Annotated in this window: 55 protein-coding genes (1 of these 55 running past the window's edge); 33 read left to right on the forward strand and 22 right to left on the reverse strand. The window is 59.4% G+C overall.

The window, feature by feature from the left end; all coding sequences use genetic code 11:
* Both GZH79_RS06520 and GZH79_RS06525 read left to right on the forward strand, forming a co-directional pair.
* The coding region (locus GZH79_RS06520) for a hypothetical protein (RefSeq protein WP_211642981.1) at positions 1-222 on the forward strand (222 nt) is incomplete at its 5' end.
* Between the two features lie 148 nt (positions 223-370).
* Entirely contained in the window at positions 371-1,393 is a 1,023-nt protein-coding gene (locus GZH79_RS06525; protein WP_211642982.1) for a hydroxyacid dehydrogenase, read from the forward strand.
* 208 nt (positions 1,394-1,601) lie between these two features.
* On the opposite strand, the gene GZH79_RS06530 is transcribed toward GZH79_RS06525, so the two are convergent.
* Positions 1,602-2,222 (reverse strand): TetR/AcrR family transcriptional regulator, encoded by a 621-nt coding sequence (locus GZH79_RS06530; RefSeq protein WP_211642983.1) that lies wholly within the window; start codon positions 2,220-2,222, stop codon positions 1,602-1,604.
* Positions 2,223-2,306: 84 nt separating this feature from the next.
* Here GZH79_RS06530 and GZH79_RS06535 point away from each other — a divergent pair, with 84 nt between their 5' ends.
* The 11 genes from GZH79_RS06535 to cysG all read left to right on the forward strand — a co-directional run bounded on the left by GZH79_RS06535 (position 2,307) and on the right by cysG (position 17,611).
* The gene (locus GZH79_RS06535) at positions 2,307-3,401 is read left to right on the forward strand and encodes an aldo/keto reductase (RefSeq protein ID WP_211642984.1); all 1,095 of its coding nucleotides are present in this window, start codon (positions 2,307-2,309) and stop codon (positions 3,399-3,401) included.
* Between the two features lie 291 nt (positions 3,402-3,692).
* A complete protein-coding gene (locus GZH79_RS06540; protein WP_211642985.1) occupies positions 3,693-4,277 on the forward strand; it encodes an ANTAR domain-containing protein in 585 nt (194 codons plus the stop codon).
* The gene (locus GZH79_RS06545; protein WP_211642986.1) at positions 4,274-5,374 is read left to right on the forward strand and encodes an ABC transporter substrate-binding protein; all 1,101 of its coding nucleotides are present in this window, start codon (positions 4,274-4,276) and stop codon (positions 5,372-5,374) included. Before GZH79_RS06540 ends, GZH79_RS06545 begins: the two co-directional genes overlap by 4 nt.
* Positions 5,375-5,631: 257 nt before the next feature.
* Positions 5,632-6,984 carry a CmpA/NrtA family ABC transporter substrate-binding protein gene (locus GZH79_RS06550; RefSeq protein WP_211642987.1) on the forward strand — a complete coding sequence of 451 codons (1,353 nt, stop codon included), beginning with the start codon at positions 5,632-5,634 and terminating at the stop codon, positions 6,982-6,984.
* Positions 6,985-7,050: 66 nt separating this feature from the next.
* A complete protein-coding gene (locus GZH79_RS06555) occupies positions 7,051-8,133 on the forward strand; it encodes an ABC transporter permease (protein ID WP_211642988.1) in 1,083 nt (360 codons plus the stop codon).
* Between the two features lie 5 nt (positions 8,134-8,138).
* Entirely contained in the window at positions 8,139-9,812 is a 1,674-nt protein-coding gene (locus GZH79_RS06560; RefSeq protein ID WP_211642989.1) for an ABC transporter ATP-binding protein, read from the forward strand.
* A 4-nt stretch (positions 9,813-9,816) separates the two neighbouring features.
* Complete coding sequence (nirB, locus tag GZH79_RS06565; RefSeq protein ID WP_211642990.1) at positions 9,817-12,261, forward strand: nitrite reductase large subunit NirB; 2,445 nt, start codon at positions 9,817-9,819, stop codon at positions 12,259-12,261.
* Positions 12,258-12,593, forward strand: coding sequence for a nitrite reductase small subunit NirD (gene nirD / locus GZH79_RS06570; RefSeq protein WP_211642991.1), 336 nt, complete (start codon positions 12,258-12,260; stop codon positions 12,591-12,593). The genes nirB and nirD overlap by 4 nt, the downstream gene beginning before the upstream one ends.
* Entirely contained in the window at positions 12,593-15,229 is a 2,637-nt protein-coding gene (locus tag GZH79_RS06575) for a nitrate reductase (protein WP_211642992.1), read from the forward strand. The genes nirD and GZH79_RS06575 overlap by 1 nt, the downstream gene beginning before the upstream one ends.
* Positions 15,226-16,185 (forward strand): glycosyl transferase family protein, encoded by a 960-nt coding sequence (locus GZH79_RS06580; RefSeq protein ID WP_211642993.1) that lies wholly within the window; start codon positions 15,226-15,228, stop codon positions 16,183-16,185. The genes GZH79_RS06575 and GZH79_RS06580 overlap by 4 nt, the downstream gene beginning before the upstream one ends.
* Before the next feature lie 28 nt (positions 16,186-16,213).
* Positions 16,214-17,611 (forward strand): siroheme synthase CysG, encoded by a 1,398-nt coding sequence (gene cysG, locus GZH79_RS06585; RefSeq protein WP_211642994.1) that lies wholly within the window; start codon positions 16,214-16,216, stop codon positions 17,609-17,611.
* Between the two features lie 235 nt (positions 17,612-17,846).
* On the opposite strand, the gene GZH79_RS06590 is transcribed toward cysG, so the two are convergent.
* Positions 17,847-18,203 (reverse strand): PepSY domain-containing protein, encoded by a 357-nt coding sequence (locus tag GZH79_RS06590; protein WP_211642995.1) that lies wholly within the window; start codon positions 18,201-18,203, stop codon positions 17,847-17,849.
* A 383-nt stretch (positions 18,204-18,586) separates the two neighbouring features.
* Between GZH79_RS06590 and GZH79_RS06595 the strand changes: the two genes are divergently transcribed.
* The 16 genes from GZH79_RS06595 (at position 18,587) to GZH79_RS06670 (ending at position 35,210) form a co-directional block, all read left to right on the forward strand.
* Positions 18,587-19,177, forward strand: coding sequence for a hypothetical protein (locus tag GZH79_RS06595; protein WP_211642996.1), 591 nt, complete (start codon positions 18,587-18,589; stop codon positions 19,175-19,177).
* 298 nt (positions 19,178-19,475) lie between these two features.
* Positions 19,476-20,969: an alkaline phosphatase gene (locus GZH79_RS06600; protein WP_211642997.1), complete on the forward strand. Its 1,494-nt coding sequence runs from the start codon at positions 19,476-19,478 to the stop codon at positions 20,967-20,969.
* A gap of 143 nt (positions 20,970-21,112) precedes the next feature.
* The gene (locus GZH79_RS06605) at positions 21,113-21,550 is read left to right on the forward strand and encodes a hypothetical protein (RefSeq protein WP_211642998.1); all 438 of its coding nucleotides are present in this window, start codon (positions 21,113-21,115) and stop codon (positions 21,548-21,550) included.
* Complete coding sequence (locus GZH79_RS06610) at positions 21,537-22,244, forward strand: ABC transporter ATP-binding protein (RefSeq protein ID WP_211642999.1); 708 nt, start codon at positions 21,537-21,539, stop codon at positions 22,242-22,244. The genes GZH79_RS06605 and GZH79_RS06610 overlap by 14 nt, the downstream gene beginning before the upstream one ends.
* Positions 22,237-23,556 carry an FtsX-like permease family protein gene (locus tag GZH79_RS06615; protein WP_211643000.1) on the forward strand — a complete coding sequence of 440 codons (1,320 nt, stop codon included), beginning with the start codon at positions 22,237-22,239 and terminating at the stop codon, positions 23,554-23,556. Before GZH79_RS06610 ends, GZH79_RS06615 begins: the two co-directional genes overlap by 8 nt.
* Before the next feature lie 16 nt (positions 23,557-23,572).
* Positions 23,573-24,049: a copper chaperone PCu(A)C gene (locus GZH79_RS06620; RefSeq protein ID WP_211643001.1), complete on the forward strand. Its 477-nt coding sequence runs from the start codon at positions 23,573-23,575 to the stop codon at positions 24,047-24,049.
* A gap of 335 nt (positions 24,050-24,384) precedes the next feature.
* Entirely contained in the window at positions 24,385-25,497 is a 1,113-nt protein-coding gene (locus GZH79_RS06625) for a transporter substrate-binding protein (RefSeq protein ID WP_211643002.1), read from the forward strand.
* 11 nt (positions 25,498-25,508) lie between these two features.
* Positions 25,509-26,084 (forward strand): hypothetical protein, encoded by a 576-nt coding sequence (locus GZH79_RS06630; RefSeq protein WP_211643003.1) that lies wholly within the window; start codon positions 25,509-25,511, stop codon positions 26,082-26,084.
* Positions 26,081-26,992 (forward strand): ABC transporter permease, encoded by a 912-nt coding sequence (locus tag GZH79_RS06635; protein ID WP_211643004.1) that lies wholly within the window; start codon positions 26,081-26,083, stop codon positions 26,990-26,992. The genes GZH79_RS06630 and GZH79_RS06635 overlap by 4 nt, the downstream gene beginning before the upstream one ends.
* Positions 26,992-27,912 carry an ABC transporter permease gene (locus GZH79_RS06640; RefSeq protein WP_211643005.1) on the forward strand — a complete coding sequence of 307 codons (921 nt, stop codon included), beginning with the start codon at positions 26,992-26,994 and terminating at the stop codon, positions 27,910-27,912. The genes GZH79_RS06635 and GZH79_RS06640 overlap by 1 nt, the downstream gene beginning before the upstream one ends.
* A gap of 19 nt (positions 27,913-27,931) precedes the next feature.
* Positions 27,932-29,545, forward strand: coding sequence for an ABC transporter substrate-binding protein (locus GZH79_RS06645; protein WP_211643006.1), 1,614 nt, complete (start codon positions 27,932-27,934; stop codon positions 29,543-29,545).
* A gap of 6 nt (positions 29,546-29,551) precedes the next feature.
* Positions 29,552-30,493 carry an acetamidase/formamidase family protein gene (locus GZH79_RS06650; RefSeq protein ID WP_211643007.1) on the forward strand — a complete coding sequence of 314 codons (942 nt, stop codon included), beginning with the start codon at positions 29,552-29,554 and terminating at the stop codon, positions 30,491-30,493.
* Positions 30,490-32,274, forward strand: coding sequence for an ABC transporter ATP-binding protein (locus GZH79_RS06655; protein WP_211643008.1), 1,785 nt, complete (start codon positions 30,490-30,492; stop codon positions 32,272-32,274). Before GZH79_RS06650 ends, GZH79_RS06655 begins: the two co-directional genes overlap by 4 nt.
* A 156-nt stretch (positions 32,275-32,430) precedes the next feature.
* A complete protein-coding gene (locus GZH79_RS06660) occupies positions 32,431-32,976 on the forward strand; it encodes a YaeQ family protein (protein ID WP_211643055.1) in 546 nt (181 codons plus the stop codon).
* A gap of 375 nt (positions 32,977-33,351) precedes the next feature.
* The gene (locus GZH79_RS06665; protein ID WP_211643009.1) at positions 33,352-34,269 is read left to right on the forward strand and encodes an MBL fold metallo-hydrolase; all 918 of its coding nucleotides are present in this window, start codon (positions 33,352-33,354) and stop codon (positions 34,267-34,269) included.
* Positions 34,266-35,210 carry an MBL fold metallo-hydrolase gene (locus tag GZH79_RS06670; RefSeq protein ID WP_211643010.1) on the forward strand — a complete coding sequence of 315 codons (945 nt, stop codon included), beginning with the start codon at positions 34,266-34,268 and terminating at the stop codon, positions 35,208-35,210. Before GZH79_RS06665 ends, GZH79_RS06670 begins: the two co-directional genes overlap by 4 nt.
* Positions 35,211-35,235: 25 nt before the next feature.
* On the opposite strand, the gene hemA is transcribed toward GZH79_RS06670, so the two are convergent.
* The 13 genes from hemA to GZH79_RS06735 form a co-directional block, all read right to left on the reverse strand.
* Positions 35,236-36,453 carry a 5-aminolevulinate synthase gene (gene hemA / locus GZH79_RS06675; RefSeq protein ID WP_211643011.1) on the reverse strand — a complete coding sequence of 406 codons (1,218 nt, stop codon included), beginning with the start codon at positions 36,451-36,453 and terminating at the stop codon, positions 35,236-35,238.
* Positions 36,453-36,824: a DUF302 domain-containing protein gene (locus tag GZH79_RS06680; RefSeq protein WP_249219022.1), complete on the reverse strand. Its 372-nt coding sequence runs from the start codon at positions 36,822-36,824 to the stop codon at positions 36,453-36,455. The genes hemA and GZH79_RS06680 overlap by 1 nt, the downstream gene beginning before the upstream one ends.
* A gap of 122 nt (positions 36,825-36,946) precedes the next feature.
* Positions 36,947-38,215 carry an FCSD flavin-binding domain-containing protein gene (locus GZH79_RS06685; protein ID WP_211643013.1) on the reverse strand — a complete coding sequence of 423 codons (1,269 nt, stop codon included), beginning with the start codon at positions 38,213-38,215 and terminating at the stop codon, positions 36,947-36,949.
* Positions 38,216-38,240: 25 nt separating this feature from the next.
* Positions 38,241-38,903, reverse strand: coding sequence for a c-type cytochrome (locus GZH79_RS06690; protein ID WP_211643014.1), 663 nt, complete (start codon positions 38,901-38,903; stop codon positions 38,241-38,243).
* Positions 38,893-40,170 (reverse strand): c-type cytochrome, encoded by a 1,278-nt coding sequence (locus GZH79_RS06695; RefSeq protein ID WP_211643015.1) that lies wholly within the window; start codon positions 40,168-40,170, stop codon positions 38,893-38,895. Before GZH79_RS06695 ends, GZH79_RS06690 begins: the two co-directional genes overlap by 11 nt.
* Positions 40,154-41,425, reverse strand: a complete 1,272-nt coding sequence (gene soxC, locus GZH79_RS06700) for a sulfite dehydrogenase (RefSeq protein ID WP_211643016.1) — start codon at positions 41,423-41,425, stop codon at positions 40,154-40,156. The genes GZH79_RS06695 and soxC overlap by 17 nt, the downstream gene beginning before the upstream one ends.
* A 9-nt stretch (positions 41,426-41,434) precedes the next feature.
* On the reverse strand, positions 41,435-43,129 hold the full coding sequence (gene soxB, locus GZH79_RS06705; protein WP_211643017.1) for a thiosulfohydrolase SoxB: 1,695 nt from the start codon (positions 43,127-43,129) through the stop codon (positions 41,435-41,437).
* Positions 43,130-43,211: 82 nt separating this feature from the next.
* Complete coding sequence (gene soxA / locus GZH79_RS06710) at positions 43,212-44,048, reverse strand: sulfur oxidation c-type cytochrome SoxA (protein ID WP_211643018.1); 837 nt, start codon at positions 44,046-44,048, stop codon at positions 43,212-43,214.
* A gap of 42 nt (positions 44,049-44,090) precedes the next feature.
* Positions 44,091-44,420, reverse strand: coding sequence for a thiosulfate oxidation carrier complex protein SoxZ (gene soxZ / locus GZH79_RS06715; protein ID WP_211643019.1), 330 nt, complete (start codon positions 44,418-44,420; stop codon positions 44,091-44,093).
* 23 nt (positions 44,421-44,443) lie between these two features.
* The gene (gene soxY, locus GZH79_RS06720; RefSeq protein WP_211643020.1) at positions 44,444-44,860 is read right to left on the reverse strand and encodes a thiosulfate oxidation carrier protein SoxY; all 417 of its coding nucleotides are present in this window, start codon (positions 44,858-44,860) and stop codon (positions 44,444-44,446) included.
* A 35-nt stretch (positions 44,861-44,895) separates the two neighbouring features.
* A complete protein-coding gene (gene soxX / locus GZH79_RS06725) occupies positions 44,896-45,381 on the reverse strand; it encodes a sulfur oxidation c-type cytochrome SoxX (protein ID WP_211643021.1) in 486 nt (161 codons plus the stop codon).
* Between the two features lie 104 nt (positions 45,382-45,485).
* The gene (locus GZH79_RS06730) at positions 45,486-46,037 is read right to left on the reverse strand and encodes a thioredoxin family protein (protein ID WP_211643022.1); all 552 of its coding nucleotides are present in this window, start codon (positions 46,035-46,037) and stop codon (positions 45,486-45,488) included.
* 15 nt (positions 46,038-46,052) lie between these two features.
* Positions 46,053-46,793: a cytochrome c biogenesis protein CcdA gene (locus GZH79_RS06735; protein WP_211643023.1), complete on the reverse strand. Its 741-nt coding sequence runs from the start codon at positions 46,791-46,793 to the stop codon at positions 46,053-46,055.
* Between the two features lie 77 nt (positions 46,794-46,870).
* Between GZH79_RS06735 and GZH79_RS06740 the strand changes: the two genes are divergently transcribed.
* Genes GZH79_RS06740 through GZH79_RS06750 form a run of 3 tightly spaced genes read left to right on the forward strand, consistent with a single transcriptional unit; the run spans position 46,871 to position 48,668 of the window.
* On the forward strand, positions 46,871-47,239 hold the full coding sequence (locus GZH79_RS06740; RefSeq protein WP_211643024.1) for a hypothetical protein: 369 nt from the start codon (positions 46,871-46,873) through the stop codon (positions 47,237-47,239).
* Positions 47,240-47,289: 50 nt separating this feature from the next.
* Positions 47,290-47,583, forward strand: coding sequence for a metalloregulator ArsR/SmtB family transcription factor (locus tag GZH79_RS06745; protein ID WP_211643056.1), 294 nt, complete (start codon positions 47,290-47,292; stop codon positions 47,581-47,583).
* A gap of 32 nt (positions 47,584-47,615) precedes the next feature.
* Positions 47,616-48,668, forward strand: coding sequence for a YeeE/YedE family protein (locus GZH79_RS06750; protein ID WP_211643025.1), 1,053 nt, complete (start codon positions 47,616-47,618; stop codon positions 48,666-48,668).
* 726 nt (positions 48,669-49,394) lie between these two features.
* On the opposite strand, the gene GZH79_RS06755 is transcribed toward GZH79_RS06750, so the two are convergent.
* From GZH79_RS06755 to GZH79_RS06785, 7 genes are all read right to left on the reverse strand, one after another.
* On the reverse strand, positions 49,395-50,111 hold the full coding sequence (locus tag GZH79_RS06755; RefSeq protein ID WP_211643026.1) for a ThuA domain-containing protein: 717 nt from the start codon (positions 50,109-50,111) through the stop codon (positions 49,395-49,397).
* Complete coding sequence (locus GZH79_RS06760) at positions 50,108-50,977, reverse strand: NAD(P)-dependent oxidoreductase (protein WP_211643027.1); 870 nt, start codon at positions 50,975-50,977, stop codon at positions 50,108-50,110. The genes GZH79_RS06755 and GZH79_RS06760 overlap by 4 nt, the downstream gene beginning before the upstream one ends.
* Positions 50,977-52,488: a sugar ABC transporter ATP-binding protein gene (locus GZH79_RS06765; protein ID WP_211643028.1), complete on the reverse strand. Its 1,512-nt coding sequence runs from the start codon at positions 52,486-52,488 to the stop codon at positions 50,977-50,979. Before GZH79_RS06765 ends, GZH79_RS06760 begins: the two co-directional genes overlap by 1 nt.
* On the reverse strand, positions 52,485-53,486 hold the full coding sequence (locus tag GZH79_RS06770; RefSeq protein ID WP_211643029.1) for an ABC transporter permease: 1,002 nt from the start codon (positions 53,484-53,486) through the stop codon (positions 52,485-52,487). The genes GZH79_RS06765 and GZH79_RS06770 overlap by 4 nt, the downstream gene beginning before the upstream one ends.
* A gap of 11 nt (positions 53,487-53,497) precedes the next feature.
* Positions 53,498-54,472 carry an ABC transporter permease gene (locus GZH79_RS06775; protein WP_211643030.1) on the reverse strand — a complete coding sequence of 325 codons (975 nt, stop codon included), beginning with the start codon at positions 54,470-54,472 and terminating at the stop codon, positions 53,498-53,500.
* Positions 54,473-54,515: 43 nt separating this feature from the next.
* A complete protein-coding gene (locus GZH79_RS06780) occupies positions 54,516-55,328 on the reverse strand; it encodes an SDR family oxidoreductase (RefSeq protein ID WP_211643031.1) in 813 nt (270 codons plus the stop codon).
* A gap of 86 nt (positions 55,329-55,414) precedes the next feature.
* Positions 55,415-56,374: a sugar ABC transporter substrate-binding protein gene (locus tag GZH79_RS06785; protein ID WP_211643032.1), complete on the reverse strand. Its 960-nt coding sequence runs from the start codon at positions 56,372-56,374 to the stop codon at positions 55,415-55,417.
* A gap of 329 nt (positions 56,375-56,703) precedes the next feature.
* On the opposite strand from GZH79_RS06785, the gene GZH79_RS06790 reads away from it, so the two are divergent.
* On the forward strand, positions 56,704-57,671 hold the 5' portion of the coding sequence (locus tag GZH79_RS06790) for an extracellular solute-binding protein (protein WP_249219025.1). Its footprint extends 715 nt past the window's final position; only the first 968 of its 1,683 coding nucleotides appear in the window; the start codon lies at positions 56,704-56,706; its stop codon lies beyond the right edge, outside the window.

Here is a 57,671-nt window from a genome sequence, read left to right on the forward strand (position 1 = left end):
TATCATGTTCGAAGATCGCTTCAATGCGTAACTGTATCTGAAACCCGCATGCGCCAGACCAGATACACAGAGTTCATGACACTCCCCGACAACGACTTCGTCGGGCGACTGTGGCGAACCATCAAATACGAACAGTGCTACCCGCACACCTATGCAAGCGTTCCGAACCCCACGCCGGTAGCGTGGCTTTTGGAACAACAGCCGACCTTACTCATCGCTTGACGGCAAAACGCCGGATCAGGATTACTTAATCAACCGGGGCCAGACGCGGCATCGGCGCAAACAAGGCGAAAACACTCAAGAAACGCCAGAACCCTGTTCGGACAAATCGAACCACATTTCTCCGTATTCCCATCCCAAGGACAACGTCATGACAAAGCCGCTCATACTGTCGGTACCGGAACCCCGTTCGCTCGATCTGATTTTCAGCACCGCTGCACGCAGGGATCTTCATGCTCGCTACGATGTGCTTGAGATCGAGACTGATGAAATCGAGGACTTGGCCGACGACACGCTAGGCCGGATACACTACATTATTGGCCAGCCAGCGCTGTCACAGGAAACGTTGACGCGGATGAAAGCATTGCGCTGCATTTTCAATGTCGAAAGCAACCTGATCAACAACATGCCTTACGATCATCTGTTTGAACGGGGCATTCACGTCGTAACCACTGGTGCGGTTTTTGCAGAACCTGTTGCCGAGTTGGGTGTCGCCATGGCGTTGTGCCTCGCGCGCGATGTGGTGGCGGCAGATCAGGCCTTTAAGGATGGTACCGAAACCTGGGGCGGTGAGAGCAACAATAACGCACAACTGCTTTCACGATCGGACATCGGGATCATCGGATTTGGCGACCTGGGTCGCGCACTGACGCGCCTACTCATCGGCTTTCGTGCCAACATTTCCGTCTACGACCCCTGGCTGCCACCGTCGCTTTTGGTAGAAGCTGGCGTCAGCCCCGCGTCGCTAGACAACGTATTGCGCGAAAACGACACCATTTTTGTCGTGGCCTCTGTCACCGAGGAGAACCGCGGTTTTCTGAACGCCAGCGCCTTTGCAAAAATGCGCAAGGGATCTCGGTTCATTTTGCTAAGCCGTTCGGACGTCGTGAACTTTGAAGACCTGACCGATGCTGTGCAGTCGGGCCATATCCTTGCAGCAAGCGACGTTTTTCCCGAAGAGCCGATGCCCACGGATCACCCGGTTCGCAACATGAAAGGATTTCTTCGCTCTGCACACCGCGCCGGGGCTCTGGATACCGCATTTAAGAATATGGGCCAAATGGTCATGGAAGATCTCGATCTTCTTGATCGTGGTCTTCCCCCAATCCGGAGCAAAAGAGCCGAACGTGAGACCGTCGCTAGAATGCGGTCAAAGCCAGTGAATAAGAACTAATAAAATTAGTTCCTGTTGAGAAGTGCGACTATAAATTCTGCTGACCGCGGCGATGACAAATAATCTTTGGCATCGCTTTCGCGGCTCCTCAATCCGACTTGTCCACCCGCAACCCCGCCACACGTGTTCGGGCTTGCGTGATCGCACTTGACCGACGATGCGGCCTTGTTCTGGACGGGGCGAAGCGTGCGAATACTCGCTGAAAGTCTCAGGCTTTGAACAAGTTCCAGCCTGTGGTTGCGGCATCTGCGATCGCCAGCAGACGGGCCCGGTCGGCACCGTCCCGCGCCAGAACAGACATTCCTTGGGTGACGGCAAGTGTCAGGTCCGCCAGCGTTGCGGGACATGTGTGGGACGCCATCAGTCCTTTCGCAATATCCAGTTCAATCCGGCGGATGACGATGTTGCGTACCTTGCGTCGTTCAGCCGCCACTGCGTCACGGACGTACGCCGCATCCGGCGATCCGGTTGCGGCAGAACTGGCCAGCAGACAGCCGGGCGGGGTCGTTTCTCCGGTATAGAGAATTGCCGCCCCGCGCAGCATCTGGGCCACAGCGTCTCGCGCGGTCGGCGCGACCGCCATGGTCTGTTCCAGTACAGTGTGATCACCCGCATAAAGGCGCACCGCTTCCAGAAAAAGCTGCTGCTTGTTGCCAAACGCCGCATAAAGACTTGGGGCTGTCACCCCCATGGCGGCGGTCAGATCCGTTATCGATGTCGTTTCATACCCACCGCCCCAAAACGCGAGCATAGCCTTTTCCAGCACGTCTTTGCGGTCGAACGACAACGGGCGGCCTGTCTTGCGTGATGGCGATTCAGTTTCTTTCATAGTGACTGCTATTAAATTCATTGACACGGGCGTACAAGGGGCGGATAGCTTTTGTATCGATCATTATGAAATACTGGAAATACTATGTCCCTGACCCGCTACCGCACCCTTGGCCGATCCGGCTTGGTCGTCAGCCCCCTGTGCCTTGGCACTATGACCTTTGGTCCTGGCGACTGGGGCGTCGACGAGGCGGGGTCCCGCGCAATTTTTGACGCCTACCGCGACGCGGGTGGCAATTTTGTGGACACCGCAGACATCTATGCCGGCGGCATCAGCGAAGAATTCGTCGGCAAGTTCATCAAAGACACCGGCGCGCGCGACGAAATCGTGTTGGCCACAAAGTTTGGCTTCAACGGGTCGCGGAGTCCTTTGGCTGCAACTCAGTCCGGTGGTGGCAACCCCCACGCCGGTGGTGCGGGGTCCAAGAACATCCACCGCGCGCTCGATGCTTCGCTCAGGCGGTTGGGCACTGACTATATTGACCTGTACTGGATGCATATCTGGGACGGCGTCACACCGGTCGAGGAAATCGTGCAGACGCTTGGCGATCTGGTGCGGTCCGGCAAGATCCGCCACTATGCGTTTTCTGACATGCCTGCGTGGCTGGCGATGAAGGCTGCAACCATCGCCAGCGAACGACGCGTGCCGGGACCGATCGCGATGCAGGTCGAATACTCACTTGTCGCCCGCGACGTCGAGGCCGAACATTTTCCCGCAGCGCGTGACGGCGGAATGGGCATGATGCCGTGGAGCCCGCTGGCCGGAGGTTTCTTGACGGGGAAATACAATCGCGAAGACACATCTGGCACGGGTCGATTAAGCGGCGCCAACCCCTTTGGCGACAGCAAGTTCAGCGATCGCAACTGGAAGATACTGAACGTTTTGAAAGCCGTGGCCGCGGAACAGGACCGCGAACCTGCGCAAATCGCACTGGCATGGGTCATGGCGCAACGGGGGGTGGTATCAACGCTTGTCGGGGCACGCAGCGTGTCACAGCTCAACGCCAACATTGCAGCGACCGACGTTGACCTCACAGGCGATCAGATGAACCGCCTTGATCAAATCAGTGCCGTTGCAGGTGGGTTTTCGGCCAGTCTGACCACCCCTGCCATTCGACGGATGATCTATGGTGGCCATGATGTGATGGGTTGGGATGACGAAAGCCCGTCACAAAACTGATCGATCTTTTACCTGACCAAATAGCTGACCTTCATCACCCTGAGGTGAAGATCAGCTTTGTCCGCGTGGCAGACCAGATTAACCTGTTTGGTCTGTCAGCAACCTTGGGGAACGATCGCGACCCGCGACAGCATGAAATTCCGACATCGGAGGGCTTGCACACCAAAGTCGAGCAATTCTTGCACGACGACATGTCATTGTGCGTAATCTTGCAGCACAAGCGATGTTACCGCTGCGGGTTTACAGACGTTTGACGTTGCCAATGATCGCAGGCCCTGTTCACGCTACGCCATGCAGCGCCGTCTGAAAATCACCATTGTCGAAAGCGATCCGGCGCGGGCCGCCTTGATCGAGGAAAGCCTGTTGCGCGCGGGTCCATACGATCTGAACATCGTCTCTGACATGACACGGCTGACCGCGGCCATTAAATCCATCAATCCCGATATCGTTTTAATCGACCTGGACAATCCATCGCGCGATGCATTGGAAGAACTGACACTGGCGACGGCGCCACTGGATCGGCCCGTTGCACTGTTCGTAGATCAGAGCGATGCGAACCTGACCCGGATCGCAATCGAGGCCGGCGTGTCCGCTTATGTGGTCGACGGGCTGCGCGCCGACCGGCTGAAGCCGATCATCGATGCTGCGGTCGCACGGTTCGATATGTTTCGACAGATGCGCACGGAATTGGCCGCGACCAAGCGTGCGCTTGAGGAACGTAAGGTCATTGACCGCGCCAAGGGCATCCTGATGAAGGCAAAGGGCATTGACGAAGAAGCGGCCTATGCCCTGTTGCGCAGGGCCGCGATGGATCAGGGCCGCAAAGTCATTGACGTGGCCGAAGCGCTGGTCAGCACGGCCGGGCTTTTGTCATGACGACAGTCATCCCCGTTGGCTTCGTGCCGTTGATCGATGCCGCCCCACTGATCGTTGCGGTCGAAATGGGGTTTGACCGCGCCGAAGGTTTGACCCTTGATCTGCGCCGGGCAAACGCATGGTCAGCGTTGCGCGACATGGTGTCGTTTGGGCAGGTCACTGCTGCGCAGATGCTATCGCCGATGCCGGTTGCCACAGCGCTGGGCTTGGGCGGTGCAGGTGCACCCCTCGCCGCTGTTGCCGTCCTTTCCACGAATGGAGAGGTCGTCTGCGTTAGCATGGCGATGCAGCAGCGTCTTCATGCGCAAGGTTACGACTTTGACTTTGACGACGCCCATGCGGCGGGACGCGCGCTGATCGCCGCTGCCGATGGGCCACTGCGTATCGCGGTGCCGTTCCCATTCTCGATGCACGCAGAATTGCTTTATCACTGGATGACAGCGCTGGGGCTGCCCGCACCCGCGAACCTGGATATCCGGACGGTGCCGCCATCACTTATGGCTGCGGCGCTTGCGTCGGGTGAAATCGACGCCTGCTGCGTGGGCGAACCCTGGGGGTCGATGGCAGTCGAACAGGGGGTCGGGGCGCTGCTGCTGCCGGGTTCCGCCATCTGGGCAGGCGCCCCCGAAAAGGTGCTGGGCGTGCGGGCCGATCTTGCAGAACGCGATCTGGAACCGGTGCAGGCCCTGATCCGTGCCTTGTGGCGTGCCGGCCAATGGCTTGGGGATCCGCAAAGCCGGACCACAGCCTGTGCGATGTTGTCTGGCCGTGGCTATCTGGATGTGCCGTCAGAGGTGATTGACCGTGCATTGTCCGGGCATTTGACGATCACATCGCGCGGGGACACGCGCGTCGTGCCACAGTTTGTCGATTTCGGGCGCTATACGCCACAAGCGGAACATGCCGCGTGGATCGCAGGACGGCTTGCCGCGCGTCTTGGATTGAATCGCGATACGGCGCAGCGCGCCGCCATTGCCACCTATCGCACCGATCTGCATCGCCGCGCGGTTCAGACGATTCCCGGATATGTGCCACAACCAATCCCGCACGATCGTTCGTTCGATGGTCAGGAATTCAGCACCGCACCGCTCGACTGACCGAAAATGATGCGCCGGCATGCTGCGACGCAGAAAAATCAGTCAGCTTTGTCCGTAAACTTGTCCTTACCGTTGATTAACTAGCCCGCCTCATGTGTGCTGATGAAAGGCAGACAATGGCGTCCGCCTGATCCCATTCCCAAAGTCCGGGTAACCCGAGCACAGCCGCTCGACCCTTCGTGCAAAAGCATGAGGTTGGTCAGCGGCTATTTTTCGTTTGTCCGGGTCTTTGTCCCGGACCCAAGAGGGACGACACCATGAACCATTTCACCGCCTGCCTTTTGTCGACAACGCTTCTGGCCAGTCCGGCCTTTGCCCAGATGCTGGAGCTTGAAAAAGACGAGTTGACGTTTGGCTTTATCAAGCTGACTGACATGGCCCCGCTCGCCGTGGCCTATGAAAACGGATATTTTCTGGACGAAGGCCTGTTCGTGACATTGGAGGCGCAAGCGAACTGGAAAGTTCTGCTGGACGGCGTCATCGACGGTCAACTGGACGGCGCGCATATGCTGGCAGGTCAACCGCTGGCCGCGACCATCGGTTACGGCACACAGGCACATATCATTACGCCCTTTTCCATGGACCTGAACGGCAACGGCATCACCGTGTCGAACAGCGTCTGGGAACAGATGAAACCGAACATCCCCACAGACGCCGATGGCAAGCCCCAGCATCCGATCAGCGCCAGCGCATTGGCCCCGGTGGTCGCCTCTTACAAGGAGCAGGGCAAGTCGTTCAACATGGGCATGGTGTTTCCGGTATCCACCCACAATTACGAATTGCGCTATTGGCTGGCTGCGGGCGGGCTGAACCCGGGAACCTACACCCCCAACGACACATCGGGCACCATCGGGGCGGACGTCATGCTGTCGGTCACGCCGCCACCGCAGATGCCCGCCACACTGGAGGCTGGCACCATCGACGGCTACTGCGTTGGAGAGCCATGGAACCAACAGGCCGTCGCCAAGGGGATCGGCGTGCCGGTCATCACCGACTACGAGCTGTGGAAAAACAACCCTGAAAAGGTGTTTGGCATCACCGAAGAATTTGCCGCAGAAAACCCCAACACCACGCTGGCACTGACAAAGGCATTGATCCGCGCCGCGATATGGCTGGACGAGAATGACAATGCCAACCGCGAAGCGGCGGTCGAGATCCTAAGCCGTCCCGAATACGTCGGCGCGGATGCGGATGTGATCGCCGCCTCGATGACGGGCACGTTCGAATACGAACCCGGTGACGTGCGCGATGTGCCAGATTTCAACGTGTTCTTTCGCTACAACGCGACCTATCCGTTTTATTCCGACGCCGTCTGGTATCTGACGCAGATGCGGCGCTGGGGACAGATCGCGGAACCAAAGGATGACGCGTGGTTCGATGAAACGGCGAAATCCGTCTATCGGCCCGACATCTACCTCGACGCTGCCCGGCTGCTGGTGGACGAAGGTCTGGCCGCAGAGGCTGATTTCCCCTGGGACAGCGACGGATACAAGGCGCCGACGCCCGCCGCCGATATCATCGACGGCATCCCCTACGACGGCACACAGCCCAACGCCTACATCGACAGCCTGCCGATTGGCCTGAAATCCGCCGACGTGGCTGGCGGCTGACCTGACGGTGCCGCCCCGCCTGCGGGCGGCACCCCCCCCTTCCGATCTGAATGCAAGGACAACGCCATGACCGTCGTCGATCCCGACCATATCGAAGCCCAACACCGCGAAGCGCGCCGCGCCGTCTGGTTTACCCGCATCAACAAGGCAGACGCTTGGTTCACCGTCCTTGGTCTGGCGTGGGTCACACCACTGCTGAAGGCCGCCGCCGGCGACAACCCGCGTGCGCAGTTCAAAGACGTCTGGCGTCTTTTGGGCGTGCCGGTTCTGTCCATCGCAGTATTTCTGATGCTTTGGGCAACACTGGCCCCGCGGGTCGTCACCTCGCTGGGCGCGATCCCCGGCCCCGCAGCCGTCTGGCAAGAGGCGCGCGGCCTGCATGAAGACGCGGCCGTCAAATGGGAAAAGCAGGCAGTGTTCGAAGACCGTCTGGATCAACGCAATCAAAGACTGATCGAAGCGGGACGTGCGGACGAGGTCAAGGACATCGCATTTACCGGTGCGCCGACTTACTATGGGCAGATATGGACCTCGATCAAGACGGTGTTCTTCGGCTTTCTGATCGCATCCGTCATCGCCATTCCGCTGGGAATCATGGCGGGCCTGTCACCCACCGCCAACGCCGCGCTGAACCCGCTGATCCAGATCTTCAAACCCGTGTCGCCGCTGGCATGGCTGCCCATCGTCACGATGGTCGTCAGTGCGGTTTATGCGACGAATGACGGTTTCCTTTCCAAATCCTTCCTCGTGTCCGCGATCACCGTGACGCTCTGCTCGCTTTGGCCGACGTTGATCAATACAGCACTTGGCGTCGCATCCATCGACCGCGATCTGATCTCTGTCAGTCGCGTGCTGAAAATGGGCCCATACGCCAAGATCACCAAGCTGGTGTTGCCCTCGGCGCTGCCGCTGATCTTTACCGGGTTGCGCCTGTCGCTTGGTGTGGGCTGGATGGTGCTGATTGCGGCGGAAATGCTGGCGCAGAACCCCGGTCTGGGAAAATTCGTCTGGGATGAATTCCAAAACGGATCGTCGCAGTCGCTGGCCCGGATCATCGTCGCTGTCCTTACCATCGGGATCATCGGGTTCCTGCTGGACCGTGTCATGTTCGCCTTGCAGTCGTTTTTCACCTTTTCGGCGCAGCGGTGAACGGCATGAGCATCCTGTCATTCAAAAACGTCGGCAAAGGCTTTGGTGAAGGCACGCACCGGGCGGAGATCCTGCGCAACATCGACCTTGAGGTGCAGGAGGGTGAATTCCTTGCCATCCTTGGATTTTCCGGGACGGGCAAATCCACCCTGATGAACCTGATCGCCGGTTTGCAGATGCCGGACAGCGGCAGTCTGACATTTCGCGGCCAGCCGATTGATGGGCCGGGACCGGACCGGGGGCTGGTGTTTCAAAGCTACAGCCTGATGCCGTGGCTGACCGTGCGCGGCAACATCATGTTGGCGATCGAGGCGGTCCACGGCAAATTGCCCAAGGGCGAAAAAACCGCAAAGGCCGACCACTACATCGGCATGGTCGGCCTGTCCCACGCCGCCGGACGATACCCGTCCGAACTGTCGGGGGGCATGCGTCAGCGGGTCGCCGTGGCGCGTGCGCTGGCGATGGAACCGGACCTGCTGTTGCTGGACGAGCCGCTGTCGGCGCTGGATGCGCTGACCCGCGCCAACCTTGCCGATGAGATTCTGGACATCTGGGAAGCCGACAAAACCACCTGCATTCTGATCACCAACGATGTCGACGAGGCGATCCTGCTGGCCGACCGGATTATCGTGCTGAACCCCGACGGCACACTGGCAGACCCTGTCGCCGTCGATATCCCGCGCCCGCGCAACCGCGACGCGATGAACCAGGACGCGACGTTCAAAGCGCTGCGGGCGCAGGTGACGCAATACCTGATGGATGTCGGTATCGCGGCCAAGGTCGCGGAAACGCGGCATTTGCCCAACGTGACGCCTGTTCACAAGATGGTCCCGGCTGCCGTCCGTGACAGCCGGGCTGGCATGATCGAAGACCGCTTTGTGGATTTCTCGCAACTGCACAAAGTCTATCCGACCCCGAAGGGTCCGCTGACCGTGGTGGAGGATTTCGATCTGAAGGTGAACCAAGGCGAATTCATCAGTCTGATCGGCCATTCCGGCTGCGGTAAATCGACGGTTCTGACGATGGCCGCAGGATTGAACGCCATCTCGAAGGGCGCGATCAAACTGGACGGACGCCACGTCGAGGGGGCCGATCCGGAACGCGCCGTCGTGTTCCAGTCGCCCAACCTTTTCCCGTGGCTGACCGCCAAGGAGAACGTCGCGATCGGGGTGGACAAGGTTTATCCCAAGGCCACGCAGGCCGAACGGCAGGATGTCGTGGAATATTACCTTGAACGTGTCGGGCTGGCCGATGCGATGGACCGTGGCGCCGCATCCATGTCGAACGGCATGAAACAGCGCGTCGGCATCGCCCGCGCCTTTGCCCTGTCGCCAAAGCTGCTGCTGTTGGATGAACCATTCGGGATGCTGGACAGCCTGACCCGGTGGGAACTGCAAGAGGTCCTGATGGAGGTCTGGTCGCGCACGAAGGTTACGGCGATCTGCGTCACCCACGACGTGGACGAGGCGATCCTGCTGGCCGACCGCGTCGTGATGATGACGAACGGGCCGCAGGCAACCATCGGCAAGATCACCGATGTAAAACTGCCGCGCCCACGCACCCGCAAGGCGCTGCTGGCGCATCCCGATTACTACGAATACCGGCAGGAGGTCCTCGATTTTCTGACCGAATATGAACACGGGGCCAAGCCAGCCCCCAAATCCATCGCGGCGGAGTAGTGACATGACCAAGAAACTTGTCGTCATCGGGGCCGGTATGGCGTCTGGCCGCATGCTGGAGCATCTGTTCGAAACCCAGCCCGGCGCATGGGACGTGACCCTGTTCAACGCGGAACCGCGCGGCAACTACAACCGGCTGATGCTGTCGCCCGTGTTGTCGGGCGAAAAGACCTATGCCGAGATCGTGACGCACGATGCGGCCTGGTATGAAGAACACGGCGTGACCTGCCGCTTTGGTGAAAAAGTGCTGCGTATCGACCGCGCCGCACGTATCGTCGAAGGTGCCAACGGCCCGGTTCCCTACGACCGTCTTGTCATCGCCACCGGGTCCAATCCGTTCATGATCCCATTGCCGGGCCACGATCTGAAAGGCGTCATTCCCTACCGCGATCTGGAAGATACCGAACGCATGATGGGACTGGGGGCGCGTCCGGGGTCCAAGGCCGTTGTGATCGGCGGCGGCCTGCTGGGGCTGGAGGCCGCCGCGGGCATGGCAGCACAGGGCGTCGATGTGACCGTTGTCCATGTCATGGGCCACCTGATGGAGCGGCAGTTGGACGAGGCGGCGGGGTATCTGTTGAAAAAGGCGCTGGAGGCAAAAGGTATCACCGTCCTGACTGCTGCCAATTCCAAGGAAATCATCGGCACAGACGGTCATGTCAGCGGGCTGACGTTGGATGACGGCACCATGTTGCCTTGCGATCTATTGGTCATGGCGGTCGGCATTCGCCCCAATGTGGCGCTGGCACAAGACGCGGGTCTTGCGGTCGGGCGCGGCATCCACGTCGATGATGCGATGGTCACGTCGGATGCGCATATCCTCGGTCTTGGCGAATGCGTCGAACATGCGGGCGCGATCTTTGGCCTTGTTGCACCGCTGTATGACCAGGCAAAGGTGGCCGCCGACACGTTGGGTGAAAAACCGGCCAGTTTTGTGCCTAAAGAGGTCGCAACAAAGCTGAAGGTGACGGGCTGTGACCTGTTCAGCGCTGGTGACTTTGCCGCGGGCGAAGGCCGCGACGACATCGTGTTCCGCGACCCGTCGCGCGGTGTCTACAAACGCCTCGTGCTGGAAGGCGAGAGGTTGATCGGAGCGGTCATGTATGGCGATACATCGCATTCGGCGTGGTTCCACGGTCTGATCAAGGACCGCACCGACGTGAACGACATGCGCGATACGCTTATATTCGGGCCTGCCTTTCAGGGGGGTGCCCAAGCGGACCCTTTGGCGGCCGTTGCAGCCTTACCGGCTGACGCAGAGATCTGCGGCTGCAACGGCGTGTGTAAATCGCGGATCGTGGACGCCATTCAAGGCGGTGCGGTGACCCTGACCGACGTGCGCGCCCAGACCAAGGCAAGCGCGTCCTGCGGCACCTGCACGGGACTTGTCGAACAGGTCATGGCGCTGACCCTTGGCGACGATTTCGAGGTGCAGACGGTCAAGCCGATGTGCCCCTGCACACCGCTGACCCACATGGACGTGCGCCGTCTGATCAAGTCGCGCGAACTGAAATCCATGCCCGCTGTCATGCAGGAATGCGGCTGGACGACATCCTGCGGCTGCGCCTCCTGCCGTCCGGCGCTGAACTACTACCTGCTGTGCGACTGGCCCGGCGAATATCAGGACGACGACCAAAGCCGTTTCGTTAACGAACGGATGCATTCCAACATCCAGAAGGACGGCACCTATTCGGTTGTGCCGCGGATGTGGGGCGGCATCACGACGCCCGGTGAACTTCGCGCGATTGCTGACGCTGCCGACAAATATCAGGTGCAGACGGTCAAGGTCACCGGCGGTCAGCGCATCGACCTGCTGGGCGTGAAAAAGCAGGATTTGCCTGACATCTGGGCCGACCTCAACGCTGCTGGCATGGTCAGCGGTCAGGCCTACGCAAAGGGGCTTCGCACAGTAAAGACATGTGTCGGCACCGATCATTGTCGATTTGGCACACAGGACAGCACGGGTCTGGGCATCCGCATGGAAAAGGCGCTGTGGGGGTCATGGACCCCGGCCAAGGTCAAGATGGCCGTGTCCGGGTGCCCCAGAAACTGTGCCGAAAGCACCTGCAAGGACGTCGGCGTGATCTGTGTGGACAGCGGATATGTGCTGCATATCGGGGGTGCGGCGGGTCTGCACATTCAAGGCACGGTCGTCATGTGCACCGTCAAGACCGAAGACGAGGTGATGGAATACACGGCCGCAGTCGTGCAGCTATACCGCGAGGAAGCCGCATATCTCGAACGGATGTATAAATGGTTGGACAACGTCGGCCTTGATCACATCGTGCAGCGTGTGGTGACGGATGGGGACAGCCGCCGCGCGCTGGCGGACCGCTTTTTCTACGCCCAGCAGTTCATGCAACAGGACCCTTGGGCCGAACGGACAAAGCCCGCCTACCGCGCACTTTATGCCCCGCTGGCCGATTTCACCGTGGAGGCTGCAGAATGACCGACTGGACCGATATCGGCGCATTGACCGACATTCCCGCACGCGGCGCCCGCATCGTAAAGACCCACACGGGTTGCATCGCCGTGTTCCGCACGGCAGAGGACGAGGTCTTTGCCATCGACGACTCTTGCCCGCACAGGGGCGGACCCCTGTCAGAGGGGATCGTGCATGGTCGGTCCGTGACCTGCCCCTTGCACAACATGGTGCTACGGCTGGACACAGGGATAGCGCAGGGCGCGGACGAGGGATCGGTGAACACCTACGCGATCCGTGTCGAATCCGGCCGTCTGATGTTGGATACCGCGCGACTGCAGCGCAAGAGCGTGGCGTAATGGACGGCGCGGCGCTGCCACCGGAAATCCGCACGACCTGCGCTTATTGCGGGGTCGGTTGCGGCGTGCTGGCCCGACCCGATCATCGCGGCGGTATGACCGTAAGAGGAGATCCGGATCATCCAGCAAACTTTGGGCGGCTTTGTTCCAAGGGGATTGCACTGGGGGAAACGCTCTCGCTTGATGACCGCCTGTTGTCGCCACGCATCGACGGGGCGGACGTGGATTGGGATACGGCGATGGGGCTGGTCGCCGACCGGTTCGCACAGACAATTTCCCAGCACGGTCCAGACTCGGTCGCATTCTACGTGTCCGGACAACTGCTGACAGAAGATTACTATGTCGCCAACAAACTGATGAAAGGTTTCATCGGGTCAGCGAACATCGATACCAATTCAAGGTTGTGTATGGCCTCGACCGTGGCGGGGCAAAAGCGCGCTTTCGGCACGGATACGGTGCCGGGCACTTATGACGACTTGGAACTTGCGGATCTGATTGTGCTGGTGGGCAGCAACCTCGCTTGGTGCCATCCGGTGCTGTATCAACGGATGGCCGCAGCCAAGGCGGCCCGGCCCGGTATGAAAGTCGTCGTGATCGACCCGCGCCGTACGGCGACCTGTGATCTTGCCGATCTTCATCTGCCGCTGGCGCCGGGTAGCGATGTCGCCCTGTTCAACCGTCTGCTGGCTGCCATCCACGAAAGCGGTGCTGTAGACGACGCCTATCTGCGCCACGTCAATGGCTTTGACGAGACCCTGCGCGCCGCAATGACGCATGATAGCGGCGTCACCGGACTCGACCCGGCGCAGATTTTGGACTTCTGCCAAATGTGGCTGCGGCATGAAAAGGTTGTCACCGTCTTTAGCCAAGGCGTAAACCAATCGTCTTCCGGCACAGACAAGGTCAATGCGATTATCAATTGCCACCTTGCAACGGGCCGCATCGGCAAACCCGGCATGGGGCCGTTTTCCGTGACCGGCCAGCCCAACGCCATGGGCGGCCGCGAGGTTGGCGGCCTATCCAACGCGCTGGCATGCCATCTGGATATCGAGAATGCCGTTCATCGCGATCTGGTCCGCACGTTCTGGGATGCCCCCGCAATGCCCGAAGGACAGGGACCAAAGGCAGTGGACCTGTTCGAGCGGGTCGCAGATGGGCGGATCAAGGCCCTGTGGATCATGTGCACCAATCCCGCCGTGTCACTGCCCGACGCGGACCGCGTGGCCGCTGCCATCGCAGGTTGCGACTTCGTTGTGGTCAGTGACGTTACCGCAAATACCGACACAGCAAGGCTGGCTGATGTCCTGCTGCCCGCCACCGGCTGGGGTGAAAAGGACGGAACTGTCACAAATTCCGACCGCACCATCAGCCGCCAGCGCAGCGTGCTGCCCGCGCCGGGGATGGCACGGGCCGACTGGGCGATCATGGTAGATTTCGCACATCGGATGGGCTGGCAGGACGCGTTCGATTACACGTCGTCTGCCGAAATTTTTGACGAGTATGCAGCTTTGTCCGGTCGCGCGGCGGCAATGGGCCGTGATTTTGATATCTCGGGCCTGACCGGGCTTGGTCAGGCAGGTTACGACGCCCTGCCCCCAACGCGGTGGCCTGTCACGGGACAGGGCCAAACAACCCGCTTTTTTGCGGATGGTCAGTTCTTTACGCCCGACGGTCACGCCCGCATGGTGCCGGTGACGCACCGCGCCCCAGCGGCCCGCACCGGTCCGCGCTATCCCTTCCGTCTGAACACCGGGCGCATTCGCGATCAGTGGCATACGATGACGCGCACCGCCAAATCGCCGCGCCTGAACCAACATCTGGGAGAGCCGTTTCTGGAAATCCACCCGGATGATGCCGCATCCCTTGGCATCGCCCCCGCCACGCTGGTGACAGTCAAAAGCCCGACCGGCACCTGCATCCTGCGGGCGCTGATCACCGACCGGGTACAAACGGGTCAGGTCTTTGCCCCCATGCACTGGACGGGTGAAACTGCACCGACCGGGCGCATCGACGCATTGGTGCCGGGGGTGGTCGACCCGCTGTCGGGTCAGCCCGAAAGCAAGGCTGCTGTTGTGGCCGTGACGCCCTTTGATGCTGCATGGTTCGGATTTGCCGTCAGCACCGAAGCACTGGTCCTGACGTCTGATTATTGGGCGCGCAGCAAGGTGGCCGGCGGCTGGCGCGCGGAACTTGCCGGACGCGCCGCCCCCCCATCGTGGGAGGACGCGGCGCGCCGTCTTTTTGCATTGCCGGATGTGCCGTGCCAAAGCATCACCGACCCCGCGACCGGAACAGTCCGACTGGCGTTCCAACGGGGTGACCGCCTGATCGCTGCGCTGTTCGTATCGCGCGCGCCGGTCGCCGTGTCACGCGACCATCTGGTATCACTGCTGGATCAATCCGCAGTATCGCCGTTGTCGGGTCGCCCAAGCGTCGACATGCCCGACCCCGGCCCCATCGTCTGCGCCTGTCTGAATGTGGGCGTCAATACGATCAATGCCGCCATCACCGGCGGGCAGGCGACAAGTGTCGCGCAGATCGGGGATTGCACCGGGGCCGGGACGAACTGCGGATCTTGCCGGCCCGAAATCGCCGTTCTGCTGGCTGGGTCACACCGGCTGGAGGCTGCGGAATGACCCTTGCACCCTACGTCGCCATCCTCGGTCGCGGACAAGGGCGCGCGCGGTCCCTGACGCAAGCCGAAGCGCACGCGGCGATGACCTGTATCCTGTCAGGCAAAGCGGCACCGGAGGCATTGGGCGCACTGCTGATGCTGATGCGGATGAAGGGCGAAGTGGCCGAGGAGATCGCTGGTTTCACCGCTGCTGCCCGCGCGTCGCTGCCTGCTTGGCATGGCCCACGGCCCACCGTGGACTGGCCATCCTATGCCGCGGGCCGGACGCGGGGACAGCCGTGGTTTCTGGCCGCCGCTCGACTGGTCGCACGGGCGGGCCATCCGGTGCTGCTGCACGGTTCGAATTCGCATCAAGCGACCGGTGCGTCGGTCCGCGATGCTTTGCACTGCGTCGGTATTGCGCAGGTCACGTGGGCGGATGCCCCCGTCACGCTGGCCCGTGACGGCATCGCCTATGTCCCATTGGAAAACCTCTCACCCGCCCTGATGGATGTGCTGCGCCTGCGTGACGTCTTTGGACTGCGGTCCTGCATCAATACCGTGCTGCGGATGCTGAATCCCGTCAGCGCATCTGTCGCGCTGCAAGGTGTCTTTCATCCCGCCTACCGCACATTACAGCGCGACGCCGCCATGCTGCTGCAACAGCCCACGTTGCGGGTTCTCAAGGGTGGCGGCGGCGAATTTGAACATCACCCCGCCAAAGACATCACCCTGCACGGCCTTACGGACGGTGCTGTCTGGGAAGGTCCGACAGGTGCGCCGGTGACGGCCCACCAGCGACTGTCCGAAACCGGCAGCACATTGGCGCAGGTCTGGCACGGCGACGCCACCGATGCCTTTGCCACAGCCATCATCACCAGCACTGCAGCCCTGGCCCTGTCCGCATGTGGCGTCAGCGACGCCAACCGTGTGTCGCAGGATCTGTGGCAGCACCGGCATCGCGCACAAGCCGCCTGAACGGCGAGACCACTTTGAAAGGATCATCATGAAAAGCTTTCCCATGTTCATCCGCACAACCGGTCGCCGCGTCGTCGTGGCGGGCGGTGGCGAACAGGCAGCGCAAAAGGCGCGGCTGATGCTCAAGACAGATGCCACACTGGTCCTGCTGGCCCCCGCGCTGGACGCCGAACTGGCCGATCTGGTGGACAAGGGACGTGCCACGCAGGATGCAGGGCCGATCACGCCTGACAGCTTTGCCGATGCGGCACTTGTCTTTATCGCGACCGGCTGCCCCGGTCTTGACGCTGCCCTGCATGCAATCGCAAAGGCAGGCGGTGCGCAGGTCAACGTCGTGGACCAGCCCGCGCTGTGCGACATGACAACGCCGTCGCTGGTGGACCGCGACCCGGTCGTTGTCGCCATCGGCACCGAAGGCACCGCACCGGTGCTTGCACGTCAGATCAAGACGCAGATCGAACAGATACTGGACCCGACGCTTGGCAGCTTTGCCGCGCTCGCCGGTCGCCTGCGCGGGGCCGTGGCGGCCCATGTTCCCAAACCCGACCGCCGCGCATTCTGGCGCTGGGCCTTTGCCGACGGTCCATGGCAGTTGCATCGCAGCGGACAGGAACGCGCCGCCGCTGATCTGCTGAAACAGACGATCCAGACCCGCGCCCTACCGCCCACGCAGGGTCACATCGCACTGGTTGGTGCTGGCCCCGGTGCCCGCGATCTGCTGACACTGCGCGCCGTCCAGCGTTTGCAGGAGGCCGACGTGATCTTTTACGACCGGCTGGTCGATCCCGACGTGCTGGAACTGGCCCGCCGTGACGCGGAACGGGTATACGTCGGCAAGGTCGTCGGCGCCCACGCTTGGCCACAGGACCGTATCTGCGCATTGATCGTGTCCGAGGCCGTAAAGGGGCGCCGCGTCGTGCGTCTGAAATCCGGTGATCCCAGCATTTTCGGTCGCGCAACCGAGGAACTTGACGCAGCCCATAACGCTGGCATCCAGGTCGAAATTGTGCCCGGCATTACCGCAGCCAGCGCTGCCGCTTCCATCATCGGGCAGTCGTTGACGGAACGCGGGTCATCCAGCACGCTGGTTTTGACCACAGGAAAACACTGTGACGCCAATGCCAAGGAAACATGGGCGGATCACGCAGTGCCCGGAACAACGCTGGTTTTTTATATGGGCGTCAGCACCGTCAACAAGATTCAAAAATCATTGCTGGACAAGGGTATTGCAGGTGAAACGATAGTTTTCGTGGCCGCTGATGTCACCAGACCTGAACAATGTGTTCTGCAAACAACCGTCGACGCCCTTGCACGTGACGTTCTTTGCAGTGGGATCAACGGAAATGCGTTGCTTATGCTGCGGATTTCGTCTGCTGCGGCTTTGGACCAAAGCGCAGACGTAGAGGCAGCGCTGGCGTTGGCCTGAGTGCGTCACAAAATGCAAATGGCATTTGGCACCATTCGCCCGGGCCTAAAGCAATTCTTTACTGATGTGATGCTCAGCAATCCGGATATTGTCCGATCTTCTTCGGATACGGCTTTGCCGCAACACTGAATGGCAAAAAGAGGTGCCACCGATCCGGTCGCACCACTTTGGTAAATGGTCATCGATGGGATGGGTCTGCGACGGCCCTCAGACGATCAGAGCCGCGTCGCTCCGATCAGAACCAGTTGTCGGAAACATCCAGAATGGCCCCCGACACCGGGTCGAACTCGATCTCGACCTCATTGCCGTCTGGCGCGTAGGCCTCTACCTCGTAGCGGCCCCACTCCACGTCAAGATCGTGGATGTTGGTGTAGCCCATCGCCATCATGCGATCGACCGCTTCGGTGGTGGTCATGTAGGTGGGTGCCGCGTCGCCATAAATTTCGACGAACATCGTGTCGGCCGCTTCGTCAGCAGCTGTCATTTCTTCTTGCGTCACTTGGTCTTCCATCGTGGCATCGTCGGTCTGTGCCACGGCAGCGGTTGCCAGAAAAAAGCCGCAGGCGGTCGTGCTCAGGAATGCCTTGGTCATTGGTATGATCCTTTCTTCGGTTTGTGTGTGACAAAAACACACACCCTTTCTCTTGGTTCCCCAAAAATCATTCTTGCGGACGCGACCGACCGGGACCGCACCAAGCCAAGACCACCGGCACCGATTTCGTGAAGGAACTTCGGACGGCGCGCGATTGTTCAGCCCCTGAAACCCGGAAAAGAAAGGGAAATCCTTTTGCGACCGATGTCCACGCTGCGGCCCTTTTGGCGATGATTTGAACGTCGTCGCTGCGGTCTGACCAGCCAGACAGAAACTGGTTTCCCAATCCAATCGCCGGTCTGTTTCGTTCAGACAACACCATCCAAAGGAGAACAAACATGACATCCAGAACGCTTTTACGCCGCACCACTGTCGGTATCGCTATGATCGCCGCGCTCGCCACCACGCCGCTGACGGCGCAGGAAAGCGAGACGACCGCGCCGAGTGAAAGCCAGAGCCAGCCCAGCGCTTCTCAAATGATAAGCCCGGACCAGCTGGTTGCGTCGGTGGGTGAGACCGAAATCATCGGATCTGACGTCAGCGAATTCATCGAAAGCCTACCGCCGGGGATGCGCGAACAGCCGCCGGAAATGTTGATATCCATGGCGGTGCAGCAGATCGTGTTGCGCGAACTGCTACTGCAAGAGGCCGAAGCGCAAAACCTCGGTGAAGATCCCGAAGTCGAATCGATCGTCGCGCAGTCCGACGATATGACCCGCGATGACGCTATGGTCCAAGTTTACCTGACGCGCGAGATCGAGGACAGCGTGACCGATGAAGCGGTGCAACAGACCTATGATCAGATTGCAGAGCAGACAGAGGAAGACTTGCCGCCGCTCGAAGACGTTCGTCTTCAGATCGAACAGCAGCTTCAGCAGCAAACCGTCGAGGGTTTACGACAGGATCTCGCCGCTAACGTCGAAATCGTGTTCTACGGCCCCGATGGCGAACCGATGGTCGCCGGTTCCGACTGACTGAAGTCGGACAGGCGGTCAGATCGTGATTGCAGTCGCATTTTGCGCCGTCGCGGGCTTGTCCCCCGCTGCGGCTTAATTTTTTGAATCGTCTGCAAGCCTTTTGGCAAACCTTCTTCATTAATCATCAAAGCGGCGGATCTGGGTGACAGGACTGCGCAATTTTCAGCCGACCGATGACGCAAAATACGTTTCACCGGAATTAATTGGGATTTCACACCAGCGCCTTGGTTGTCACGGGGGTGTTACCAAGCACCGATAGCCCATCGGGTGTTTCACACCTGAAGGAGAAACTGTCGTGAAAACCTCATTCCTTGCAATCGGTGCCGCAATCGCCGCGTCCGGTGCAGCAGCCCAAGACTTGCCCCAAGCCAGCAGCGACTGGTTCACTGCCGGTCAGGCCACCATCGAAGCGCGTCTTGCGCTCGAACCCAACACCAATCGGGCCCGCAACGTCATTTTGCTGAACGCGGACGGCAACGGCGTTGGCACGAACTATGCCCTACGCCTGTTCGCGGGCCAGCAGGCCGGTGGCTTGGGCGACGATCATGTGCTGCCGCACGAGACGTTCGCGCACATGGCACTGGTCAAGACCTACACGACCAACGGGCAGACGCCCGATTCAGCCCCCACTGCTTCGGCAATGCTGACCGGCGTGAAAAGCAGGAACACGATGATCAACGTTTCCGAAAACGTCGCCGTCGGTGATTGCGCCAATTTGCCGGGTAACGAACTGACCACCCTGTCCCAGATTGCGGACGACATGGGCAAGTCGGTCGGCATCGTTTCGACCGCCCGCATCACACACGCGACGCCTGCCGCTGCCTATGCAGTTACCGCGAACCGCAACTGGGAAGACGATTCAGCCCTGCCCGAAGACTGCACCACGCAGGCCGACATCGCAGCACAGCTTGTCGATGGTATGGAAAGCGGCCTGATTGATCTGGCCATGGGCGGCGGACGACGTCACTTTGTTCCGGCCGGGACGGTCAGCGAAGAAGGCAACGAAGGCACGCGGACCGACGGCCGCAACCTGATCGAAGAGATGGAAGCGCTTGGCGCGCAATACGTCTGGAATGACGAAACCTTTGGCGCGCTGACCGAACTTGGCAATGCTCCGATCATCGGCCTGTTCCAGGATTCGCACATGATGTACGAACATGACCGGACAGACGAGCCATCGCTGGCCGAAATGACTGCCGCGGCTATCACCGCGCTTTCGACCAACGAGGAAGGCTACTTTCTGTCGATCGAAGGTGGACGCGTCGACCACGCCAACCACGCCGGCAACCTGCACCGCGTGCTGACCGACGGCGTGGCCTTTGCAGAAGCCGTACAGATGGCCATCGACATGACCGACGACAGCGATACGCTGATCATCGTGACCGCCGACCACGAGCACGCCATTGCCTTTAACGGGTACTGCGGCCGTGGTTCCGACATTACCGGCCTGTGCATGGGCATCGACAACGAAGGCGTGGAAAACACCGGCGAACCCAACCTTGGGTCCGACGGCAAGCCCTACACCGTTGCCGGTTACCTTAACGGTGCAGGTTCGGTGTTGATCGAACAAGAAGACGGCACCTATTCGGGCGAGCGTCCGGACGTAACCAACGAAGAGGCGATGGACCCCGACTACTTGCAGCAGGCGCTGGTGCCGATGTCGTCGGAAACCCATTCGGGTACCGATGTCGCGGCCTATGCGCATGGTCCTTATGCGCACCTTCTTGGCGGCACCATCGAGCAGAACGTGATCTTTCACGTGATGCATCACGCGATGACCGCAGAGTAAGCAACTTTTGCAGATGCAGCGGGCCCTGATTTCAGGGCCCGTTTGCGCTTGTCACCCCTGCCTGAGGCGCCGATCTTTGGTTGTGGTGCGATGTTATCAAGCTGTCACGTTGCTGCGCTATCCAGTTGCCAAAGGAAGAATCGATGCAAAACCTGACCCGGCGTTCCCTTTTGTCCCTGATCTGTGCGGCACCACTGGCGCTGCCCGGTCGCTTGTTCGCACAGGATGCCCCGATCAAACTGCGTGATCTTTACAATCGAGATATGAGCTTTTCCGACATTGCACTTGCGCATGAAGGCTTGCGCATCACGATCGCAGGGTTCATGGCGCCCCCCCTCAAGGCCGAATCCGATTTCTTTGTCCTGACAAAGATGCCGATGGCGGTCTGCCCCTTTTGCGAACCGGGAACCCCTTGGCCGGATGACATCCTTGCCGTCTACACCAAGCGTATCGTCAACGTGGTTCCCTTTAACGTCCCGCTAGAAACGACGGGCGTGCTGGATCTGGGCGAATACGTCGATCCCGAACTTGGTTTTTATTCCGAAGTGCGCCTGACCGACGCGGTCTATGGCCGTGCTTGATGCGGGCCAACATCCCGGTTTGCCGCTGGTGGTCACCGATCTTGATCTGCGCGGGATCGACGGGCGGCCTCTGGTGTCACTTCCGCGACTGAACGTCACCGCAGGTTCGTCCCTGGCGATACGCGGACCGTCCGGCGCAGGCAAATCGACGCTTCTTCATGCCTTTTCGGGTCTGGTGACACCTGCTGGCGGACGCGTCGTCTGGGGCGGGACCGACATTGCCGGATTGAGCGATAGTGCCCGCACAAGATTTCGTCGTCAGAACGTCGGACTGATTTTTCAGGATTTCCTGCTGTTTGAAGAATTGGGAGCGTTGGACAATGCGTCCCTGTCAGCCGCATTCGCACCGCGCGCCGAACGCGCAGCCCTGCGGGACCGGGCTGCCAGCTGGCTCAACCGGTTCGGCTTGGGCCAGGCCGGAACACGGCGCGCCGACAGCTTTTCAGGGGGCGAACGTCAGCGGGTCGCCGTGGCCCGTGCGCTGAGCAACGATCCCGCCGTGATCCTGGCCGATGAGCCGACTGCCAGCCTTGATCGTGCCACGGCTGACCGGCTGATTGATGATCTGGTCGCCCTGTCGCAAGATTCAGGGCGGACCCTGATCGTCGTGACGCATGACGCAACACTCGCAACCCGACTTGACCGTGTTGTGACCATGGCCGATGGCCGCATTGTAGAAGATTCCGATGAATAGCTTTGGCGATTTTTGGGCCGGTTTGCCTGCGGCGGCGCAGGATATCTTGGTCGTCGCGCTGCTGTTGTTGCCCGGCCTTGCGACCGGCTTGATCGTGCTGCGCGGCTATGCACCCGGGCGGCTTGTGCGGGCGATGTTGCGACGCTTCAGCGTCTCGAACGGCATATTTGTGTGCCTTATCGCGGTTTCGGTCGCGATCGGTGTCGGCCTGACCGCGCAGGAACGTGGTTTGCGTCAGGGCAGCGCGAGAGCCGCCGCCGCCTTTGACTTGATCGTTGCGGCCCCCGGCAGCGAAATCACCGTCATGCTGGCCGCTGTCTATCTACAACCATCGGACGTGCCGCTGCTGACAGGGGATCAATATACCCAGATCGCAACAGATCCTGACGTGACGCTGGCCGCCCCGATCGCGTTCGGCGATAGTTACGACGGTGCCCCAGTGGTGGGAACGACCGCCGATTTTGTAACGCACCTGGCCGGTGATTTGGCCGATGGTCGAATTTTTGCCACGTCTGCCGAAGCGGTCGCCGGGGCTTTTGCCCCGGTCGCGTTGGGCGAAAGTTTCACGCCCGCCCACGGCCACGGCGCCACAGCCGAAGACGCTGCGCATGCGGGATCGTCCTACACAATCATTGGTCGCATGGCCGCAACTGGTAGCCCGTGGGACCGCGCCATCCTTGTTCCAATCGAAGGCGTCTGGGAAGTTCACGGTCTGGCAAACGGACATGCGCCCGCTGCGGGGGACCAGATCGGGCCACCATTCGATGCGGCCTATTTCCCCGGAACCCCAGCGGTGCTGGTCCGCGCGGATGCGCTATGGGGCAGTTACGCCCTGCAATCGCGATTTACCCGCCCGGACATGATGGCGTTCTTTCCGGGCACGGTGTTGGCACAGATGCACAGCCTGATGCGCGACGTGCGAGAGGCGATGTCGCTGCTGGCGGTGGTGACGCAGGTTCTGGTGACGGTGTCGATCTTGGCCGGACTGGTCATTCTGACACGCATCTTTGCCCGTGGTCTGGCATTGCTGCGTGCCATCGGTGCAGGTCGGCGATTTGTCTTTGCCGTCGTCTGGAGCTACAGCGCGACGCTGATTGCAGCGGGATCTTTGCTTGGTCTCGGGCTTGGCTGGCTGGCCGCGATGGGCTTTTCGCATGTCATCACTGCACGCACCGATATCCTTGTGACCGCAAGTGTGACCTGGACAGAGGTCCAGCTTGTCGCAGGGTTTGTCAGCCTCACGCTTATTCTGGCCCTTTTACCGGCACTGGCTGCGACGCGCCGCCAGCTTCTGACCGATCTTCGCAACTGACTACAGGACCTCCATCATGCGCACTTTTAGCCTTGTCACCGTCTTCGCGCTTGCCACCACGCCATTGGCTGCACAGGACGATAATGACCACCTGTCCGAAATCGATGGCCTGCGCGTCGTCCATGCCTGGACCGCAGCCACCAGTGGCACCGAAGCCTTGATCTACATGGAAATCGAAAACAACATGGAAACCTTGCAGACCCTGACCGGCGCCGAGATCGAAAATGGTCTGACCGCTGAACTGGTGGGGTTTACCTATGTCGACGGCGTCGAAGCCTGGAAGGTGTTACCGGGCATTCCGATTGCAGCAGGCCAGCATCTTGACCTTGCGCCGCGCGCGATTGCGTTCCGGTTGTCCGGTCTGGATTCGGCACTGAACGTCGGTGATGAGGTCGAGATGGAGGTGATGTTCGGCGATCTTCATCTCGACGTCCATGTCGCAGTTGAAGCCGAAAGTGCGACCGATCACAGCCATGCCGGTCATAATCATTGATAACCCGTGTGAAAAAATCGGCCACGCGCACTTGTTATATCATGGCTCGCTGGCAGCATCTTAGCGACGCAACACGACTGCTTCGGGCCAGCAAGCAGCCCCATAAATGGCAAGCTTAATAAGAATCTGCTAAAATCGCTCGCTCGTCATCGATGATTTGCACAAAAATCTTGCATAGGGGTTCACTGCACCAGGAATTGCTTTGAACTCTTTACAGGTCGGTGCGCGTGGCGCAGTGTACTTGAAACGGCCGCCATGTCGGCCAAGGCAATCGAGCCTCGTATTTCTCTGTTAACGCAGGGATGCGGGGCTTTTTTCATTTAAAAGGGGTCAAAGTGGCTCTCAAACTGGGACTGATCTTTTCGACCAGCGGCAGCTACGCCGCCCTTGGGCAGAGTGCGCTGGCAGGCGCATTGGGTGCGATCGATGCCCTGAAAGAGTCTGGAATCGCAGACATTACACCCGTCATACGTGACCCTGGCGGTGACGTGTCCCGTTACGAAAAAGCGGCGGCCGAACTGTTGGATGACGGCGTCCAGCATCTGCTTGGTGCGATTACGTCGTGGAGCCGAAAGGACATGATCCCAGTGCTCGAACGTAAGGGCGGGTTGCTCTGGTATCCCTGCCCGTACGAAGGGTTCGAATGCAACGATCACGTGGTTTATCTGGGCACGTCACCGAACCACCATGTTTTGCCAGCCGTTGACTGGGTCGCGTCCAAAGGCATGCGACGCGCCTATCTCGTCGGGTCGAATTACGTGTGGGGCTGGGAAACGCTACGCCTTGCGCGCGAACGACTGCAAGCCGCAGGACTAGAGGTCGTGGGCGAGCGTTACGTACCATTGGGGTCAACAGATCATGCACATGTTGTCGATGAAATCTGCGCATCCCCGGTGGATTGCGTCATCAACAGTCTGATCGGACCATCCAATACGACCTTTATGCGTGATCTGATGGCCAGCGAACCTGAACGCAAAGCCCGGCCCGGCCACATCGTCAGCTTTAACCAGACAGAAGCGGATCTGGCTGAGCTTGGACCAGCCGCAGATGGTCTACTATCGGTCGGGAACTTCTTTGAGGAAGAGGCGAACGCCGCGCTGCGACGCGCGGCCCTTGCCTATGCGCCCAACGGTCGTGTTTCGGCCTTTCTTGCCAATGCATACGCGTCGGTTGAAATGTTTGCAGCAGGCGCAAACCTTGCGCGCAGTACCGACCCGCGCGCTGTGTTTTCCGCAGTTGCCGCCGCTCCTGTTCAGACGGCAATCGGCCCGATACAGGTCGATCCCGTGATGCGCCACGCCGCCTTTGCCCCCCGGATCGCGCTGGCTGACGCAGGACAGTTCCAGATCATCGAGCGGGCACCGAACGCCATTGCCGCAGATCCCTACCTTGCGAGGCAAAGCACCAGTTCCACCGCGCGTCGCGTCGACCTGAGGATTGTGAATTGAGATCATTCCCCTTGCATAACTTTGCCGGCCTCACAGCGATCGTGCTGCATCGCTCGGAAGAGCCTATGCGGAAGGTTGTGGAGGTTTGCGACCGTCTGGGGGTCCGGGCCGTGCCAAAGACCGGTGAACTGACAGCCGAAGCGGTTCGTGGCGCAGATATGATCATTCTCGACATCGACACCGGCCATGACGAGCAGTTTCCATGGGGGGTCGCAGATGCGCCAGTGCCGCTGATCGGGCTTGTTGGTTCTGAAAGTCCCGGCAGGCTTGCATGGGCGATTGGGCAGCAGGTCGACGCTTATTTGCCGATTTCAGCACTTGGAAATTTATTCTCTGCGCTTGTGATTGCGCATGAAACATTTGCAAGGAAAGCCGATCGAACGCGCCACGAACGTGAAATCGCCCGGCAGCGTGCGGGACGTCTCGACGTCATTCGTGCCGTTTTGCTTCTGATGCCGGAATGTCGCGACGAGGCTCTGGCGCTCAAGCAGTTGCGCACAATGGCGATGGTGGAACAGATAACGCTCGAAGAAGCAGCCGCGCGCCTTCTGTCCGAAAGACAGGTCAAGCGGGTGGACGGCCAATGAGCGTGACGCAAGACATTCGCCAGACCCCACCTGCACCTGGTTCTGGCAAGTCGCGCGCCCGCGTCGTGCTGGGTGAACTGTTGCGTCGACCACGTGCGGCTTTTGGCCTGATCATCATTGCATTGATGGTTTTCACCGCCGTGTTTGCGCCGTGGATTATGCCACAAGACCCATTCGAACAAAGCTTCGATGGCCTCAGCCTGATGGGCGGGCCTTTGCCACCAAGCGGTGACTATATTCTTGGGACCGATCTGCTGGGGCGGGATTTGGCGTCGCGTCTCATTTTGGGAACGCAGACGTCGCTTATCATTGGCGTCGTGGCCAACGGCATTGCTGTTCTTCTTGGTGCGGGCGTCGGGATCACCGCCGGTTACTTCGGCGGGTGGACAGCGGCTATACTCATGCGGTTCACCGACCTGATGATGGCGTTTCCGGCGTTATTGCTGGCCATCGTTCTGGCGGCGATATTTCAGCCGTCGCTCATGATCGTCGCGCTGGTCATTGCGATGGTCAACTGGGTTCAGATGTCGCGGGTGATCTACACCGAAACGCGCAGTCTGGCCGAACGGGAGTTTATTCAGGTCCAGCGTGCCATCGGCTCTGGTCCGTTCAGAATACTGGGCAAACATCTGCTGCCCCATTTGCTGTCTTCGATCATCGTATTCGGGACGCTGGGAATCTCGACGACTGTTCTTTTGGAGGCAACGCTGAGCTTTCTTGGCGTCGGGGTGCAGCCGCCAATGCCGTCCTGGGGCAACATCATTTTCGAAAACCAGACCTATTTCTCGACAGCGCCGTGGCTGGTGTTCTTTCCGGGACTTCTGATCGTTTTGCTGGCCTTGGCGTTCAACCTCGTCGGTGATGCGCTGCGGGACATACTCGATCCCACATTGAAGGGGCGGCATTGATGACCAGTTATCTCATCCGACGTCTGTTCGAAAGCGCGCTGATCCTGCTGGGGATTACATTCGTCACGTTTATCCTGCTGTATCTTTTGCCTGCCGACCCCGCGCGACAGATCGCCGGACGGTCAGCGACGGCAGAGACCGTGGCGAATATTCGCGACCAGCTTGGCCTGAACGATCCGCTTTTCGTGCAGTACTGGCGGTATCTGACCGGATTGCTTCAGGGCGACATGGGTCGATCCTATTTGCAAAGAGCCGAGGTTTCATCTCTCATTGCCGCGCGCTTGCCGGCAAGCCTGATGCTGATGGTGTCAGCGATCGTGACTGAATTGATTATCGGACTAACGATCGGCGTCGTGGCTGCCCTGCGCCGCAATCGTCCTGCCGATCATGGCTTGATGATCTTTTCCTTCGTTGCGATCTCGGCCCCGCAATTCGTGATCGGCATTTTGTTGCTTTATGTGTTCGCCGTGCAGTTAGGCTGGTTCCCGATCGGCGGTTACGGAACGCCCGCACATTTCGTTCTGCCTTCCATCACGCTCGGGCTGCTGGGCGCGGGGTGGTATTCACGGATGATGCGGTCATCAATGATCGAGGTTCTCAATCAGGACCTTGTGCGCACCGCGCGGGCCAAGGGCCTGTCCAAGATGCGCATCGTCACCCGGCATGTCATGCCGAATGCGATCCTGCCCATCATCGCGATGATCGGGATCGATATCGGCTTGTTCATGTCGGGAATCGTCGTCGTCGAAAGCGTCTTTGGCTGGCCCGGGATCGGTCAGCTTGCCTGGCAGGCCATCCAGCGCGTCGACATTCCCGTGATCATGGGGGTCACCATGGTCTCAGCTACTGCCATCGTCATCGGCAACCTTCTTGCCGATCTCGTGGCGCCCCTGATCGATCCCAGAATAAAGACGAAATAATCAACAGTGGAGAAAACAAATGAAGAAACTGCTTCTTTCAACAGCGATTGCGCTGACGGCAACCGGCGCGCTTGCGCAGGTCGATGAAAACGCACCGCAGGGCGGGGACATGGTCGTCACTTATCAGGACGATGTTGCGACCCTTGATCCCGCAATCGGCTACGACTGGCAGAACTGGTCGATGATCAAATCGCTTTTCGATGGCCTGATGGGCTACGAGCCCGGCACGACGATCCTGCGCAACGAACTTGCGGAAAACCATGAGGTCAGCGAAGACGGTCTGGTGCACACCTTTACCCTGAAAGACGGGATCAAGTTTCACAACGGGCGGGAAATCACGGCAGAGGACGTGAAATATTCGCTCGACCGTGTGACGAACCCCGAAACGCGTAGCCCCGGCGCCGGCTTTTTCGGCCAAATTGCAGGTTTTGACGCGTGGAATTCAGGAGAAGGCGAAGGTCTGTCCGGGATCACGGTGATTGACGACAAGACGCTTGAAATAACCCTGTCGCGCCCCGATGCCACCTTTGGCCACGTTATGGCGCTGAATTTTGCGTCAATCGTGCCGCGCGAAGCTGTGGAAGAGGCCGGTGAGGATTTTGGACGTCAGCCCGTCGGATCGGGCGCGTTTCAGTTGGCAGAATGGACGCCCGGCCAGCGGCTCGTGTTCGAGCGTTTCGAGGATTACCACCGTGCAGGTGTGCCAAAGTTGGACCAAGTGACATTTGAAATCGGACTTGACCCGACGGTCGCTTTGCTGCGGCTGCAGAACGGTGAAGCGGATGTGCCGGGCGACGGCATCCCGCCCGCGCAATTTCTTCAGGTCGTCAACGACGCAGAGCTTGAAGACCAGATTGTCGAAGGCGGACAGCTGCAGACAGGCTATATCACGATGAACACGCAAATGGCGCCGTTCGACAACGTCGACGTACGCAAAGCGTTGAACATGGCGATCAACAAGGACCGCATTGTCCAGATGATCAACAATCGCGCCGTTCCCGCCAACCAGCCGCTGCCGCCGACCATGCCAGGTTATGCAGAGGATTACGAAGGCTACGCCTATGATCCCGAAGCGGCACGACAGATGCTTGCAGATGCGGGATTTGCCGATGGTTTCGAGACCGAGCTTTATGTCATGAACGTCGACCCGAACCCACGCATCGCGCAGGCGATCCAGCAGGACCTCAGCCAGATCGGTGTGAACGCCGAAATTCGCAGCCTCGCGCAATCCAACGTGATTGCCGCCGGTGGCGAGGCAGATCAGGCACCGATGATCTGGTCGGGTGGCATGGCTTGGATCGCAGACTTTCCGGACCCGTCAAACTTCTACGGGCCGATCCTTGGTTGCGCCGGTGCAACCCCCGGCGGCTGGAACTGGTCATGGTACTGCAACGAAGAGATTGATCAGCGCGCGGCAGACGCCGATGCGATGGTCGGGGACGAGTCCGCGCGTGAAGAGGCATGGCGTCAAATCTACGTCGACATCATGGACGAAGCACCATGGATTCCGGTCTTTAATGAGCAGCGGTTTACGCTCCACTCTGAAAACGTCGCTGGCGATGACAGTCTGTTCGTTGATCCGGTCCACATCCCGGTCAACTACGACTACATCTTCTCGACCGAGGCGCAGTAATCCGGCATGTGCAAGAACTGCGATTACACCATCCACGGTCATCATCATCACGGGTGGGATCATGCGATCCCCCCCGCACAGACGGTGGCACCCGGCAGTCGGTTGCATTTTCAGTGCCTCGACAGTTCGGGCGGTCAGTTCACCAAGGACAGCACGTCCGCCGACGTGCCAACGCTGGATTTCGGCAAGATCAATCCGGTCACCGGTCCCATCTACGTAGATGGGGCCGAGCCGGGGGATATCCTGAAGGTCCAAATCGAAGCGTTTCATCCTTCGGGTTTTGGGTGGACTGCAAACATTCCGGGGTTCGGCCTGCTGGCCGACCAGTTCACAGAGCCACATCTTAAGATCTGGGATTACAACCCGGACACCTTGGAACCGGCGCTGTTTTCGGACATCGCCAAGGTTCCGTTGAAACCTTTTGCCGGAACTATCGGTCTTGCCCCAGCAGAGGCCGGGTTGCATTCTGTGGTGCCGCCGCGACGGATGGGTGGCAACCTTGATATCCGCGATCTGGCGGCGGGAACGACGTTATACCTGCCGGTCGAGGTTGCGGGTGCGCTGTTTTCTATTGGGGACACACATGCCGCACAGGGCGACGGAGAGGTCTGTGGCACAGCGATCGAGTCGCCGATGGATGTCGAGGTGACGCTTGACCTCGTGAAGCAGGAAAAACTTGCTTTTCCACGGTTCACCACCCCCGGCCCGGTCACCCGGCATCTTGATGCCAAGGGATATGAGGTGACGACTGGCATCGGACCGGACATGATGACCGGTGCAAAGGACGCTGTTTCCGCAATGGTGGACCTTTTGTGCAAGCATCACGGCTTTGCCGCCGAAGACGCCTATCTGCTGTGTTCCGTGGCAGGCGATCTTCGGATTTCCGAGATCGTGGATATGCCGAACTGGGTCGTGTCGTTCTACTTTCCGCGGATCGTTCTGGAATGAGTGACGCTTTGAACAACGGAGGGGGCGGTGACCGCCCCCTCTTGACCGTGCGGGACCTGAAAGTGCAGGTCGCAACGCAGGCAGGGGCAAAGACGGTTCTTGACGGGCTGTCCTTTGACTTGGTGTCGGGCGAAACGCTGGCACTGGCAGGCGAAAGCGGCTCTGGTAAATCGATGACTGCACTGGCCATCATGGGGCTTCTTCCCAAGCCGATGGCGCGGATCGCGGGCGGCACAATCAAACTGGGCGCGGACGAACTGACCGGGCTGGACGAGCGTGGTTACCGCAAGATCCGCTCTGCGCGGATTGCCATGATCTTTCAAGAGCCGATGACGTCGCTCAATCCACTGATGACAGTGGAACGGCAGCTTAGCGAGGTGCTGCTGGAGCACGATATCTGCGACAGATCAGAGGCCCCGAACCGAGCGCTGAAGTTGTTGCAAGACGTACGCCTGACCGAACCCGAACGTCGCCTGAAGCAATACCCCCACGAGCTTTCGGGCGGCATGCGACAACGCGTGATGATTGCCATTGCGCTGGCCTGCGATCCCGAAATCCTGATTGCGGATGAACCGACCACGGCGCTTGACGTGACTGTGCAGGCAGAGATCCTTGATCTTATCCGCACCTTACAGTCCCAACACGGCACGGCAGTTCTGATGATTACCCACGATATGGGTGTGGTGGCCGAAATGGCGGACCGTGTGATCATCCTGCGTGAAGGCAAACAGGTAGAGGCGGCACCGGTCCATGATCTGTTCTCTGCACCGCGAACGGACTACGCGCGGACGCTGCTTGCCGCCGTTCCGCGACTGGGGACTGCACCCGCACGGCCCGTTTCCGAAAGCCGCAACAAAATCGTCGAGGTCGACGACCTGAGCGTCCGCTTTGACATCACGGGCGGCTTTCTGGGCCGCACCGTTGCCCGGGTCCATGCGGTCGAAAGCGTTTCATTTCATATTCGAGAGAAAGAGACACTGGCGCTGGTCGGCGAGTCCGGCTGTGGAAAATCGACCATTGGAAAGGCGCTTTTGGGTCTGGTCCCGTGGGATGGATCGGTACGTGTAAACGGCGTCCAGACGCTGGGTCGATCGCGTGCCGCGATGCGTCCCGTCCTGCGTGACATACAGATGGTATTTCAGGACCCTGGCGCATCGATGGATGCGCGGATGACCGTCGGAGAGCAGGTGGTCGAGCCGATGCGCGTGCACGGATTGGCAAAGGGGTCCGAACTTGATGATCGGGCCGAATGGCTGTTCAAACGGGTTGGACTGTCGCCTGACATGCTGTCGCGGTTTCCACACGAGTTTTCCGGTGGCCAGCGACAAAGGGTCTGCATCGCGCGGGCACTGTCACTGTCGCCCAAGGTCATTGTGGCAGACGAAAGCGTTTCGGCGCTTGATGTCAGCGTACAGGCACAGGTTCTGGACCTGCTACAGGAACTTCAGGAAGAAGACGGGTTGTCCTACCTCTTTATCAGTCACGACATGGCTGTCATCGAACAGGTGGCCGACCGCGTGATGGTGATGCGGCTTGGACAGGTGGTGGAAGAAGGGCCGCGCGACGCAGTGCTCCGCGATCCGCAACACGCCTATACCAAACGCCTGATCTCGGCCGTGCCGATCCCCGATCCAACGCGGACGCGCCCGCCCATGCCGGACATCGCGGGTGTCGAAAATACGAGCCCTATTTTTTCTGTGGGCCAATCACCCGTCCGCATCAAGCTTACTGAATTGAAGCAGGGCCACCGCGTTGCCCGTTCTGAAGCGGCATCGCTCTGATAGTTCGCTAAACCGATTAATTCAGCCTGTAGAGGACGGTGCGGTTCTGACCATGGCGCACGGTGTCGCCGAATGATGATTTCGGCGCCTATCTCTTCTTTCCACTGACCAACAGACCGAGTAGTCATGCCCATTGTTAACGGCGCGGGGCAGACCATGGCGCAAAATGCCACCATTTATAAAGTAGAATTGTCGGTCTCTGATATGGATCGCCACTATTACGAAACCCATAAACTGACCGTTGCAAAGCATCCGTCAGAGACAGAGGCACGCCTGATGGTGCGCATCGTCGCCTTTGCACTGAATGCCCACGAACATTTGGAAATGACCAAAGGACTGTCGACAGACGACGAGCCGGATATCTGGCAAAAAAGCCTCAGCGGCGAGATCGACTTGTGGGTGGCACTGGGGCTTCCGAGCGAAAAGATCATCCGACAATCAAGCAACAAAGCTGCGAAGATGATCGTCTATCCCTACGGCGGCAAGGTTGCAGAGGTGTGGTGGGACAAGGTCAAGAACGGCACCACCCGTTTCGACAATGTCCAAGTGGTCAATTTCTCCGAAGCCGACATGGCCGCACTGGAAAAGCTGGCCAGCCGCGCGATGAAGATTCAGGTCAATATCCAAGACGGCGACGTCATGGTCAGTGTCGATGAACATGTCGTCTACGTCACGCCCGAAATTTGGAAGCGCGCAGCATAGGTTGCGTTAACCAAGGACCCAGCCGGATTTGCTGCCGCTGACCTGCCCCCCAATCAGGGTAGGTTGACGCTAAACCACCCCACCCTGCCCCACCACGGTGCATTCCGAACGCGTGCTTCTTGGCGGATAAAACACCTTTCACGGCGCCTTGGGGTTTCTTGAAGGTCAGGCTGTGAGAGTAGGCGCAAGGATCCGCGTGCAACACGGCTGAGGCGCGATATCGGCAGTTCAAATTTTAAGAGCCACTGCAGAATGTGGTCGCGCCTGTGAGCGATTTTCACAACTGATTTAACCTCCAAACAAACCGCCCTGATGCAAAGGAATGTTGCCCGAACGTACAAATTCGAATAACTAGATGTGATGGGGGGGGACATCATGAAATTCACGCGACGCAGTATTCTGAAGACAGCCGCCTGCGCTCCGTTGTCGGCCTTGGCGTGGCCGAGTCTCGCAATTTCGCAGGTTCAGATTGGCGATGCCACTCTGACGACTGTCAGCGATGGACATCTGGTTCTTCCCAAAGACTTGGTCTTTGACGCGATGCCGCAGGAAGATTTGGCGCAGCTGTTGTCGGCTTTCGACCTGCGTTCCGATCAGCTGGAGCCGGAGTGCAATCTGACCCTTTATCAAGACGGCACCAGAACCGTATTGTTCGATGCAGGATCTGGTCCTGATTTTATGCCGACGGCAGGGCGTGTTCTGGATAGCCTATCGGCGTTGGCGGTCTCGGCTCAGGATATAACGCATCTGGTATTCACTCATGCACACCCCGACCATATCTGGGGCACGTTAGACGATTTTGGCGACCCGCTGTTTTCAAATGCTTTGCATCTGATGGGACAGAATGAATGGGACTATTGGTGGAACCCACAAACCGTCGATACGATCGGCAGCGCGCGTCAGACTTTCGCCGTTGGGGCAAAGAACAGGATGACGGCTTTGGAGGATCGTTTTGAATTCTTTCAGGACGGCCAAGAGTTACTGCCCGGAATTCAAGCCATCGAAAGCCCCGGACATACACCGGGGCACATGAGTTTCGAGGTGCGTCAAGGCACCCAAGCCGTATTTGTGACGGGCGACGCCATCGGAAATCATCACATCGCATTCCGCAGACCCATGTGGCCCAGCGGGTCGGATCAGGATGTGGAACAGGCGATTGCGACCCGCCAACGCCTGTTCGACCGCATCATCATCGACGATTTGGCCATCGCAGGCTTTCATCTACCCAATGGTGGCGTGGGCCGGGTCGAGGCTGTGGAAGACGGATATCGTTTTGTGCAGGATCCCACATGAAACGCTTGCTTGCGCTTGCCCTTATCGGCTCACCAGTCTTTGCCAGCGAGGATATCGCGGACCAATACCCCGGTTCGCTGCTCTATTCCAAACCGGTCGAAGTCATCCCCCACGTCTGGTCGGCCATCGGGGCAACCGCGCCGCCCACATATGAAAACGCAGGCCATAACAATAACCTTAGCTTTATCGTGACGGGAGATGGCGTGGTCGTGGTGAACGGGGGCGCGTCCTATCATCTGGCAGAAGCGCTGCATGCCGAAATCCATGCCATAACAGACCAGCCCGTCAAACTGGTTATTGACGAGAATGGACAAGGCCACGCGATGCTGGGCAATGCATACTGGGCCACGCAGGACGTACCGATCCTTGCCCATGTTGACGCAGCAGCCCATTTCGAACGCGATGGCCCGCAAACGCTGCGCCAGCATCAGGACGTACTAAAAGAGCGATCCAATGGCACGGTGCTGACACCGCCGACAGAGACATTTGACGACAGCCGCACCATCAAAATGGGGAACATGCGGATCGAAATCCTGCATCTTGGCCCTGCCCACGGTCCCGGTGACACGCAGGTCTGGCTTCCTGATCTTGGTCTGGTGATCGCAGGGGACATTGCGTTTCACGAGCGGATGTTGCCGATCTTTGACGACACGAACACGCGCGACTGGATCGAAACATGGGAAACCGCATTCGAACCGCTGGGTGCGACCTATGTCATTCCGGGCCATGGCCATCCGACCAACATGGATCAGGTGCGGCGCTATACCCACGACTACCTGGTCTTTCTGCGCGCGCGGATCGCAGAACATATCGACGCGGGCGGCGATCTCGCCGGGTCATACTACGTGGACCAATCGCCGTATGCCAAACTGGATACGTTCGAAGAGCTTGCAACAAAAAACGCCGGTCGCGTCTACGAACAGATGGAATTCGATTTCTGAAACAGGCCGCAGTGACGATCCCGGATTACTGAGCGGCTACATCTACCCTCGCCAGATTGCACTGCGTCCACAGATCTTCCAGCGCATCGACAAGGCGGTCGATATCGCCGGGCGTGTGGACCGGCGACGGGGTGATGCGCAAACGCTCCGTCCCTTTGGGAACAGTCGGATAGTTGATCGGCTGGATATAAATGCCGTGGTCGTGCATCAAAAGATCGCTGATATATTTGCATTTGGCCGCATCGCCGACAATGACCGGGATGATATGGCTGGGGTTGTCGAGATGCGGCAGCCCTATCGCGTCCAGCCGGGCGCGAACTTCAGCGACATTGGCCTGATGCAACGCACGTTCCGTGCCACAGACCTTAAGATGTCTGATGGAGGCGGTCGCCCCCGCAGCCACCGCGGGTGGCAACGCGGTCGTAAAGATGAATCCGCTGGCAAAGGACCGGACGAAATCGCAGAGCGCTGCACTGGCCGCAATATAGCCGCCCATCACGCCGAACGCTTTGCCCAAAGTGCCCTCGATCACCGTTATCCGGTCCATAAGGCCCTCTCGTTCGGCCACACCGCCGCCGCGCGGACCGTAAAGGCCCACGCCATGCACTTCGTCCAGATAGGTCATTGCGCCATAACGGTCGGCAAGGTCGCAGATTTCGGCGATGGGGGCGACGTCTCCATCCATTGAATAGACCGATTCGAATGCGATCAGCTTGGGCACATCCGGCGGAAGTGCTGCCAGTTTTTGTTCAAGATCGGCAACGTCGTTGTGTTTCCAGACAACCTTGGACGCGCCAGAATGACGAATGCCCTCTATCATCGAGGCATGGTTCAACGCGTCCGACAGCACCACACAGCCGGGGATGCGCGACGCCAAAGTGCCAAGTGCTGCCCAATTTGACACGTAGCCAGAGGTAAACAGCAGCGCATCGGCTTTGCCATGCAGGTCGGCCAGCTCGGCCTCCAGTTCTACATGGGCGTGGGTCGTGCCGGAAATGTTGCGCGTGCCCCCCGCCCCTGCACCGGTACTGTCGAGCGTGTCATGCATCGCCTCTAACACCTTTGGGTGTTGTCCCATGCCAAGGTAATCGTTGGAACACCAGATGGTCACATAGGCTGGGCCAGTATGACAGCGCGCCTGCGGGAAATTGCCCCGCAGACGTTCCAGTTCGGCAAAGGTGCGATAGTTGCCCTGATCGCGCAGCAGGTCGAGTTCGGATCGAAAATAGGCGTCAAAATCCATCAGAACGCCGTCGCCTCTGCCACGATGTCCGACAGCAGGGTCTGCACGGCCTGCATCGGGCCATCGGGATAGCTGCGGTATCCCACCGCCACGTCACCGCCCTGATCGGCAACGAAAATGCCGTAGGGACAGTGGACGATGTTCATCGGATCAGCCTCCATCACCTGACGGCTGACCACGGCAGAGCAAAATATAAAAATTTCGGCGGCGCCGAATATCACCTCATCGCTGCCAACGTCGCTGCCGGTTCGGTTCAGCATGTCGCCCACATGGCTGACATAGTCGATGACAAGACCCTTGTTCACGATGGCATTTTCAACAGCAAAGGTCGCATCATCAAAAGTACCGTCGAATAGGGTCGTCACGACCATTTGGGCTTTTGCGGCTGTGGCCAACGGCAGAACCGCGGCGATGACCAGTGATTTCAGAATGCGCATAATGAACCTTTCGTGGATCAGGATACCCCGCCCCTGACAGGGCCGGGGTGAATTTTTCAGGCTTTGCCAAACATGTCTTCGGTGATGGCCTGATACCAGCCGACCGACTCTTCATACGTTTCTTCACGCACCTCGGCGGTTTCGTTTGTCTGACTGATAAAGCTGTCGATCGCTACGATCTCTGACTCGCCTGCCTCGTAGCTGGCGCCAACCTTTACGCCGTCGTCGGTATCGATCAACGACCAGCAGGTGTTCGAGAACCGCGCCGGGAACACGGTCGAACCTGTCAGCGCGCCCCCTACGGCATTGGCGCAGACTTTGGCCTGGCTGTTCGCGGCAAAACCGGATTTTGGCATCGCACCTTGTGCCGCCGCGTCGCCTAGAACGTGGATGTTTTCGTCCATGCTGGACGACAGGTCCGTCGGGTTCACCGGGGCCCAGTTGCCATCGGTCAGACCTGCGGCCTCTGCGATCTGGCCGGCCTTTTGCGCCGGAATGACGTTGCAGACATCGACCTTTTGCACATCACCGTCGATGTCGACCGTCATCTCTTCGGGGTTCACGCTGACGTTGCCGCCGCCGAAATCCGGGCCGATCCGTTCGATCATGCCGGGATAATGGGTCTGCCAGCCTTCAACGAACAACGCCTGCTTGGAAAACGCTTCCTTGGGGTCAAGGATCAGGATCTTGGCGGTTGGGTTTTCGGCCTTCAGCTTGTGCGCGATCATCGAGACCCGTTCATACGGACCCGGCGGGCAGCGGTAGGGGTTCGGCGGCGCGATCATGGCGAATGTGCCGCCTTGCGGCATCGCCTCGATCTGCGCCTTGAGCAGTTCGGTCTGGCTGCCGCCCTTGTAGGCATGCGGCATCGCGTTTTGCGACTCGACCGACCAGCCGGGAACAGAATCTTCGATAAAATCGATGCCGGGCGAGAGGATCAGCCGATCATACGGCAACGATCCGCCAGAGGCGAGCGAGACAGTCTTTGCATCCCGGTCCACGCTGATCACCCAGTCATGGACAACGTTTATCCCGAATTTAGAAGCCAGAGTGCCATAGCTGTGCGCGATGCTTTGCAGATCGCGGAGACCGCCGATGTATAGATTCGAGAAGAAGCAGGTGTAATATGTCCGCGACGGCTCGATCAGCGTGACGTCGATCGCACCTTTACTGTCTTTTGCGATATAACGCGCGGCGGTGGCGCCCCCCGCGCCGCCACCGACCACAACAACGCGCGGTTTGCCTTGTGCGCGGACCATCGGTACAGCCAACCCGCCCGCCGCGGCGATTGATGTGCCCAGAAACAGGCGCCTGTTCAGTGTCATGTCTCTCTCCCTTGGTGTGCGTCGGTCAATCGACGCTTTCGAAATAAGCGGCCAATGCGGCGATCTCCTCGTTCGAGAGCCGACCAGCCATCATCGTCATCACCGGGTGGGTGACAGCCCCTTGCTTGTAGGCCTGCATCAAGGTGACGAAAGCGTCGCGCGACAGACCCGAGATCGACGGTATCCCATCATCTGTGCCGCGCGCATGGCAGGCGGTGCAGTCACCCGACAGGTATTCGCCGTAGGCCAGATCGCCTTGCAACGCGAGGATTTCTGGCGCGACGTTGAACGTCGCCTCTGCTGTGGCGTCGTCCGGACCTGTGGCCAAAAAGGCGATCAGCGTTGCGCGATCCTGCGGGTCGGGCATCCCACGATATCCCATCGACGTGTGCGGCAGCATGTCCATTGGATTTGTCAAAAAGGCATCAAGCGTGTCTTTGGTCCAGACCATACCCGCCGCGCCAGCCGCGGACATCGCCTTGGAATAAGGGTATCCTTCAACACCCGCTGCCAGACGTCCGATCAGATCGTTCAGATGAGGCCCGACAGAGTTTTCTGAATCCGGTCCGATCTGATGGCAGGCAATGCATTCACGATAAAGCGCCTGACCGTCCCCACCCTGCGCCCCGACGGGTCCTGCGAGCAAGGTTCCCGTCAAGAGCGTCAGATAGATCGGTCTACTCGGCACTCGCCTGCTCCAAGTAGATAATGACGGCGTCGATATCCGCAGGATCCTGGATGCCGCGATAGCTCATCTTTGTGCCCGGCATCGCCTCGCGCGGGTTGGCAAGGAAGGCGGTCAGCGCCTCCATTGTCCAGACGTCACCGGCGTCATGTGCTTCGTCAAAACTGCGCGAATAACGAAAGCCCTCGACGCTGCCGATAGGTCGCCCGACAATCGCGTTAAGCTGCGGTCCCGACTTGTTCGCGGCGCCCTCGCCTACGGCGTGACATGCCTTACACGCCCGAAAGACGCCCTCGCCTGCCGCGATCAGTGCGGGATCGGCAGCGGCCAGAATGACCTCTTCAGCGCTATCCGGCACAGCGGACTCGGCGACTTGCTCTGGCATGTCGTCGCTTGCGTCTTCGGTTGCATCGGCCATCTGGGCGTCAGTCACTTCGCCGTCAGAGTATTCGACCTCTGCCGAAGCTTCGGAGACCGCTTCGGTCGCCGCACCGTCTTCGCTGTCGGGTGTTACATCCAGAACGGCGGCGCGCATGGTGATCTCGACGCTGTCCTTGCAACGTTCCATGCAGACCTCGCCGGAAAAGGCGACCAGTTCCGTGTCGGCCCGGTCATCGGGGAAGAATCCGTCGGCGTTCGGCATTTCGACATCTAGGAATGTCTCGTTCGACAACTCGAAGTCGTCTTCGACGATATTGTTGAGATATAGCAGATACGCGGTGATCGCATAGATCTCGTCAGGTTCCAGCGACTGTGCGTTACCAAAGGGCATGGCGCGGTTGATGTAGTCGTAAACCGTTGAAAGATAGGGCCAGTAGGACCCGATGGTTTTGACGGGGTCTTGCCGTTCCAGCGTGTCCCAACCACCGGCAAGCACGGGCCAACGGCCCACAGCCTCTCCAAAGTCGCCGTGACACATGGCGCAATTTTCGACATAGACCTCTTCACCGGTCCAGACATCGCCGGACCCTGCGGGCAAACCTTGACCATCCGGACGAATGTCGATGTCCCATGCGGCGACTTCGACCTCCAGCGCGGGACGACCCAGGCCAAAACCAGCGCTTTCCGCAGGCTCAGAGGCCACCAAACCATGCGCGCTTTCCTGTACCGTTTCGGTGCCGACTTGCGCATGCGCGGCGTCGATGGCGAAGGTCTCGCGCACCGGGGCGGGCATGTCGACGACAAGCTGGTCGGCCAGCACGTATGCCATGGTTAACATACCCGCGGTCCCGCCCAGCGCGGGTGCCAAAATCTTAAGATATTTCAACATTTTCCGCCGTCCCTTCTTCGGTAACATACCAGGTCTGGATGCCGTTATTGTGGTAGATCGAGTTTTCGCCGCGCACCTTGCGCAGCATATTCTTGGTTGGCTGGACGTAGCCGGTGCTATCGTGCGCGCGGCTTTGCAGCAGCAGCGGTGAGCCATCCCAATCGAATTCATAGTAGAAACGGTGCATCGACTTATCCATCGAGGGGCCTGACATGCGGGCTTGATGCCACGTCATGCCGCCATCGATGGTAACGTCCACACGCGGAATACTGCCGCGACCGGACCATGCCACACCGGTTAGAACCGTCGATCCCGGACCGTGCGTGATCGGGGCCTGCGGGCTGGGGTTCGTGATGACCGACTTGGCGTCCATCTCCCAGGTGAACCTGCGGGCCTGACCGTTTTCCAACAGGTCGGTGTATTTGCTGGTCTCTTCGCGGTGATGCCAGGGCTGGTCGCCGACCTCGATCCGGCGCAGCCATTTGACCCACATGTTACCTTCCCAACCGGGCACGACCAGGCGCACGGGATAGCCCTGTTCGGGACGCAGCGCCTCGCCATTCATCTTGAACGCCACCAGGCAATCATCCATTGCCTTTTCCATCGGGATCGAGCGGGTCATCCCTGACGCATCGGCCCCTTCCGGCAGGATCCATTTGCCCGACGTCTTCACCCCGGCCTCTGCGAGGATCAGGCGAAGCGGCACCCCCGTATACATCACGTTGTGAATCATGCCGTGCGTGTATTGGCAGCCATTCAGTTGGGCGCCCGCCCATTCCATGCCAGAGTTCGCAGCGCATTCTAGAAAATAGACGTGGTTCTCGCGCGGGAAACGCATCAGGTCTTCCATCGTGAATACGACCGGGTTGTCGACCAATCCATTGATCATCAGGCGATGTTCAGCGGGGTCGACCTCTGCGATACCAGCGTGGTGGCGTTCAAAGCACAACCCGTTTGGCGTGATGATCCCATCAAGCTCGTGCAGCGGGGTGAAATTGACAGATGACACCGGATCAGCCGTCAACCACGGCACGTCGCGGCGGACCACGTCGGATTCGAATTTCGACGGCATGCCATAGGGACGCGCATCGACTCCGTCGCCAAGATACTGGTTCCATGGCTGTTTGTTGACGATGGCCGGATCGGCGTCTTGTGCAAACGCGCGGCTTCCGGCGGCTGCAGCCAATGGGGCGGCTGCGGCGGCTTTCAGAAAATTGCGGCGACTGGGTTTGGCGCCTTTGACTTGAATGACCATTCTGCCCTCCTATCCGGCAACGACGGCGATTGTGGTGTTTTCGGGCACGGAAACGGTGCCCTGATTGCGAATGTACGCCTCGACCACATCCCAGATGGGCGGCCCTTCGGTGCCTTCGTTGACGCTGGCCCAGCCCGACACGACGTAGGACTTGTCCGCCGCAATCGCCTCTCCCGTCTTCAGCAAGGTCATGTCGGTGATCCGGCTGCCCTGCGGTTGGCTGATATCGATCCGGTAGCCCATGCCACCAACGCGGACCATGTCGCCGCCCTGCTGATAATAGGGATCGGGGTTGAACAGGTTGTCGGCCACGTCTTCAAGGATGAGATGCAGCATCTCGCCTGTCATTTCAGACCGGTAGGCATTGGGATAGCTCATCGCGGTGGCGTTAAAGACATCCTCTCGCGTGATGTCCTGACCGGGCATGACACTGGCCCCCCAGCGAAAACCAGGTGACAGGGCGATATCGGCTTCGCGCTCTTGAAGCAGCGCCTTGCAAATCAGATCGTCCCAGGTACCGTTGAAATTGCCGCGGCGGTAAAGCATGTCCTCCGTCTGGCCCAGCACCTCTGCCATTTCGTCTTTGAACGGCGCGCGAGTGTCCTCGACAAGAGCAGCCATTTCGGGGTCGGGCGCGATCACATCGGAAAAGATAGGGATCAGGCGGTGTTCGATCCCCTGCATCCCGCCGTCGCGGATATCCAGATCGACGCGGCTGACGAACTTGCCGTGCGACCCGCTGGCGATCAAAAACGTGTCGCCTACCTGAACTGGCTCGGGGATGGCGTCATGCGTGTGACCCGTCAGGATCACATCGATCCCGGTGACATTCTGCGCGACCTTTCGGTCGACGTCGAAACCGTTGTGCGACAGCAGGACCACGCATTCGGCCCCAGCCGCACGTGCATCGTTCACGACCTGCTGGATACGTTCTTGGCGCACGCCGAATGACAGATCCGGGAACATGTGGCTGGGATTCGCGATGGGCAGATATGGGAACGCCTGACCGATCACAGCGACCTTTGTGCCGCCGCGTTCGAACATCTGCGTGCTTTCGTATGCAGGTTCGTCCCACGTGGCATCAAAAATATTGGCGCCGAGGAAGGGGAAATTCAGCTCGTTCTCGACGATCTCTGTCACACGGTCGATGCCCAGCGTAAATTCCCAGTGCGATGTCATCGCATCCGTGCCCAGCGCGTTGAACAGGCGCACCATGTCGGCACCGTTTGTGCGCAGCGCTGGCAGCGGCCCCTGCCAAGTGTCGCCACCGTCCAGCACGATGGCGTCCTCGCGGTCACCCTTGATGTGTTTTACCACCGTCGCGATCCGGTCCAGCCCACAAATTTTGCCATAGGTCTGGCCCAATGCGACGACATCATCGTAGGTCAGCGCATAGTCCAGCGCGCTGCCTTGCGCGATCCCGAACATGTCGCGGAATGCCGCACCGGACACATGGGGCGGTTTACCCTGCGCGTCACCGACGCCAAGATTAATTTCCGGTTCACGAAACCAGATCGGCTGCGTTTGCGCATGGATATCGGTAATGTGGATCAACGTCACATTGCCCGTTGTCGGCTGGTCCAGCAAATCTGACTGGCTCAGTCGCTGCTGGGCCGCCAGCCGTCCCCAGTTGCCGAAACCACTGGCACCTACGAGGGCCGCAGCAGACAGGCTGGCCTGCAGGAAATGGCGTTTAGAGATCATCCGACCCTCATATATTCAATAATATGCATATTAATTCCGACGAAAAAGCCCGCCCTGCGCAGTGCAAGGCGGGCCTTTTGGTTCAGTTTCTGACCGACGGACCTTCGACGCCCAGACCGTTGCCACGTGACGCCACGTAGAGTTCCAGCGCCACGAATTCGGGGCTGCCCGCACTGAATGTTTCTGCGCGGGTGTCGCGCACGCATCCCTTGAAACGGGCATGGACCGTGTTGAGTTTCGCGTTCTTCAGACGATAGGTCGGAAAACCGTTGATCTGGCCTTGGCTCAGGTGGTCGGCACGGATGTTGTTGCCGTAATTGTCCTCGTGGCAATTGGCGCAGGACAGTTCGAGCTGGCCAGTACGGGTGTAATAAAGTTCTTCACCAAGGGCCCATGCGTCTGCAACCGGGCCATCCGTCGCAACGTTGATCGGCAAACCGCGAGACACAGACGCAAGAAGTGCCTCCATGTTGGCCATGTCCCCAGATGTGTAACCCCAAGGCTCGGCCTCCATCCGGGTTTCACGGCAATCGTTGACCTGCATGGCCAGCGTGCGCACCTCTCCGGCCTCTTCGTTCCACTTCGGATAGACGGGACGGACGCCCGCCATCTTTTCTGGATCGCCATGGCAGGACTGGCAGGATTCACCTGCATTGCCTTCGACCGTGGACCAGGTTTCAATCGCATCGTCGACAAAGATCATGCCCGGATTGTCAAAGTCGTCCATTTGCAAAGCCTGTGTTTCGTCTGACCGGAAGACCCAGCCAGATAGAACCTCGGACATCGGAACGTGATCCGGCGCAGGTGCGCGGACGGTGATCTCCAGATCGCCGTTAACGACCAGATCGGCCTCCTCGTCGGCCCATGCGGGTGTCATAGCAACTGCCCCGATTAAAGCTGCAAAAGCGTAGGTTTTCATGCGGTTGTCCCTCCCGTGACACCCATGCGCCGGACCATCGGGTCAGGCGACAGTGATTTCCTTCGATTCTTCGTAGACGGAGCCGTCATCGTCGTACCAGGTGAAGTTGAAAGTCCCGCTTTCGGGCACGAACGCCTGGAATTCAAAGAACGGGTTGGTCGAGATCGCAGGGGCGAGTGCCACGTCGATGACGTTCTCTCCGTTGAAATCGACCACGAAGCGGTTGATAATCGCGCGCGGGATGACGTTGCCGTCGGAATCTTTGCGCTGACCGCTTTCCATCAGATGACTGATGAGGGTCTTGATGGTGATCGCCTCGCCGGCGGAGGCCTCGGAGGGCACGCGGACGCGCGGTGTTACATTTTCTGCCATTTTTCTCTTCCTCTATCCCTGCCTCAGCCGCCGCAGCCGCCGATGGTGACTTTCACTTCCTGACGCACTTCGGCAAAGCTGCCGTCGGCCATTTTTGCCACGGCGACCACATGCTGCGTGCCCGCCAGACGAATCCGGGTAGATGCCATCTGGGCCGCGGCGAGCGGACCGAACAAAAAGGTTGCGACATCAGGCGTCGGGTTACCGGCCGCATAGACACGAATTTCCGTCGCACCCGGCGCCGATACCTCGATCGGGACGGTGTTGCCGTTTTCGGCGATTTCCGGGGCAGTCAGCGTGATGCCATTGGCACCCGGCGCAGCACCGCCGGTAAAGTCCGCAATCGCCGCGTCGGCGGCTGCGGTGGCACGCATCGGCAGGACCGCCACGAATGCGGTACCCATGGCGGCCAAGATAGTGGCTCGTCTCGTCAGTTTCATGTCTCTCTCCCTCGCGGACTGGCTATGGGCCGCGTTCAGTTGGATTCGTTCAGTGTCATCAGATAGGCCACGACGTCCTCGACCTCTTGCGCGGTCAGGATCGGGGCCAGCGGTTCTTGGGCCGCCTTGCCGGTGTAATCATCGCCCGGACGAATGTAGCCTTCAGTCTTGTAGAATGCCGGCATCATCGTGCCCGGAAAGGCCATTTTCGCGTTGGCGACGATCCCGCGCAGATCGCTTTCCGTCCAGCGGTCCGCAACACCGTCCAGCGACGGGCCGACCTCGCCGTGGAATGGAAATTCTTCCAGCGCGGTGACCTGATGGCAGGCGATACAATTGCCCTTGCCCCTGTTTGTCATCACGACCATGCCGTTCGCATTGTCCCCTGGCGCGCCGGTCAAGGACATCTCGACCTCGCCGTATTCGCCATAGGCAACGGCGGTCGGCGCAACAGTTTCGGCCCAAGCGCCTGTCGCAAGACATCCCGCAATCACAGCCGCAAATTCGGTTGAATAACTCATGGCACCTCCCAACGCCGCCTGCTCCCTTGTGCATACCGTAGCGCACAAAGGTCGCAGATCGCAACTACATATTCATATTATTGATTACGTTGCAGCGCAGCATTTCAGTTCGCAAGGCGAGCCGCATTAAAATCACGAAGGCTGACGCCCTCCATCGCGGCATCACTTTGCGCCCACACCAGCAGGCCAAGCATATCGTCGACTTCAAGTGCCCCGGGTATGACCGTCAAAGCGGCCAGTGGTGCTGGCACGGCTGGCGTTTCTGCGCCTGCAAACACCATGATTGTGGGCGTAAATCGATATCCCCATTCCCTAACCATGTCAGCTGCGGTTCTGGTCACACCATCGAAATCGGTCACTTCGGTCGCACCGAACATGTCGATTTGAACGGCAAAGTAGTCGTCCATCAGAATCGCATTCACCTTTGGGTCGGTGAACACCTGCTCGTGCATCCGCTTACAGTAGATGCAGCCACGCTGCTCGATGAGCACGATAAGGTTGCGACCGTCGGCGCGCGCTTCTGCGAAATCTTCGGCCAGATCCTTGAAGGTCATGCGCAGGAATGGCGCATCGTGCAGACCATCATCGCCGACCTCGGCCAGGACTGGCGCGGCAGTGGCGATCAGTGCCACCAAAAGCGTAAGAATACGTCGCATGATTGTCTCCTTTGGTTAACCCACCGTCTGAAACCAGGGCACGTGCTCCAGCATCCATTGGGCGATGGCGTTGACGGAATTGGTGGCGATCAGCAGTCCGAATATGATCAAGAGCACGCCCATGACCTTTTCCATAACGCCAAGGTGACGCCGGAAACGTGACACGAACCGCATGAACGGGCCGATGAAAAAAGCGGCAGCGACGAACGGCAATGTCATCCCTGCGCCATAGACGAACAAGAGCCAGACACCGTTCCAGACCGTTTCCTGCCCAGCTGCCGTGAACAGGATCGCCGTCAGCACAGGTCCCACGCAGGGCGTCCAGCCAAACGCAAACGCCAACCCGATCACATATGCCCCGGCAAACGTCGCGGCCCGCGACTGGCCCACATCGGCGCGCAACTGACGATACAGAATCGGGATGCGGATCACCCCTACAAAGTGAAAGCCCATGGCGATGATGAGAGCGGCAGCGACCCAGCGCAGCACATCAAACCATTCCCTGACCAGTTGACCAAACAGCGTGGCGCTGGCCCCAAGTCCCATGAAAACGGTAATGACACCCAGCGCGAAACAACAGGCCGATATCACCGCACGGCGCCGCACGGCAGGGGTGACCGGTGCATCCGCATTGATCTGATTCATACCGACGCCAGCCAGATAACTCAGGTAAAATGGTACGATCGGCAGGATGCAGGGCGACAGGAATGATAATAGTCCCGCCAGCAGTGCGCCCAGAAAGGTCACGTCAAACACGCTTGGCACCACTCTGCTTGTCACATTCAGGAATAAGATTATGTTTATGCCTCACCCTGCGTCAATCGGAGTTCCCAATGCGCTTGCCGTTCCTGACCGCCGCGCTGTGTCTGCTCCCTACTATCTTGTGGGCAGAGGTGGGTCTGGTCATGGCCGAAGAACGTGGCTGCATTTACTGCGCCCGCTGGAACGCCGACATCGCCAATATCTACCCAAAAACACCCGAAGGTCGCGCAGCCCCACTGATGCGCTACGACATTCACGACGACGAACCGCCAGCGGACTTGGTGTCGCGCGTCATATTCACACCGACATTCGTGCTCGTGCAGGACGGGGTAGAAATTGATCGACTGGAAGGGTATCCTGGAGAAGACTTTTTTTGGGGGTTGCTCGGAAAGATGTTGAGCAACGCGAACATCCCCCTCCATCCCGAGGACGACATGTGACTGCCCGAAGCGCGCTTCCGGTCTTTGACGAGACGACGACAAACGAAGACATGGACCGAATGGTGCGCAATGCCGAACGGGCTTGCACCTTTTTGAAATCCATCGCCCACGAAGGGCGCATGATGATCCTGTGCCACCTTGCCACCGGCGAAAAGTCGGTGACCGAACTAGAGGATCTGCTGTCTGCACGTCAGGCCGCAGTGTCACAGCAACTGGGCCGCCTGCGTATGGAAGGTCTGGTGCAACCGCGACGCGACGGCAAGACGATCTACTATAGCCTGACGGACGACCGGCCAAAGCAAATCATGGAAGTCGTCTATGACCTGTTTTGCAACGATGAATAATCGCACCTGATCGGGGGGACCGGGGGGATATCATGATAGACACACTCGGAGAGGCGAACGCAGCCGCAATCGTCGGTTTGCTGGGTGGACTGATGCTTGGCCTTGCGGCCAGAATTGGTCGGTTCTGCACACTGGGCGCGATCGAGGACTATCTGTATTCATCCGACGACCGCCGCTTGCGGATGTGGGGCCTGGCGATCGGTACCGCCATCATTGGTGCGCATCTGGCGATGGCAAACGGCAGTCTCATCGGTTCGGACACGGCTTACCTTGGACAGGCCTGGAACCCAGTTGCCACGATCCTGGGCGGGTTATTGTTTGGCTATGGCATGGCACTCAGCGGCAACTGTGGCTACGGGGCATTGGCCCGGCTCGGCGGTGGTGACATGCGGTCCTTTGTTATCGTCGTCGTCATGGGGCTGTCGGCCTATTTCGTCATGTCCGGGCCGCTTGCGACCACCCGTCTATGGCTGTTCCCGGTCAACCCTGCCGGTACGTCACCGCAAGGTATCGGCCAGATTTTGGAACCCTATGGGATCGGTCTTGCCACATCGGGCTTTGTGTTCGGGGCGGTCATACTGGCCGCATCCCTCGCCAGCCGCACGATGCTGCGGTCCCCCTCGCATGTGATCTGGGGTGTCGTCGTCGGCGTGGCGATCGTGTCTGGCTGGGTGGGCACCGCGTGGATTGCGCGCACGGGCTTCGCGCCGACCGCGCTTCAGACGCATACCTTTGCCGCCCCGATCGGTGATACGCTGCTATGGGGCATGACCGCATCGGGGACCGCATTGTCGTTCAGCGTCGGTTCCGTCATCGGCGTCCTGCTGGGCGCCTGTCTAGGCAGTTTCTCCAAAGGACATTTTCGCTGGGAAGCCTGCGACGATCCGCGGGAACTGCGCCGCCAGATATTCGGCGCGGCGTTAATGGGGCCAGGTGCCGTCCTTGCGGTCGGATGCAGTGTGGGACAGGGTATTTCTGCGTTTTCGCTGCTGGCTTTCAGCGCCCCGGTGGCATTCGCAGCAATTTTTGTCGGTGCGGCCGTTGGGTTAAACCAGCTTATCACCGGCTTTGCTGCCATCGACTGAAACGAGTGCGAAAAAGAGATCCAAGGTGACCCTTCCCCGTCGGGACGTGATGCCACGGGCGGTCGACCGTTCACTCTCCAGCCTGATCAACAGGCTTTTGCCCGGACAGCGACACGAACACCCTGCCCGCCAATGTGTCCGCAAGAGGCGATTATTACAAACGTTCCAGAAGCAGGATTTTGCCGCGTCAACCGCATTTTTGCGCGGATGTGGCATGGCACAATCGAGCCCAAGGTATAATGCGCGACACGAACGCATAGCCCCCAGTTGATGGTTCACCGACATCTGGAGCGCCTCAAGACCAAGGGCCGGGTGGCCTCGAACCGTGCAGCGATCGTGTCCAATCCCTACTATCGCGAAGCCCTCCACAAAATGACGGCAGAGACACCTCTCACTACGGCGGACAAGTTCCAGAGACCTCCTGTGCCGGATCAGGCACCCGTCAGGCCACCTCAAGATCTGGTAGCTGATATGTCATCGGGATAATCACCACTTGAACAGATTTTGACCGGCGACTGGGGTATCCCGGACGGTTACGGAATCATGCTATTTTCTAGGGCTGAGCGCGCCGAAACTGCCGCCCCCGTCTGGGGTGACGTATAGGGACCGTGGCCCCGGGCTGCGTCCGCTTGCGCAACATACTTTTTGGTTTCGGCACGACCGTTGGCGGCGTCCCTATGACCAATTCGTGCAGAAACAGCAGCGACGCCGTAAAGCGCCGCCGCCTCAGTGGATGTCAGTCCGTTCCCGGGCCGCCCAGATTGCGCCGCGCCGGATCATTTCGGTGACTTGCGGCACCTTCAGATCGTCCAATTCATGACCGATCGAACAATAGAAAACACGGCCCTTGTCCCAGCGGCGGGTCCAGGTGACGGGGATCACGGTGCCCTCTATCCACCACAGATGATCGCCAGAAAATGTCGTTGTGGCCAGCACGTTGTTGGACGGGTCGGTCAGCATGTAATATTGTTCCGAACGGATGCGGAAACTGCGAATGCCATTGACCAGCGGATGATCGGGCTGGCAGATCGTCACGTCGTAGTCGATGTAATCCTCTGCCGGTTGCAGGTTGTCCGGCCAGCCGGGCGGGTGGGCCACGAACTGGCCGCCGATCAAAAAGTGATAGGTTGGCCGATCGCGGAACGCGTCGCCCATGTGACCGTGCCACCCCGCAAGGCCGCAGCCGTCGCCGATTAGCTTCAGCAAGCCGTCCTCTTGCAGTTTGGTCATGTTGCCGAATTCCGCCTGATGTCCGGACCTGGCAGAGGACCAGATCGGGGTGATCAGGTCCACATCTGCCAGGTCGGCAGGCCGTTCCAACGGTTCGAGTGTGTCGTAGACATCGACAGTAAATCCGTTGCTTTTCAACAGTGTTTCATACCAGTCGGCAAAGGCGGTGGGCGTGTGGCCTTCCCAGCCACCGACAAACAATGCAGCTTTCATACAGCACCTTTTCGCATAAAATTCAGAATTGCCGCCATGTCGCGTGCACCATAACCATCGCGTTCGGCGGCCAGCAGTATGTCCAGCGTGACGCGGCCCTGCGGTATCGCGGTGCCAAGCATGTCGGCCAGTGCGGCTGTTGCCTGCATATCCTTGCGGGCCAGCGCCACGGTAAAGGTCACGTCGTGTGACGCCTCGTCAAGATACAGCGGACGGCGATAGGAAATCATCGGGGCGGCAGCGGCGCTGTTCTCGATCACATCAAGGGCCGCGTCAGGTGCGATGCCCGCCGCCTCTGCCAGTGTCATCGCTTCTGCCAGCGTCTGGTTGAGCCCGTGGATCAATGCGTTGACCGCCAGTTTCATGACGGACCCTGCACCACGCGCACCCAGACAAATCGTCTTGCGCCCCAGCGCGTCCAGAACCGGGTGCAGCGGTGCCGCCTCCTCTGGTGTGCATCCCGCCATCAGCAACAACTGCGCGTCGGTAGCCGCCTGCGTCGCGCCGGAAACCGGTATGTCGATCACGGTCGTGCCAACCGGTGCCGCCCGCACAAGTGCTGCGATATGATCCGGCGACATGGTGCCCATTTCGATCAGCGTGCGGTGCCCGGTCGCCGCAAACAGCCCCGCGTCGCCCCTGTGCACGGTGTCCGACGCGGTATCGTCGGCCAACATCGTGACGACAACCTGCGACACTTCGGCAAGCGCCTTTGGCGTGTCAGCCACACGCACGCCGATCCGGTCCGACAGCGCATGCGACTTTTGCGGTGACCGGTTCCAGACCGTTACGTCATGCCCGGCCTTTGCCAGATTGACGGCCATGGGTGTCCCCATCCGCCCCAGTCCAACAACGCCGACCCGCATTACGCCACCCGGTCTTCGCTAAGCCCCGATATGGCCTGTACAAGATTGTTTTCCGTCACTTCTTCGGTCGTGAATTCCCGCATCACACGGCCCGAAAACATTGCCACGATCCGGTCCGACACGTGCAGCACCTCTGGCATTTCGGAACTGACCACAATGACTGCATAGCCCTGCGCCGCCAGATCACGGATCAGATTGTGAATTTCAGATTTTGATCCCACGTCGATGCCGCGTGTCGGTTCATCGACGATCAGCACCTTGGGATGCATCGACAGCCATTTTCCGATGACGATCTTTTGCTGGTTGCCGCCGGACAGGTTGCCCACCGTCTGCCGCCAACCCGGTGTGCGGATATCCAGCGCATCATGATATTTATCGAAAATGGCGACCTCTGCCTTATCGCTGGTGAACGGTCCGCTGGTCAGCTCTCCGATCTGCGGCAGGGTCATGTTGTCCCGGCAGTTCATGCCCAGCACCAACCCCTGCCCCTTGCGATCCTCTGGCACCAGACTGATGCCCCGTGCGATCGCGTCCTGCGGGGAATTGATCGTGACCTCTTGGCCGTCCAGCAGAATCTTGCCTGCAGACGGCTCGCGTAGGCCAAAGATCGTTTCGGCGATTTCCGTGCGGCCCGCGCCAACAAGCCCGTAAAAGCCGACGACTTCTCCTTTGCGGACGGTGAAACTGACGTCATGGAACAGTTTACCGCAACTCAGGTTGCGGACTTCCAATGCGACGTCGCCCATCTCGTGTTGGACCTTGTTCCGGCTCAGATCCAGTTTGCGGCCGATCATCAACTGGGTCACGTCTTCTTCGTTCGTCTCGGCGGTGTTGAGCGTACCGCGATAACTGCCATCGCGCAGGACGCTGATCCGGTCGGTGATCTTGAAAATCTCTTCCATCCGGTGGGAAATGTAAATCACACCGACGCCGCGCGATTGCAGATCGGCGATCACATCGAACAGTACGACCTTTTCGGAATCCGTCAGCGACGCTGTCGGTTCGTCAAAGATAACGGCGCGCGGATCAACGGTCAGCGCACGGGCAATTTCGACCATTTGCTGATTGGCGATGGACAGGTCACCGACACGGGTGCGGGCGTTGAACCCGACGTTCAGGCGGTCGAGGATGGCGTCCGTGTCGGTATAAAGCTTTTCCCAGTCAACACGGCCAAGGCTTTTACGCGGCAGTTCCCCCAAAAAGATATTTTCGGCCACGCTCAATTCATCCGCAAGGCTCAGTTCCTGATGGATAAAAACCACACCATTTTGCTTGGCAGTCTGCGGGCGGTCCATGACGACCTGCTTTTCGCCGATATAGATCTTGCCTTCGTTCGGCTGATGCAGCCCGCCCAGCACTTTCATCAGGGTGGATTTGCCTGCACCGTTTTCGCCCATCAGGGCGTGGACCTCTCCGGGGCGCAGATCAAGCGATACACCGTCCAGCGCCCGGACACCGGGGAACGCCTTGACGATATTTTCCAGCCGCAGAATGGGGGATTGATCGGTCATACCCGCAACTCCTCTTTGCCCTTGCGATTCAGCTGACGGTCCAGAAACAACACGGCGATCAGGATCAGACCGATAACAAGGTTCACCGTTTCGGTGTCGGAACCGATGTGACCCAATCCCTTGCGCAGCAGTTGGATTGCGATGACGCCGCCAAGGGTCGATATGATGGACCCATATCCCCCTGTCAGTTTGGTCCCGCCCAGCACGACAGCGGTAATCGCCCAAAGTTCGTACAGCATCCCGTCGTTGGGATTCACCGACCCGCTTTCGGAATAGAACACCACGGCGGACAGCGCAGACAGGAAGCCGATCAGCATGAAATTCCACAGAAAATGCGGGCCGACGCGGATACCCGCGTTCACCGCCGCCTCGCGGTTATTGCCGATGGCATAGGCGTTGCGGCCATGCACGGTACGGGTCATGACCAGCCACAGGATCAGCGCCACCACAAGCAAGAACCACGTCGCCGTATGCAGTCCAAGAAACCGGGCCTCTGCGAAATCGACAAGTGTCCAGTTCAGGTGACTGGTCGGCTGTTCACCGTTGTACATAAAGACAAGACCACGGTAGCCCAGCATCGACCCCAGCGTGACAATAAAGGCGTCGACACCGGTTTTCCAAACGATAAGCCCATTGATCGCCCCCAGCACGACGCCGGTCAGCAACGCCAACCCCCAAGAGATAGGGATTGACCAAACGCCCAGCGATTGCATCCACGCCCATCCCATGCTGTCCAGCAAGATGACCGCCGACATTGCAAAGATGGCCCCAACGCTCAGGTCGATATTGCCGTTGATCATGACAATCGTCATGCCCAGCGCGATGATCCCGATGGGCGCCGATTGCTTGAGCAGCAGCAGCATGTTTTCAGGGTCCATAAACGTCGCGTCCGTCACCGACAGGAATTTCCCGGCGATTGAAAAGAACGCCAGTTCGACCGCGATGAAGGCCCAGATCGCGCCCTGCTTGATCAGGTCAGTCCGGTTTATATTACTCATCCCGTTTCCCCTCAGGCGATCGGTGACAGAAGGCGACCGCGCTTGGCCGCGATGTCCAGCCAGACAGCCAGAATGATGATAACCCACGTCACGACGTATTGCGCGTAGAAGGCCAGCCCCATCAGCAAAAGTCCGTTCTGGATAAATCCAAGGATCAGGACGCCGATCACGGTCTTGAAAATGGTGCCCGACCCGCCAAGCAAGGACGCGCCGCCAAGGATGACAGCCGCCAAGACCTCTAGTTCGAGCCCTTGACCGACGGTGTTTTGGCTGCCCAGGCTACGGCTGGCCTGCATCAGGCCCGCCATGGCGACGCAGAACGATGACATCAGATAGGTCAGGAATACGATCCGTGCGCGGGGGATTCCCGAAAACACCGCTGCCGTGCCGTTGCCGCCAACGGCATAGACCTTGCGCCCGAACGCTGTGCGCGACAGCACGACACCTAGTCCCGCTGCCAGTAGCGCAAACATCAGGATCGGTATCGGAATGCCAATGATATCGCCCTGCCCGAACACATTGAACCATGTGCCGCGCTTGTCGGCGATATCCATGTTCTGCCCGCCGGAATAGGTCAGGGTCAGCCCATGGATCGCGGACAACATCCCCAGCGTGACGATCAGCGAATTCAGTTTGAGATACCCCACCAGAAACCCGATGAACGCACCAAGGCACAAGGTCATGCCGAACATCGCAGGAATGGCGAGCGCCGGTCCGATCTTGTCGTGCAGGTCCAGCACGACGATGGTCGAAAACGACATCATCGACCCAACAGACAGGTCCAGATTGCCGCCGATGACCACAAACGTCACACCCAATGCCATGACCCCAAGGATCGCGCTGGACCGGATGACGCCAGAGATATTGTCAATGTCGATGAACCGCGGGTTCGCGATCGCAAAGACGATCATAAAGACCGCGAAAGCCACGATGATGCCCTGACGGGCCAGAAATCCGCTTAGTCCCGCTTTGGATATTTCTGCCATTCATCCCTCCCGTCTGGCTGTCGTGTCCGGTCCGCGACCGGTGTCAAACCAAGGTCATTCCACCGTCGATCATCACGATCTGCCCGGTCATGTAATCGCTGTCGCGTGACGCCAGAAAGGTCGTCGTTCCTGTCACGTCCGCAGGCTTGGCCACGCGGCCCTTCAGGATTTGCGACGAAAACTCCTCCATCGCCTGTCCGGGGCGGTTGGCGGCACCGATGTCCATCAGGTCCTGATCGACCTGCTCCCACATCTCTGTCGCAACCACACCGGGGGCGAACCCGGTGACGGTGATCCCGTGCTTGCCCAGATCGCGCGCACCCGATTGCGTCAGCGCCACAACCGCGAATTTACTGGCGCAATAGGGCGCGACATTGTCGAACCCCTGTCGGCTGGCGATTGATGCGGTATTGACGATCTTACCCGCCATGCCGTCCGCATCGCGACCCTGAGAGATCATTTGCCGGGCAGCTTCCTGCATGCCGATCATGCAGCCCAGACCATTGATCCCCATAATGAAATTCCAGTTTTCCTCTGTCACGTCGAGGAAATTCATCGGTTTGTTGACACCCGCGTTATTGAATTTCACGTCAAGGCGCCCGAACCGTTCGACTGTTCTTGCAATCATTTCCCGGACCTGATCGCGGTCGGTGACGTTGACCGGGGCGCTCATTACCAGTCCACCGGCGTTTGCCGCGCGTTCTGCGTTCGCTTCGACGACTTCGGCCAGCTTTTTGGCGTTGATGTCTGCGAAACAGACATTGGCGCCTTCGTCGAGCAAGGCTTCTCCGATGGCGCGGCCGATCCCTTGGGCGGCGCCGGTCACAATGCAGGACCGTCCGTAAACACGGGCCATTACGGAACCCCTCTATTAATCAGAATACACGTGTAAGATCCGTGATGCGGGCCGACGCGAACGCCGACCCGCATCATCGGGGAGGATCAGAAAACAGGCTTGGTATAGTCGCCCATGTTGTCCTGCGTGATCTTCGGTGTGTCGAAGTAGTTCAGGAACGGCACCTCTTCGCCGTTCAGCACGTCGATAGCGGTCTGCAACGCGGCCTCTGCGTCATCAACCGGGGACTGGTAGATCGATCCCCAGTAATCGCCAGCTTCCATCGCTTCGTAGCCCACCGCAAAGTTGGTGGCCCCGACGAAAACGATGTCGCCCGCACGGTCAGCGGCACGGGCCGCGTTCAATGCGCCCACACCCATGTTGTCGTCACCGGCATAGACGCCGTCGATGTCGTCATACTTGACCAGGAACGCTTCCATGACCTGCTGGGACTTTTCACGGTTCCAGTCGCCGGGCTGGGTTTCGACCAGCGTAACGTTCGGGCAGACCTCTGGCAGACGCTCTTCAAAGCCCTGTGCGCGTTCGATTGCGGTGGTGTAGCCGGGCTGGCCCGAAATCTGGACGACCCGCGCTTCGTCCTGCATACCCAGTGCGGTGAAACGGTCACACATGATCTCTGCCGACCGTGCGCCCTGCGTGATGTTGTCCGGGCCTGAAAAGGAAGCCACGAAATCAAAACCGGCCTCGGCGATGTTCGAGTTGGTGACGACAACCGGGATGTCAGCCTGGCTGGCCTTGCGGACAGCGGGAATGACGGCTTCACCGTTGGTCGGCCAGATGATGATGGCATCGACGCTTTGCTGGATCAGGTCTTCGACCTGCGCGATTTGCCGGGCAACATCGCCGCCGGCATCCAGCACGACGACGTCGACGTTTTCGTTGGCTTCGGCAGCGGCGATGAACGCCTGTTCATAGGTGGTCTGATAGCTGTCGACGCCCACGTTGTTTTGCGTGATGCCGATGGTCATCGGGCCATGTGCTTCTGCAAAGGCGGCAGAGCCGATCAGCGCCGTCGTGCATGCAAGTGCGATAGAAGTTGTCTTCATCGTAATTCCTCCCAGTCAAAAATGTCGATCGCGGCCAACCTCCTGGCCCGAAGCCGTCTGGCCCCTGCAATCTGACGTCTACAAAGCCTGACTTACCGCAACGAATCCCCGCCCATCTTGTCCGGATTGGATTAAATTATATCCATTTTGATCTTTTTTGGAATACTCACTGGATATCAAATCGAACAATTTAGAGGCACGCCATGAAGAAACCAGCCATCCCCACCCCTGATCAACATAAATCCGGTGCCATGCATTATCAGTCGGCAGAAAATATCCATAACGGACATCACACGGCGGATTCATCCGCCGCGTCCGCTGGTCTGGATATGCCGCAAATCGTCGGGTTTCTGCAGGAGCTGCTGACAGAGCTGGACAGTGCGATCGAACCGGGCGCCCCGAACCCCTATATGAACATGCTGCTGCACCTTCTCGACTCTCATTTCGAGGGTCGGGTGGTGTCGCCGTCGTCGATGGTCGCGAGTTCAGGTGTTCCCTACGCCACCAGCACGCGCAAGCTTGCGGAAATCACCGACGCGGGCCTGATCGAACAGCGTGCCCGGACCAAGACCGGCAAAACGTTTTCACTGCATCCCAGCCCAAAACTGCTGTCGCTGTTTCATCAGCTCAGCAGTCGGATCGACCGGATCGCACGCGAACGCTATGGCCAGACGAGTGCAGCCAGCACCGATTACTACTTCGGCGAGTCCTATCAGCCGGGTCAGGCAACGATCCCCCCGCCCCGTGCCTTGCGCCAAGCGCTGAAATTGCCGGGCGGCCTGCGTATTCTGGTGCATGGCGATCCGACGTTCATGGTCATGGAAAACCTCAAACGTCAGTTTGAACAGATGATCGGCACGGACATCGTTCAGCGCGCATTTTCCATCGACCGTCTGCGCGAAGAAAGCCTGCGCAACGCCGACCGCGCCAAAAGCCGCTATGACCTGATCGCGGTCGATTTGCCGTGGGTTGGGGAATTCGTCAAAAAGGGCGTCATCCGTCCCCTGCACGATGTCATGGACATCAACCGGCTGGACCCCAGCGATTTCCACACCGCCGGATGGCGCGCGGCCCATTGGGAAGGTGTGCCTTATGGCGTTCCCAGCCAAACGACACCGGAACTGATGTTCTATCGGCGGGACTGGTTCTCTCGGGCTGGACTGCAGGCCCCCAAGACGACCGACGATGTCATCGCCGCAGCACGTCAGTTTCACGAACCGCAACACGGTCGCTACGGTGTGGCTTGGAACGGCGCGCGCGGCACCGCACTGGGACATACGTTCATGATGACCTGTGC

The sequence above is a fragment of the Loktanella sp. SALINAS62 genome (assembly GCF_018263905.1).
Lineage (GTDB): Bacteria > Pseudomonadota > Alphaproteobacteria > Rhodobacterales > Rhodobacteraceae > Loktanella.

Coding starts and splice junctions, on each gene's coding strand:
- GZH79_RS06525 (WP_211642982.1), top strand. CDS start 371: ATGACAAAGCCGCTCATACTGTCGGTACCGGAACCCCGTTCGCTCGAT.
- GZH79_RS06530 (WP_211642983.1), bottom strand. CDS start 2,222: ATGAAAGAAACTGAATCGCCATCACGCAAGACAGGCCGCCCGTTGTCG.
- GZH79_RS06535 (WP_211642984.1), top strand. CDS start 2,307: ATGTCCCTGACCCGCTACCGCACCCTTGGCCGATCCGGCTTGGTCGTC.
- GZH79_RS06540 (WP_211642985.1), top strand. CDS start 3,693: ATGCAGCGCCGTCTGAAAATCACCATTGTCGAAAGCGATCCGGCGCGG.
- GZH79_RS06545 (WP_211642986.1), top strand. CDS start 4,274: ATGACGACAGTCATCCCCGTTGGCTTCGTGCCGTTGATCGATGCCGCC.
- GZH79_RS06550 (WP_211642987.1), top strand. CDS start 5,632: ATGAACCATTTCACCGCCTGCCTTTTGTCGACAACGCTTCTGGCCAGT.
- GZH79_RS06555 (WP_211642988.1), top strand. CDS start 7,051: ATGACCGTCGTCGATCCCGACCATATCGAAGCCCAACACCGCGAAGCG.
- GZH79_RS06560 (WP_211642989.1), top strand. CDS start 8,139: ATGAGCATCCTGTCATTCAAAAACGTCGGCAAAGGCTTTGGTGAAGGC.
- nirB (WP_211642990.1), top strand. CDS start 9,817: ATGACCAAGAAACTTGTCGTCATCGGGGCCGGTATGGCGTCTGGCCGC.
- nirD (WP_211642991.1), top strand. CDS start 12,258: ATGACCGACTGGACCGATATCGGCGCATTGACCGACATTCCCGCACGC.
- GZH79_RS06575 (WP_211642992.1), top strand. CDS start 12,593: ATGGACGGCGCGGCGCTGCCACCGGAAATCCGCACGACCTGCGCTTAT.
- GZH79_RS06580 (WP_211642993.1), top strand. CDS start 15,226: ATGACCCTTGCACCCTACGTCGCCATCCTCGGTCGCGGACAAGGGCGC.
- cysG (WP_211642994.1), top strand. CDS start 16,214: ATGAAAAGCTTTCCCATGTTCATCCGCACAACCGGTCGCCGCGTCGTC.
- GZH79_RS06590 (WP_211642995.1), bottom strand. CDS start 18,203: ATGACCAAGGCATTCCTGAGCACGACCGCCTGCGGCTTTTTTCTGGCA.
- GZH79_RS06595 (WP_211642996.1), top strand. CDS start 18,587: ATGATCGCCGCGCTCGCCACCACGCCGCTGACGGCGCAGGAAAGCGAG.
- GZH79_RS06605 (WP_211642998.1), top strand. CDS start 21,113: ATGCAAAACCTGACCCGGCGTTCCCTTTTGTCCCTGATCTGTGCGGCA.
- GZH79_RS06610 (WP_211642999.1), top strand. CDS start 21,537: ATGGCCGTGCTTGATGCGGGCCAACATCCCGGTTTGCCGCTGGTGGTC.
- GZH79_RS06615 (WP_211643000.1), top strand. CDS start 22,237: ATGAATAGCTTTGGCGATTTTTGGGCCGGTTTGCCTGCGGCGGCGCAG.
- GZH79_RS06620 (WP_211643001.1), top strand. CDS start 23,573: ATGCGCACTTTTAGCCTTGTCACCGTCTTCGCGCTTGCCACCACGCCA.
- GZH79_RS06635 (WP_211643004.1), top strand. CDS start 26,081: ATGAGCGTGACGCAAGACATTCGCCAGACCCCACCTGCACCTGGTTCT.
- GZH79_RS06640 (WP_211643005.1), top strand. CDS start 26,992: ATGACCAGTTATCTCATCCGACGTCTGTTCGAAAGCGCGCTGATCCTG.
- GZH79_RS06645 (WP_211643006.1), top strand. CDS start 27,932: ATGAAGAAACTGCTTCTTTCAACAGCGATTGCGCTGACGGCAACCGGC.
- GZH79_RS06650 (WP_211643007.1), top strand. CDS start 29,552: ATGTGCAAGAACTGCGATTACACCATCCACGGTCATCATCATCACGGG.
- GZH79_RS06655 (WP_211643008.1), top strand. CDS start 30,490: ATGAGTGACGCTTTGAACAACGGAGGGGGCGGTGACCGCCCCCTCTTG.
- GZH79_RS06660 (WP_211643055.1), top strand. CDS start 32,431: ATGGCGCAAAATGCCACCATTTATAAAGTAGAATTGTCGGTCTCTGAT.
- GZH79_RS06665 (WP_211643009.1), top strand. CDS start 33,352: ATGAAATTCACGCGACGCAGTATTCTGAAGACAGCCGCCTGCGCTCCG.
- GZH79_RS06670 (WP_211643010.1), top strand. CDS start 34,266: ATGAAACGCTTGCTTGCGCTTGCCCTTATCGGCTCACCAGTCTTTGCC.
- hemA (WP_211643011.1), bottom strand. CDS start 36,453: ATGGATTTTGACGCCTATTTTCGATCCGAACTCGACCTGCTGCGCGAT.
- GZH79_RS06680 (WP_249219022.1), bottom strand. CDS start 36,824: ATGGTCGTGACGACCCTATTCGACGGTACTTTTGATGATGCGACCTTT.
- GZH79_RS06685 (WP_211643013.1), bottom strand. CDS start 38,215: ATGACACTGAACAGGCGCCTGTTTCTGGGCACATCAATCGCCGCGGCG.
- GZH79_RS06695 (WP_211643015.1), bottom strand. CDS start 40,170: ATGTTGAAATATCTTAAGATTTTGGCACCCGCGCTGGGCGGGACCGCG.
- soxC (WP_211643016.1), bottom strand. CDS start 41,425: ATGGTCATTCAAGTCAAAGGCGCCAAACCCAGTCGCCGCAATTTTCTG.
- soxB (WP_211643017.1), bottom strand. CDS start 43,129: ATGATCTCTAAACGCCATTTCCTGCAGGCCAGCCTGTCTGCTGCGGCC.
- soxA (WP_211643018.1), bottom strand. CDS start 44,048: ATGAAAACCTACGCTTTTGCAGCTTTAATCGGGGCAGTTGCTATGACA.
- soxZ (WP_211643019.1), bottom strand. CDS start 44,420: ATGGCAGAAAATGTAACACCGCGCGTCCGCGTGCCCTCCGAGGCCTCC.
- soxY (WP_211643020.1), bottom strand. CDS start 44,860: ATGAAACTGACGAGACGAGCCACTATCTTGGCCGCCATGGGTACCGCA.
- soxX (WP_211643021.1), bottom strand. CDS start 45,381: ATGAGTTATTCAACCGAATTTGCGGCTGTGATTGCGGGATGTCTTGCG.
- GZH79_RS06730 (WP_211643022.1), bottom strand. CDS start 46,037: ATGCGACGTATTCTTACGCTTTTGGTGGCACTGATCGCCACTGCCGCG.
- GZH79_RS06740 (WP_211643024.1), top strand. CDS start 46,871: ATGCGCTTGCCGTTCCTGACCGCCGCGCTGTGTCTGCTCCCTACTATC.
- GZH79_RS06745 (WP_211643056.1), top strand. CDS start 47,290: ATGGACCGAATGGTGCGCAATGCCGAACGGGCTTGCACCTTTTTGAAA.
- GZH79_RS06750 (WP_211643025.1), top strand. CDS start 47,616: ATGATAGACACACTCGGAGAGGCGAACGCAGCCGCAATCGTCGGTTTG.
- GZH79_RS06755 (WP_211643026.1), bottom strand. CDS start 50,111: ATGAAAGCTGCATTGTTTGTCGGTGGCTGGGAAGGCCACACGCCCACC.
- GZH79_RS06760 (WP_211643027.1), bottom strand. CDS start 50,977: ATGCGGGTCGGCGTTGTTGGACTGGGGCGGATGGGGACACCCATGGCC.
- GZH79_RS06765 (WP_211643028.1), bottom strand. CDS start 52,488: ATGACCGATCAATCCCCCATTCTGCGGCTGGAAAATATCGTCAAGGCG.
- GZH79_RS06770 (WP_211643029.1), bottom strand. CDS start 53,486: ATGAGTAATATAAACCGGACTGACCTGATCAAGCAGGGCGCGATCTGG.
- GZH79_RS06775 (WP_211643030.1), bottom strand. CDS start 54,472: ATGGCAGAAATATCCAAAGCGGGACTAAGCGGATTTCTGGCCCGTCAG.
- GZH79_RS06780 (WP_211643031.1), bottom strand. CDS start 55,328: ATGGCCCGTGTTTACGGACGGTCCTGCATTGTGACCGGCGCCGCCCAA.
- GZH79_RS06785 (WP_211643032.1), bottom strand. CDS start 56,374: ATGAAGACAACTTCTATCGCACTTGCATGCACGACGGCGCTGATCGGC.